We start from the raw sequence: 49,149 nt of genomic DNA on the forward strand, positions 1-49,149 counted from the left end.
GTTCGACCGAGCTAACGGTCGCTAACGCGGTCATCATTGCGTTGACACCTGTTTGTTGAACGTCACAGATTGAGCTACACGTTTGGCGGTTTCTGGCGGAATATCACCAACGACAGAGATTTCTTTATCGCCAATCACTAAGCTGTGTAAGGTTCTGCGCCCTTGGCGTACCAATTGCCCTTTCAATGAATGCTCATCTTTATCGGCGATATACACAGAAAAGCTAAACAACCCATCACTAAACAGCTGACTTTCGACCATTTTATCGGTCGCTGCCATTTGATAACGACTAAGCTCTTTTGACTTAAACCCTTCCGGAATCCAGGCAGCTTGCCAGTTAGTTTCGCTCACAAGACCTTCTGGCAGTGATAGAACCTTAGGTAACTGAGCTTGATTCAAGCCTCCCATAGCCTCGGCAATCTTGTCACTCACCACGAAAGAGATGGTGCGGTACTGTTCAAGCACTTCGCCATCACGGTCAAGAAGGTCTGCACGCAATGGAAGGCTCGTTTTTTCATCAACCCAAACCACGTAAGAGTAACGAAGGCCGTCTTTCGGCACGACACGTAGGACTTGAGTGGTGCTGCCCGCCTCACGAGAACGTCCAACTTTTACAAAGTCGTAGAACTGATTAAGAGATTCGATATCTCGATTAATCATTGGAATAACAGGTGCAACCATACTGCCAGACTGAATAGTAAAAGGCTCTGTTCCCGGTTCGATATAGCTAACTTCATTGCCACGTCGAATGACTTCACGAACAGGGCCACTCAGATAAACAAGGTGTGCAAGTTGTTGGTCGTCTTTAACTGCATGTCGATAAACCAGAGGTTCGATACTGCTCTTCTTTATCAATATGTAGGAGAGTTCGTAATTTAGATGCTGACTGGCCTCGTTCATTTGATGTAACAATGCCTTTGCAGTAGTTTCCTCTGCAAAGGCTGTTGGAGACATCAAGCTGAACAGTGTCAGTGCACTGACCAGGATTTTCTTCATTCAATGTCCGATTCTAGATGTGCATCTTGCATTGGCGATGCATCACTGTTTAATCTTAGTTGTAGCTCATAATCTTCTAGCATTGCATGAACGCGTTTACGCTGCTCTTGCAAGTTAGCTTCAGATGCAGGCTTTTCAACAGAGTCACGAGTCAAGCTTACTGGTTCAGCAGAGCCCGCAAATGGAATCGTTTGTAGCACAGGCAACTGTTCTGGTGCTGCTGGATCGCTACCACCATATTGCTGAACACCTAGAACAACGGCCAGAGAAACACACGCTGCCACGGCAACTTGTCCAAACTGTTGTAACCACGCAGGAAGCTGACGCTTCGCTTGCTGAGGTTTGGGCTGCTCTTCAATTGGAGTAACAGCCGGTTCTAAATTCACTTGGTGCAGATTCGACATTGAACCATGAGCAGGCTCATTATCAAGCGCTGCCGCAACACTGTTAGCAATGTTCCACTCTGGAGTTTCTGGCGCATCCCCACGCATAACATCACCAATTAAATGGTAACTCTGCCAGGTATCCATGCTTTCTTGATCAGATTCTAAGTCTACTATGAGAGCTTTATCGATCGTTTCACCATCCATGAGTGCCGAAAGCTTTTCTTTATCAGCCATTATTTTCACCATAATTATTACAAGTTCTAGCGTTGCAAAAGAGGCTTAATTTTCTTTTCCACCGCTTCACGAGCTCGGAAAATACGCGAACGTACGGTTCCTACAGGGCAATCCATTACTTCTGCAATCTCTTCGTAGCTCAAACCTTCAAGCTCACGTAACGTCATTGCAGTTTTTAAGTCTTCTGGTAACGCTTCAATCGCTCCAAAAACGACTTGTTTCAATTCTTTTGACAGCGTTAAGTTCTCAGGGTTCGATATTTCTTTTAAAGCGCTGCCTGTTTCGTAATATTCTGCATCTTCTGCATCTACATCTGTTGCTGGCGGCCTACGGCTTTGGGCAACAATATGATTTTTAGCGGTGTTCACGGCAATTCGGTACAGCCATGTATAGAAGGCACTCTCGCCACGAAAGTTAGGTATCGCGCGGTAAGCTTTAATAAAAGCTTCTTGTGCTACATCAGGTACATCACCGGAATTATTCACGTATCGAGAGATAAGATTACAAACTTTGTTTTGATACTTAACCACTAGTAAGTTAAATGCCTGCTTATCTCCACTCTGAACTCGCTCAATCAACACTTGATCGGTTAGCTGCTCGTTCATTCGAGCGGGTACTCCTATTGTTATAACCCTTACCTTCACAGATATGGGTACTAATTATGCGAAATGTAGTATTGACACCACCGTCTACAAGAGCACTATTGTGACTGAGCCAAATACCGAAAGTTCCAACTTTCTTAAAATTATTTGCCATTATTGTTTCACAATGTGATGTAATAAAAACAGCTATCCCTATAAATTTGGGGAAACTTGAGCAAAAGCAATGGTATTGAGCAATTAAATATTTCTAGATAGCTGTCTATATCTTGATTTTGCATAGCGTTTTAGGATGGCTCAAGGAAGATTATAACAGTCTTAGCGCATCTCCTAGAACAAGACAAAGTCAATTGAGAGTGGACAACTCGACTATAGCCCGGGATTGAATAAGTGTTATGAACGCAAACCGTGAACATCAGTGTGATGTATTAGTGGTAGGAAGTGGTGCGGCAGGCTTGTCATTAGCCTTACGTGTAGCTGAACATGCAAAAGTAATTGTATTGAGCAAAGGACCACGCAGCGAAGGATCGACGTATTACGCACAGGGTGGTATCGCCGCGGTGTTCGATGAGTCGGACAGTATTGAGTCTCACGTAGAAGATACTCAAATTGCTGGGGCTGGGTTATGTGAAGAAGATACCGTTCAATTCATTGCTGAAAATGCAAAAGAGTGTGTTCAGTGGCTGATTGATGGCGGCGTTCCATTTGATAAAGATGAGAACAGTACCGAAGGTCAACCGAAATACCACCTCACTCGTGAAGGTGGTCACAGCCACCGAAGAATTCTGCATGCGGCCGATGCCACTGGCATGGCGATGCAAACCTCACTACAAGATAACGTCAATAATCACCCAAACATCGAGATCTTCGAGCGCCACAATGCACTTGATTTGATCACTGAAGATAAAGTTGGTGGTTCAAAAGACAAGGTTATCGGTGCCTACATCTGGAACCGTAACCAAGAACACGTGGAAACCGTGCGCGCTAAATTTGTTGTACTAGCAACTGGCGGCGCTTCAAAGGTTTATCAATACACGTCTAACCCAGATGTTTCTTCAGGTGATGGTATTGCTATCGCTTGGCGCGCGGGTTGTCGAGTAGCAAACCTTGAATTCAACCAATTCCACCCAACTTGCTTGTTCCACCCAGAAGCACGTAACTTCTTGCTAACGGAAGCACTGCGTGGTGAAGGCGCTTACTTGCGTCGCCCAGATGGTTCTCGTTTCATGAAGGACTTCGATGAGCGCGGTGAACTGGCGCCTCGCGATGTAGTCGCTCGTGCGATTGACTTCGAAATGAAGCGCCTAGGTGCTGACTGCATGTATGTCGATATCAGCCACAAGCCTGAAGATTTCATCACAACGCACTTCCCAATGATCCACACTCGCTTGATGGACCTTGGTATCGACATGACCAAAGAGCCTATCCCGATAGTGCCTGCAGCGCACTACACTTGTGGTGGTGTCATGGTCAATAAGCAAGGTCAAACTGACCTAACCAATCTATATGCTATTGGTGAAGTGAGCTATACCGGCCTACACGGTGCGAACCGTATGGCTTCTAACTCACTGCTTGAATGTGTGGTTTACGCCTGGGCTGCAGCCAAAGACATCGTTGAAAACATCGATCAGTCTCAGCTTTGTGCTGAACTGCCAGCATGGGATGAAAGCCAAGTCACCAACAGTGATGAAGAAGTTATCATTCAACATAACTGGCACGAACTACGCCTGTTCATGTGGGATTACATGGGCATTGTTCGAACCGATAAACGACTAGAGCGAGCTTTACGTCGTATCCAAATGTTGCAACAAGAAACTCATGAGTACTACAGCTACTTTAAGGTTTCAAATAACCTGCTAGAGCTGCGTAACTTATTACAAGTTGCTGAACTGATGGTGCGTTGTGCGATGCAGCGTAAAGAGAGTCGCGGTTTACACTACACATTGGATTACCCTGAGCTTGCAAAAGACAGTGGCCCAACGATTCTGACGCCAGAGAAAAACCAGTCATAATCATTATTTAAAAGCGACTAGTGAATCAATTATTTAACTAAACGCAATCAAACGAAAAGGAGCCTAGTGCTCCTTTTTCTTTTTATCGAGTGTTCTCATTAACCTCATGCGGTCGTTGTAAGTTCGTCAGAAAATGGCGATATTCACGTTCGCAACAGCTATCACGCCAAAGCAGTACCGAGTGCCCACATTCGAATTTTAACTTAACGAAAAACTGTGCCCAGGTCTTATCGACTGACTTTAATTTGTAGGATTGATCATTCAGGCGAATCTCACCATCTTCTTTGTAATCAAAGTATCCATGTGCGGTATTAAGGATCACATGATCGGATCTAAACAAGCTGAAAATTAGAGATAAACAATAGAGAGCGACAACGAGCGGAATAGAAGATAGGACAATGAAAAACAAAAGGCACCCAAAAATAGTGCCTTTTGCAAATAATGCGAAATACGAAGGGTTAAGCTGAAGCTTAACGAACCTTGCTGAGGTTGTGTGCGACAATTTTATCAACCATTGATGCATGGCCTAGGTTTTCACTGCGTCCGTGTCCCATCACCCAAGTAAACAAATCTGGGTCATCACACTCAAGTAGAGAAACAAACTCACGCTGTTCCTGCTCTTGCAATGAATCAAAACACTCTTCAAAAAATGGCATGATGACAACATCAAGTTCTAACATGCCACGACGGCAACCCCATTTAATTCGTGCTTTCTGCTCTGCAGTGTACATTGGCTATCCTCACCTATAATTTTTCTTTCTCGGAGTGTAACAAGTCATACGCTCTGCAACTACTATGTGAGTCACAGTCCCTATCTAAGCTCACAAAAAAACCTAGGCTGACAAAGAAACAGAACCGGATTAACATAGAGCCAAATAAAATTCTTAGGAAAGATAAAATGGATTGGAAAAACACATTTCAGCCGCTCGCTCATACGCAAAATGAATCGCTTCCAGAACTGATGATGACACACGTGTCGGATTGGAGCGCAATTACCATGATAGGCGATGACAAAAAATCATACCTACAAGGTCAAGTTACATGCGATGTCGTCACTCTTCCTAATGATGAATCTACATTAGGTGCACATTGTGATGCGAAAGGGAAGGTATGGAGTATCTTTCGTTTGTTCCACCACAACGGTGGCTACGCACTCATGCAGCCTAAATCTGCGATTGAAGTAGAGCTCGTTGAAATCAAAAAGTACGCGGTGTTCTCTAAGGTCGATATCGAGCAAACGTCTGACGTTGTTATCGGTGTGATGGGTGCGTCTGCTAATCAATACATTGATTCCATTTCAGAAAGCCAAGGTAATGTACGTGCTATCTCTGGTGGTACGGCTGTTCTAGTATCAGATAACCGCTGGGCTCTACTTGTTACAGAAGAAGCCGCTGAAGCCTTGGTATCAAACAGCGCTGCGGAGAAAGTATCAGAAGCGCTATGGCAGTATCATGAAATTCTTGATGCTCAGCCTAACCTATCGAAAGCAGAGCAAAACGAACACATTCCTCAAGCACTTAACCTGCAAGCGATTGGCGGTATCAGCTTTTCAAAAGGCTGCTACACAGGTCAAGAAACGGTTGCTCGTGCTAAGTATCGTGGCATGAACAAGCGTGAAATGCGTATTGTTTCAGGAACGACTTCAGATGTACTGTCTCTTGAGAATACGATTGAACTAGAACGCAGTGTGGGTGAAAACTGGCGTGGTGCAGGTCGACTATTAAACGTGTATCAATTTGCTGATAACTACGCGATTGGTTTGATGGTGCTACCAAACAACCTTGATGACGATGTTCAGCTTCGATTGACAGCACAACCTGACCAAGTGTGGAACATTCTGCCACTGCCTTACAGCCTTGACGAAGAGTGACCACGTGGAAACACTGATAACACAATGGTTAGATCAACAGCAGGTGGACTATCGCCTGCTGATGCAAAGCAAACCAACCACCAGCATTGAAGAGACAGCGCAAGAACGAAGCATCGATGCCTCTCAAATGGTCAAGTGCATCCTGCTCAAGGATATGGGAAACCAGTATGCGTTAGCTTGTATTGCTGGTGATCGCCCTATCGACCCGAAGAAAGTACGCTCGGTACTGAATTGCCGTCGAATGACCTGCGTATCACTGAAAGATGTTGAAGCCATCACCGGCTTTAAAGCTGGATGTGTCGGGCCGATTGCTCTGAAGAGACACATGCCGATCATTTTTGATCCTTCCATTCAAAAAAACTCGACCGTTACTATTAGCTCCGGTGACCGAATGGCTGGAGTTGCGCTGAATCCCAATGATCTAATGGCACTTTGTGCACCAATCGTTGCAGACATCAGTCGATGATCTTTTCGATCGCGCCTTCGCTCTCAAACTTAACTACAACTTTGCATTGAGTACATTTTTAGTGTGAAGTTTGTCATAAGAAGAGCACTGTAGTAGTAAATATTTAATCAAAATAAAAGCATAAGTAGTCACAGAGGTGAATTTGCGTTATTGTGGGTTTACTGACTCGCCTTAAGGCAAATCAGTACAAGTGAATCCACTGAGTAACATCAGTATCCACTTTTGTGTAATGCATCTGTGACTATTCGCCCGTTTTAGACGGGCTTTTTTTATACTTAAAATTTACAATTTGATTACACAAACAAAAAAATCCCGCCTATTCTTATACTTGTAACATTACCACTGCTTAATACCGGACAGGAAAGTTCACAGCAGTTCACTACTCAGTATTATTTTGGGGAGGAGCTCACGTAAAAATAGATATTTACTGAAGAAAGTGCTTAGAGCAGCACAAATATCTAATTCACGTTAACTCTACTGCATATAACTCCATACTTGTCACACTTATTATCTCGGAGTTTTTCTATAATATGCAGGCTAGGTAAATATAAGGATAATTTAGAATGAGACTGTTTAAGCGCTATACACCGGGTATGATTGCTAAACATGTAAGTCGACTTTTCAAAGGACGAATCTACATTTACGGCGTAGGAAAATTTGAGTTTGATAACGGTAAACTAGTGCTGCCAGATCGAGCAGAAAAACGTCACTTTCAAACTGTGAAAGAGATAAATAGTGAAATTATGAAACTGCGCTGCGCATACGCATGATCTGATTACCTAAAGAATTAAAAACAAAAAGGGTTGGCATTATGCCAACCCTTTTTTCGTGTTTGTGATGCAATGACTAAAATCTTCTATTTGCTATCAACAATGACTCGTCGTGCGCGACTATCGTTGCGATACGGGACGTTTGGCTAAATCAGGAAGATTACCTGATAAGCCAAGTGCCCGCTTCATGATTTCATCTTTCGCGCCAGGCAGTTGACCCGCTAGCTTCATACCGATGCCACGAATCAACTTCTTGGCTGGATTATCGCCTTCAAACAGATCTTTAAAGCCCTGCATTGAAGCAATCATTTTCGCCGCCTCTGCTTTTCTCCAGCGCTCATAACCACGAAGATTGCGCTTGGTACCAATATCCTCACCAGCACCCCATAACGTTAATAGCTCTTGCGCTAAGCTTGCTGCGTCTAATAGGCCAAGGTTCACGCCTTGCCCTGCTAACGGGTGAATCGTATGAGCAGCATCACCCACCAAAGCAACACGCTCTACAGCAAAGTCACGTGCATAACGCATGCGCAGAGGGAAGGCAAAACGATCACCAACCACTTCGCATAAGCCAAGTTTTGAGTCAAATTCAGCAGTCAGTTGCTTGTTAAAATCAGCATCTGACATTGATACAAGCTTCTCTGCACGATTAGGATCCGTTGACCAAACAATCGAACTCATATGGCTTGGCTGCATTGGTAGGAATGCCAAAGGCCCTTGTGGTGTGAATATCTGACGAGCAACGCTGTGATGCGGCTCTGTGGTCTTGATATTCGCGACAATCGCACTGTGGCCGTAATCCCAATGTGTCAGAGGGATGTCTTGCTGCTTACGAACCCAAGAATTTGCGCCGTCCGCTCCAACGACCAACTTGGCTGTCAGTGCTTGTCCATTATCTAATGTTAACCATGCTTCGCTTTCACCAATCGCCATCGTTTTGCAGATTGCAGGCATGTATAGGCTAACGTTGTCTTGCTTCTTAACCTGCTCAAGCAAAGCTAATTGGATCACACGGTTTTCAACAATGTGGCCAAGATTAGGCTGAGCCAAGCGCGTTGAATCAAACTCAATGCGAGCAAAGCTGTCTTGTTCCCATACTTCCATCGCTTGGTAAGGTGCAGCGCGCCTTTGTTCAATGCCTTGCCATGCGCCTAAATTACGAAGAATCAATTCGCTCGAACGACTCAGAGCCGAAACTCGAACATCAGGTAATTCACTAAGCCCTTCGCTAGGTGCCTTGCCTTCAATAACAGCAATTCTTAAGTCACTGTCTTTCAGTGCTGCAGCGAGTGCTAAACCAACCATGCCACCGCCAACAATGGCGATATCAACACTTTGCATCATTATTTTTCTACCTTATCTTTCTACTAGGCCAAGCGTATGACGCAAAAGTGGACCTTTAAGAGGTGGGAGGTTATCGATGACAGCTAACCCAAGATTTCGCCCAATACGAGCAGTCAAAAAATCGTTTGAAAACAGGTGGACTAGGCTTGATGTCAGCGTTATCGTGGTATCTCTGTCTTGTTCTCTACGCTTTCTAAAGTTAACAAGACCGGTATAACGACCCACGTCATCCAATTGAGAACACAGCTCTTCAGCTAATGAAGCGACGTCACGAATACCGAGGTTAAAACCTTGCCCGGCAATCGGGTGAAGAGTTTGAGCTGCATTACCTATAATCGCGAATCGATGAGAAATATTTTGTTGGCGGTGGCGAAGAATCAATGGGTAGTTAGCACGCTTGCCTACCTTCTTTAATCGGCCAAGTCGCCAACCAAAGTCATTCTGCAACTGCTCAAGAAATTCGTCATCGTTTAAAGCCATAACTTGATGTGCTTGTTCCGGTGACAAACACCAAACCAGCGACAAACGGTTGTCATTCATCGGTAATAGAGCGACGGGCCCATGATGAGTAAAACGCTCAAATGCTCGACCTTGATGGGGTTCACTCGCCACAATATTAGCAATCACAGCGACTTGCTCAAAGTCATGTTCACTCAATGGTATATTCAGTTGCTGGCAACAGGTTGAGATAGCACCATCAGCAGCAACCAATAATTTGGTTGTGACTGTCTTTCCACTTGTCAGTTCAATGGTAGTTAGTGCTTCATCACGTACCACGTTACTGACAGACTCAGGGCAAAGCATCGTAATTGTGGCTTCTGATTCAAGCTTTTGCTGATAGATTCGCCCCACATCCGCCAATTCAACCACATAGCCAAGTGCATCTACCGCAAGCTCTTCACTGTAGATATCTGTCATTCCGGCATGACTTCGATCCGATACGTGAATATCTTTAATCGGAGTCGCAACCGGAGCAATAGCTTGCCACAAGTGCAAAGAATCGAGGATCTGTACCGTGCCATAAGACAAAGCAATCGAACGAGAATCAAACCCTGGATGAGCTTGATGGTTAACCTGATAAGGCTCCACTACCGCAATCGACAAGGAACCTTGACTTAATTGGTTCAGAGCAAGAGCTAACGTAGCCCCTGCCATTGCACCACCAGCAATTACAACATCATACTGAGCCATCATAACCTCAAACCGACAAACGGATTAATGAATGGTTGGAGCCACATCTTCAGATGGGCGAGCACCGAATTCAGCATGAATTGTCAATGCACACGCTTTTACGTGCTCAATAACATGCTCTAGCAACTGTGCTTGCTCTTCTAGATCATCTTCTTCGTCGATACCGAGCTTTGCCATCTCTTCAAGATCAGCTAATGCTTCTTTAGTACCGTCAGACGCTTTGTTTAATTGAGCGCCAACCAGACCTAAACCAGAAATAAAGTGGTTAATCCAGTCAGAAACGCCATCCGCCAAATCAAACAAGCTTGCACTTGCATCTTCATCAGGCAGCAACATAGATAGTTCCATACCTGAACCTGTGATTTCACTGGTCGTTACTTTTAGTGTCGCTTCCGCTAATGTCAAAGCACGATCTGGCCATCCCATACCTTCGTTGGTGTAATCAAAGATAAGTGGTTGCCAGCTTTTATCTGTTAGGTTTAAGCCTCCGCTCAACATACCCGTTAATAAACCATGCATCTCAGCAGGGGTTACGGCTAGACTTGCCGATTGAAGTTCAGTCGCAACCGTTAGGTAGTCAGGTAAAGTAGTTTCGCTCATCAGATAGCTCGCTCAGTTATTCTTTATATCGATAGTTTAATCGTACCACTTCACCCCAATTCTGGTAAGCATCGATCCTGAGCAATTGAAGGATGACTGACTACCAATTGTTCAATTTGCTGAATTACTGTGTGCTCAAGCTCTCATTTACAAACAGTCACTCTGAAAAGCTTGAATCTTAATAGCGGTTTACCTATAGTTTCTCCCTCAGAGGAGATTGCTTCCTCATCGGTACTTGCACTTTTTCTTTTAAAAAAAATGATAAAGAGCAGCAGCCTTAAAAATAGCGCGTTAAAGAGTTCATCCATCATGAGTAATCAAGCGGTAGACGTTGAAATATTAGGAAAACTGACTCGAGTGAATTGTCCCCCAGGGCAAGAAGAGTCATTGATTGCAGCGGCGGCCGATCTTGATAATCGATTGAAAGAGATGGCTGAACGTACTAAGGTAACCAATGAAGTGAAGCTGCTAACGATTGCAGCTCTGAATATTTGCTACGAATTACAAACCAAGAAGTTTGAAGCAAATGACGAACAAAACGCACTGACCGAGCGAATGGAACAGCTCACGACATCACTTTCAGATGTTCTCAGTAAAGTTAAGCACGGACAGCAATAGCGTACACAAAATTTACCCTGGAGTGTTTGTCAGAGGATTCACGTCCCCGAGCCGATAAGCAATCCCTAAGGGTTAGTACTTGAGTGCTATTGAGCATGCTCGGCCTGACCGAGAAGCCTACGGTAATCATTGCTGATCCGCCTTGAACTCGCTGGTTCAAGGGCCATCTATTCTCAACGGCACTTTGGGGTATCCCTTCTTATGAAGACGCTCACACGCAGCGAATTTCGCAAACAGATCCGTATCAAACGCAATGCCTTATCTGGCGAACAACAAACTCAATCCGGTATCGACTTAGTAAAGCAATGTTCTCAACTCAATGAGATTCAGTCAGCTCAACATATTGCCCTCTATATCTCCATTGATGGCGAACTCGATACTCAGCCTTTAGTCGAATGGTTATGGGCGCAAGGTAAGCAAACTTATTTACCAGTATTACACCCCTTCTCTGCCGGACATCTTCTGTTCCTGCACTACTCGCCAACCACACCCACTGTGTTGAATAAATACGGTATTGTCGAACCTCAGCTCAATAAATTGCTCGTTAAGCCGTGCCAACAACTAGACCTTATTCTTACGCCCCTTGTCGGCTTTGACTCCCATGGCCATCGCCTAGGTATGGGCGGCGGATATTACGATCGCACCTTGGCGAAGTGGTTCGAGACAGGGGAAGGCGCAACTCCCATTGGTTTAGCTCATGATTGCCAGCATGTTGATACCCTACCGATTGAAGAATGGGACATTCCGTTACCTAAAATCGTGACTCCGAGTAAAACTTGGCAATGGGAAAACAACCATTAAAGCGCTATAATCGCGCCGCAAACGTTAACCTCGATATATAAACGTTAACTTCAATACGCGAACGATTAATTCAAAGCGCAAGACCTTATTCAGGAGAATGGCATGACTCAAGATGAAATGAAAAAAGCAGCTGGCTGGGCAGCACTTCAATATGTTGAAGAAGGCAGCATTGTCGGCGTAGGTACTGGCTCTACAGTAAATCACTTCATCGACGCACTTGGCACAATGAAAGACAAAATCAAAGGTGCGGTTTCAAGCTCTGTAGCCTCTACTGAAAAATTAGAAGCACTAGAAATCAAAGTTTTTGAGTGCAACGACGTGTTCAAACTAGACATCTATGTCGACGGCGCAGATGAGATTAACGGTTCACGTGACATGATCAAAGGCGGCGGCGCTGCACTGACCCGTGAAAAAATCGTAGCGGCGATCTCTGATAAGTTTATTTGTATTGTTGACGGTACTAAAGCCGTTGATGTATTGGGTAAATTCCCACTGCCTGTTGAAGTTATCCCGATGGCACGTTCATACGTTGCACGTGAACTAGTAAAACTTGGTGGTGACCCAGTTTACCGCGAAGGCTGCACAACCGATAACGGCAATGTGATCTTAGATGTTTACGGCATGGCCATCGAAAATCCAAAACAACTGGAAGATATCATCAATGGTATCGCAGGTGTGGTGACGGTTGGTCTTTTTGCTCACCGTGGTGCTGATGTGGTAATCACTGGCACACCTGAAGGTGCAAAAATCGAAGAATAAATAATAGAAAATTGAGTTTTTCTGTTACTTCATTACATACGGTGCCCAAGGGCGCCGTTTTTTTTGCTTTCTGTCTGTAAAATTATGTCTTATTCCGTAATTTTCTTACCCAAAACATTTTTTTTTTGTTACTTTATTGTTCAGAAGACGCACAGGGAAAACGTTTGTCTCCTGACAAAGTGGTGAATTTGTTCCCCTTTCAGCCATTTTGTAGCACGTGCGCCGCATTTGCCCAACCTTTCCATTTTAAGGACGAGAACAATGGCCAAAGTTTCACTGGAAAAAGAAAAGATTAAAATTCTACTTCTGGAAGGTCTTCACCCTTCTTCTGTAGAAGTACTGCAAGCCGCTGGTTACACAAATATTGAGTACCATAAAGGCTCGCTACCTGAAGATGAACTTCTTGAAGCAGTTAAAGATGCTCATTTCATTGGTATCCGTTCTCGCACAAACATCTCCCAAGAAGTGATTGATGCAGCTGAAAAGCTAGTTGCAGTCGGTTGTTTCTGTATTGGTACTAACCAAGTCAATCTTCAAGCGGCAGCAAAACGCGGTATTCCTGTTTTCAATGCTCCGTTCTCAAACACTCGAAGCGTGGCTGAGCTGGTTCTTGGCCAGGTTCTACTACTATTACGTGGTATTCCTGAAAAGAACGCACTTGCTCACCGCGGCATTTGGAAAAAGAGTGCCGATAACTCAAACGAAGCTCGTGGTAAGCGTCTCGGTATTATTGGTTACGGCCACATTGGTACTCAGCTGGGGATTATTGCGGAAAACCTTGGCATGCGCGTTTACTTTTACGATATTGAAAACAAACTATCTCTAGGTAACGCAACTCAAGTCCATACCATGACTGAATTGCTGAATAAGTGTGACGTGATCTCTTTACACGTACCTGAAACCAATGAAACGAAGAACATGATGGGTAAAGAAGAGTTCGAGCGCATGAAGCCTGGCTCTATCTTTATCAATGCAGCACGCGGTACTGTAGTCGATATTCCGGCTCTGTGTGGCGCTCTAGATTCTGGTCACCTTTCAGGTGCAGCAATTGATGTATTCCCAACAGAACCAAAAACCAATGCCGACCCATTTGAGTCGCCATTGATGCAATTCGATAACGTGATTCTTACTCCTCATGTAGGTGGTTCAACACAAGAAGCACAAGAGAATATCGGTGTAGAAGTTGCAGGTAAGTTGGCTAAATACTCAGATAACGGTTCAACACTATCAAGCGTTAACTTCCCAGAGGTATCATTGCCACTGCATACAGGTACTTCTCGCCTACTTCACATTCACGAAAACCGCCCAGGAATCCTAACTCAAATTAATACCATCTTCGCTGAAGAAGGGATTAACATCGCAGGTCAGTACTTACAGACTGCAGCAGATATGGGTTATGTGGTTATTGATGTAGAAGCAAACCGTTCAGAAGAAGCACTGCTTAAGTTGAAAGAAATTGAAGGCACAATCCGCGCTCGTTTACTTCACTAATCATCGAATTAGATCTTAAGTAACAACAAAAAGGCTCTCACAATGAGAGCCTTTTTAGTATTTAGTCTACCGTAGGTAAATAGATCATGATGATCTAACGACTCTTTGAAGTACGCTCACTACTCTTCTAGTTGGTAGATCACATTCACTCGGTCACGAATGGTGATCGTCGAATCTTCATAAGAATTCGACTCGGTTCTTGCATCCATCGCCATTGAACGCATCAATACAGGCTGAGAAGATTGTGCGTTGTAATCTACGCGCCAAACGTCACCTAACTCTCGTTCAAAACCGCTCGCTAATGATTTGGCTTTTGATCTTGCATCTTTGATTGCTTCTAAACGCGCTTGCTCTTGATACTTAGCTTGGTCACGAACTTGAAGCTGGATGTTATCGATCTGGTTAATGCCCTGCCCAATAGCAATATCCATATACTCATTGAGATTTGCTAACTCATTCACTTGAACTGTCACATTACGTGAAGCTCTATAGCCCACCAATTCAGGCTTACCATCTTTAGGGTAATGGTACTGAGGCGATAAATAGAGGTTCGAGCTGTGCACACTCGCCTCATCTACACCAGCTTGATGCAGCTTGTTAAGAAAACCAGTCACCACTTTATCAACGGTATTTTTAGCCTGTTCAGCAGTCATCGTCGATTCTACGACTCTCACGGAAAATGTCGCCATATCTGGTGTTGCGATCACTTCACCGTAGCCCGTCGTTGAGATATGCGGAAAAGATGGCGAGTTAGCCAATGATGGAAAACTCACAGAACTCAACGCAACAGTAAGAGTAAGAGTAAGAGTAAGAGTAAGAGACGTTGCTAACATCTTTGGTACAAACTTCATTAGGTAGACCTATGCTGAACAAATGTTCTTTTATCATAGAGCAATTTGTAACATAACCAATCCCACGGAAGGACTTCTAACACAACTTTGACGCTGTAAAAACCAACAGCTTACTGAGGTAAGTGATTGTGGGTATAGCTTAATATCGCTTGAGATATCTCTTTTAATACCCCGCTCTCTAGTTGCCAATGGTGCCAATAGATTCGATAAGACAACAAAAAGCCGGGCGTAATATCGATCAATACACCGGACTCTAGCTCATCAATGATCTGCAATCGAGGGATCAAACAATAAGCAACACCTGACAGCGCCAAACGCACAAATGCTTCCGAGCTGCCGACCGTATGATTAATAACGCTGTCCCTTGGTACATTAAAATGATCATGCAAAAACTTCTTATGTAGATCATCGTATTGATCATAAGAAACAGCCGGAGCTTTACTGAGCGTTACGTAATTTACACCCTCAGAAAAATAGCGTTCATGGAAATCCGGACTAGATACACACACATAATCCATCCTACCCAGATAGTCTGCACTGCAGCCCGGAATCGCTTGGGACTCTAAACTGATCGCCCCTGCAACCTCACCGCTTTTAATCTTCTCAATGGTTCTCGATTCACCATGAATCGCAAGATTCAATTCAACCTGACGCGACGTCATTACATCCGATAATGCTGGTAACAACCAAGTTGCTAAGCTATCAGCGTTGGTTGCGATAGAGATCGATAATGGTTGAGAACCCTCTTCATTCATTAGCTCAGGTACAAGCTCATGCTCTAGTAAGCGAACTCGACGATATAAACCCAAAAGCTTTTTACCTGCCGGTGTCGGCCTTGGTGGATTTTCTCTCACTAAAGCCGGCTGTGCTATCCACTTTTCGAGCTGCTTGATACGCTGTGACACCGCTGATTGAGAAATATATAACTGCTCAGCGGCCCTTTCGAAACTGCGTTGTTTTACCACAGCATCGAGTGCTTCTATCCACTTATAGTCCAACCCACGCATCAACTTGCTTCCTTTTTAACCTAATCATCCTTTACATTAGCAACTCTAATAATAGATTAAAATCATTAATTATACTTATTCAAAGGGTCAGAGTATCTTCGCCATATAGCACATAAATATCGTTAAATAAGTGGAGGTTAAAATGAATTTTTGGGTTTTATTACAAGGTTTTGGTCTAGGGGCGAGCATGATCATCCCTATTGGCGCTCAAAATGCGTATGTCCTAAATCAAGGGATAAAGCGCAATCATCATTTAACGACAGCGACAATTTGTAGCCTGCTCGATACCTTATTTATCTCATTGGGTATTTTTGGCGGAGGAGCGATCCTTTCGCAAAATGAATTGTTGTTAACCTCTGTCACTTTGGGTGGTATTACCTTTCTAACGGTCTATGGGTTGTTATCACTACGTAGTGCATTTAGAACACGTACAAGTAATGAATCAAAGGGTGAGATACTGGCTCGTGGCAAGCGTACCGTTGTTTTAGGTGCGTTAGCGGTGACCGTGTTAAACCCGCACCTCTACTTGGATACCGTAGTGATTCTAGGTTCAATCGGTGGGCAATTTGAAGGTAATGACAGAATTGCGTTTGCTATGGGGACGATCTTGGCTTCATTCGTGTGGTTTTACTCATTGTCACTAGGCGCTGCAAAATTAGGCCCAACGCTATCTAAACCGAATGTTAAGAAAGGCATCGATATCGCAGTAGCGGCTATGATGTTTGCTATTGCGTTTGTACTTGCCAACGGACTAGTTGAACAATACGTGTAACCTGATTTCAAAACAAAACGTAGCCCACAAAAAAGGCGGATAACTTAAGTTATCCGCCTTTCTTTATAAAAGCTTATCGCTATAAAAACGAACTAGAGATTAAGCTTCTACTTTATTCATGTGTACATCCATTTGCGGGAATGGAATTTCGATGCCTTCATTATCCAAGCCTTCTTTGATTGCTTGCATCAGGTCGAAATAAACACTCCAGTAGTCAGCCGTGCTAACCCATGGACGAACTACGAAATTAACTGAAGAATCAGCAAGTGTATGAACACCAACTTGAACGCCAGGTTCTTTTAGTACACGCTCATCAGATTCACAGATCTTAGTCAGTAGCGCTTTTGTCTTCTGAAGATCAGCGTTGTAAGAAACACCAATCATTAGATCAATACGTCGCGTCGCATGACGAGAGTAGTTTGTGATTGGACTACCGATAACACTGCCGTTAGGTACTACAACCATTTTGTTGTCTGGCGTTGTTAGGATTGTTTGGAAGATTTGAATAGAATCAACCGAACCTGCTACACCACCAATCTCTACATAGTCACCTGACTTGAATGGACGGAATGCAACAATAAGTACACCGGCAGCAAAATTAGATAGCGAACCTTGTAGTGCAAGACCTACCGCTAAACCAGCAGCACCAATAACAGCGACCACAGATGCAGTTTGAACACCTAGACGACCAAGTGCAGCAATAAGAACAATAACAAACAACAAGTAACGAACTAAACCGTGGATAAACTCCACAACAGCTCGGTCCATTTTCTTCTTCTCAAGAACCTTGGACACGCTATTCGCTATTGCTTTAACGATGATGTTACCGATAAATAAAATTATCAGTGCAGAAATGATATTTACGCCATATTGGATAAATAGGTCTGAATTATTTGTTAACCACTGCTCAGCGTGAGACAAGCCGTCCACAAGTGGGGTTTCAATTGCTGTCGAACTATCAGCCATAATGTGCATCCTCTATATAATATGCTATGGGCTAAACTGCCTTAAGCCAAACTTACTCTACGATAACGAAAAAGATTAACCTCTGTTAAGTCATTGTGTTAAAAGTAAATTAAAGCCAAGTCCTTTTTATAAACTGAACCAAGTTCAGTTTTTCGGCACGATATCCTATCTTTGACAGATTGCAAAGTCATATTTATGTAAGCTTTTGAATTAATAAAACTTACTAATAAACACAAATACCGATAACTAAAAGACTACGAAATTTATTCACCGTAGGCTAGGTTTTTCACATATTTAATACAAGTTTTTATCAGACATAAAAAAACCCGCTCTATGAGCGGGTTTTAAAAACTTAAAGAGTACTTAATTCAAAGAATTATAGTACGTCTACAGCGTTAAGGTCAGCAAATGCTTTCTCTAGACGAGCAACCATTGAAGCTTGACCAGCACGTAGCCATACGCGTGGATCGTAGTACTTCTTGTTTGGAGCAGCTTCGCCAGTTGGGTTACCAATTTGACCTTGTAGGAAGTCGAAGTTGTCAGCAGAGTACTGACGGATACCATCCCAAGTTGCCCACTGTGTATCAGTATCGATGTTCATTTTGATAACACCGTAGCCGATAGACTCTTGGATTTCTGCTTCAGAAGAACCAGAACCACCGTGGAATACGAAGTTTAGAGCGTTAGGTGCAATACCGAACTTCTCTGCACAGTATGCTTGAGAGTCACGTAGGATAGTTGGAGTAAGTACAACGTTACCAGCTTGGTAAACACCGTGTACGTTACCGAAAGAAGCAGCGATAGTGAAACGTGGGCTAACAGCCATTAGTTTCTCGTATGCGTATGCTACGTCTTCTGGAGAAGTGTAAAGCTCAGATGCGTCCATATCAGAGTTATCAACGCCGTCTTCTTCACCACCAGTACAACCAAGTTCGATCTCGATTGTCATGTTCATTTTAGCCATGCGCTCTAGGTACTTAGCACATGTTTCGATGTTCTCTTCTAGAGACTCTTCAGAAAGGTCTAGCATGTGAGAAGAGAATAGAGGCTTACCAGTTTGTGCGAAGAACTCTTCACCAGCGTCTAGTAGACCGTCGATCCATGGAAGAAGTTTCTTAGCAGCGTGGTCAGTGTGCAGGATAACTGGAACACCGTAAGCTTCAGCTACAGCGTGTACATATTTTGCACCAGCTACAGCGCCAAGAACTTGTGCGCCTTGACCTTCAAGTTTAACGCCTTTACCTGCGAAGAATGCAGCGCCACCGTTAGAGAACTGAACAACTACTGGAGCTTTAACTTTAGCAGCTGCTTCTAGTACTGCGTTTACAGAGTCAGTACCAACAACGTTTACAGCAGGAAGAGCAAATTTGTTTTCTTTTGCTACTTCAAATACTTTCTGTACGTCATCGCCAGAAATCACACCAGGTTTTACAAAATCGAAGATCTTAGACATGGAAATAGTCCTATTTATTCTATCGTTTTAAGATTAAAAAACTTAAGTTCAAAAACTTGCAATCGTTTGCTCACAACTTGTGCCATTCTAGCAAAAAAGTGTGATATGCCGCAAACGTTAAAAGGCGAGATTCACATCTCGCCTTTCTGAATCAATTATGCTTTAGCACGCTCTTCAAGCATTGCTACTGCAGGAAGTACTTTACCTTCAACGAACTCAAGGAAAGCGCCACCACCAGTAGAGATGTAAGAAACGTCAGCTTTGATACCGAACTTGTCGATAGCTGCTAGCGTGTCACCACCACCGGCTACAGAGAAACCTGCAGATTCAGCGATTGCTTTAGAGATACCAGCAGTACCCGCTTCGAAGTTCTTAAATTCGAATACGCCTACAGGGCCGTTCCAAAGGATAGTTTTTGCATTGCCGATGATTTCAGCAAGAGCAGCCGTTGAATCTGGACCAAGGTCGAAAATCATGTCGTCGTCTTGAACTTCAGAAACGTGCTTGATTTCAGCTTCAGCGTTTTCATCGAAAGCTTTAGCACATGCAACGTCAGTTGCTACTGGAATAGCACACTCTTTCATTAGCTTCTTAGCTGTCTCAACTAGGTCTGCTTCGTATAGAGACTTACCTACGTTGTGGCCTTCAGCAGCGATGAACGTGTTCGCGATACCACCACCAACAACAAGTTGGTCAGCAATTTTAGAAAGAGACTCTAGAACCGTTAGTTTAGTAGAAACTTTAGAACCACCAACGATAGCAACTAGTGGACGAGCCGGGTTGTCCATTGCTTTGCCAAGAGCTTCAAGTTCAGCAGCTAGAAGAGGACCAGCACATGCTACAGGTGCATAAGTACCAACACCGTGAGTAGAAGCTTGTGCACGGTGAGCTGTACCGAATGCATCCATTACAAAGATGTCACATAGTGCAGCGTACTGCTTAGAAAGTGCTTCTTCGTTTTTCTTCTCGCCTTTGTTAAAGCGAACGTTTTCAAGAACAACTAGTTCACCAGCGTTTAGCTCTAGGCCGTTAACGTAATCTTTCGCTAGCTTAACTTCGCAGTCTAGTGCGTCGTTTAGGTAGTTAACTACAGGTGCTAGAGAGAACTCTTCGTTGTATTCGCCTTCAGTAGGACGACCAAGGTGAGAAGTAACCATAACTTTTGCGCCAGCTTCTAGGCAAAGTTTGATAGTTGGTAGAGATGCAAGGATACGTGCATCTGAAGTTACTTTACCGTCTTTTACTGGTACGTTTAGGTCAGCACGAATAAATACGCGTTTACCTGCAAGTTCCAGGTCAGTCATCTTGATCACAGACATGTTTTGTCCTCTCAAATTTAAATAAATATAAAGTTTTGGAAACTCAGCAACCCTGCTAAGCCTATAAATTATTCAACTGGTAATTCTTTAACTACTCATAATATGTGGATACTTTGTATTTATTTCAAGCTAAAAAATAAATAATCCGCACATTTGCTTCTAGGTCTTACTTCTTGCCTTCAGAAGCTTGCATTGCAAGAACCGTATCCAGCATTCGGTTCGCAAAGCCCCATTCATTGTCACACCACACCAGCATTTTCACTAGGTGGCCGTTGCTCACTCGCGTTTGTGAACCATCAACAATTGCGCTATGGGGATCGTGATTAAAGTCGATGGAAACGAGCGGCGCTTCAGTATAGTCAACTATATTGTGTAATGTACACTGGGACGCATTAACAATGGTTTGATTTACGTCATTAACTTTCACATTTGTATTAATTGTGACACTTAAATCCATCGCAGTTACGTTTACCGTAGGCACACGCACAGATATCGCTTCGAACTTGTTAGAAAATTTCGGGAAGATCCTTTCAATACCTTTGTGCAATTTGGTATCAACAGGAATGATGGATTGGCTTGCAGCTCGAGTACGGCGAAGGTCGCTATGATATGCATCGATCACTTGTTGATCATTCATTGAAGAGTGAATAGTCGTGATGGTCCCAGACTCAATACCAAAAGCGTCATCAAGTACCTTGATGATAGGGACAATACAGTTAGTCGTGCATGAACCGTTGGAAACAATTCGATGGTCAGCTGTGATAGTGTCGTGATTCACACCGTAGATAATGGTGTTATCAAGGTCATTCGCACCAGGATGTGAAAATAGAACTTTTTTAGCCCCTGCAGCGATGTGCGCTAGGCCATCATCTCTACAACCGTAGACGCCTGTACAATCGAGAACAATATCCACCTCAAGGTCACGCCAAGGCAGCAGTTCAATATCAGCAAGATGTAAGATACGAATAGTATCAAACTCGCCTTTATCTTCTGCACCAATACCATGGTGGATATAGATGTGCTCTTGATCGTTGGAGATCTTCTTACCAAAGCGACCGTGACTGGTGTCGTATTGTAATAAGTGAGCCATAGCGTCAGGCTGAGCAAGCTCATTGACAGCTACCACTTTGATTTGTTGGCTTTTGCCACTTTCATAGACAGCGCGCAATACATTACGCCCTATTCGTCCAAATCCATTTATCGCGACTTTTAGCATAGTTCCGTACATCTAACCAAAATTTCGTGCAACAGATGATAACTGAATCCTACCCAAAAGGCATTACTTGAATACCTCAGTCTACTTAGGACAGGTTGATCTGCTACTTATAAAGATGAGTCTAGGAGAAAACAAATCCCAGATACAAAAAACCGAGCTCAGCGCTCGGTTTTTTCCTTCATTTAACTGTTAGCACAAGGCCATCAGTCAATGATTAAGCAAGAAGCTCTTTCGCTGTGTTTACTACATTTTCAGTAGTGAAACCGAACATCTTGAATAGCTCACCCGCTGGTGCAGATTCGCCGAACGTTGTCATACCGATGATCTTGCCACCGAAACCAACGTACTTGTACCAGAAGTCAGCGATGCCAGCTTCTACAGCGATACGTGCAGTTACGTCAGATGGAAGTACAGATTCGCGGTATTCAGCGTCTTGCTTATCGAATGCGTCAGTTGCAGGCATAGAGACTACGCGTACTGCTTTACCTTCAGCTGTTAGTTGTGCTGCTGCTTCAACAGCAAGCTCAACTTCAGAACCTGTAGCAATGATGATTAGCTCTGGCTTACCAGCACAATCTTTCAGGATGTAACCACCCTTAGCGATATTAGCTACTTGCTCTGCGTTACGATCTTGTTGTGCAAGGTTCTGACGAGAGAAGATTAAAGATGAAGGACCATCTTTACGCTCAATAGCCAGTTTCCAAGCAACTGCTGATTCAACTTGGTCACATGGACGCCATGTGCTCATATTTGGAGTCAGACGTAGAGAAGCGATCTGCTCAACCGGTTGGTGAGTCGGGCCATCTTCGCCAAGACCGATAGAATCGTGCGTGTAAACTTGGATGTTCTGAACTTTCATCAGAGCAGCCATACGCATTGCGTTACGCGCGTATTCCATGAACATTAGGAACGTTGCACCGTATGGTACGAAACCACCGTGCAGAGCGATACCGTTCATGATAGCCGTCATACCGAACTCACGTACACCGTAGTGGATGTAGTTACCAGAGAAGTCAGTTGCTTCAAGAGACTTAGAACCAGACCACATAGTTAGGTTAGAAGGCGCAAGGTCAGCAGAGCCGCCCATGAATTCAGGTAGCATCGCACCGAACGCTTCTAGTGCATTTTGAGACGCTTTACGTGAAGCGATGTTAGCTGGGTTAGCTTGAAGGTCAGCAATGATTGCGTTTGCTTTCTCTTCCCACTCAGCTGGAAGTTCGCCGTTAGTACGACGTTTGAATTCTGCTGCTAGCTCTGGGTAAGCCGCTGCGTATGCGTCAAACTTAGCATTCCACGCTGCTTCTTTCGCTGCGCCTGCTTCTTTCGCATTCCACTCAGCTGCGATATCTGCTGGGATTTCGAAAGGACCGTGTTCCCAACCAAGTGCTGCTTTAGTTGCTGTGATTTCATCTGCACCTAGTGGAGCACCGTGACAGTCGTGCGTACCCGCTTTGTTTGGAGAACCAAAACCGATGATAGTTTTAGTACAGATAAGTGTTGGACGAGGATCTGCTTTAGCCGCTTCAATTGCAGCATTGATAGCGTCAGCATCGTGACCATCAACAGCAGGGATTACATGCCAACCGTAAGCTTCAAAACGCTTAGGTGTATCGTCAGAGAACCAACCTTCAACTTCGCCATCAATAGAGATGCCGTTGTCATCCCAGAAAGCAACCAACTTACCAAGGCCTAGCGTACCCGCTAGAGAACATGCTTCGTGAGAGATACCTTCCATCAGACAACCATCACCCATGAATGCATAAGTGTAGTGGTCTACGATGTCGTGGCCTTCTTTGTTGAACTGTGCAGCCAGTGCTTTCTCAGCCATTGCCATACCAACAGCATTAGTGATGCCTTGACCTAGAGGGCCTGTCGTTGTTTCGATACCAGGAGCGTAACCGTACTCAGGGTGACCAGGCGTCTTAGAGTGCAGCTGACGGAAGTTCTTAAGGTCTTCAATTGAGAGCTCGTAACCTGCCAGATGAAGCAGAGAGTAAATCAACATTGAACCATGCCCGTTAGACAAGATAAAACGGTCGCGGTCAGCCCACTCTGGGTTTCCTGGGTTGTGGTTCAAGTGACCACGCCAAAGAACTTCAGCGATGTCAGCCATACCCATAGGTGCGCCAGGGTGGCCTGAATTTGCTTGTTGAACGCCATCCATGCTAAGTGCGCGAATTGCATTGGCTAGATCTTTACGAGAAGGCATGTCTGCTCCTGAGTACATAAGCGATTTAAAAAAGAGATTAATGCTAAAATTTTCATTCTTATTAGCGCGGGTATTCTCTCAAACGACTTTAGCGACTGCAAACGTTTTACTGGCATTTTAACAGTCATTTTTCGCAATTTTCGAACATTTACATCGCTTGGCAATGGCTTATACCGACCGATACGCAAACGTTTAGTTATGACATATCATAAAAAAGAGCTTGTAATTCGACCGCTGGAATTTAGAATAGCCGTCTAGATGTAGAAACACCTACAAAATATACTGTATTTAATGGCAGCGCTTGCTAGCTTGCGATGCCTAAAATTATTTGCATTTAACTGTTTGCAACTAAAAACTAATTGCAACTAAAAACTAAAAGTGGAGCTCTCATGGCTAAGCACCTATTCACTTCTGAATCTGTTTCAGAAGGCCATCCAGATAAAATTGCAGACCAAATCTCTGATGCTGTTCTTGATGCCATCTTGGAACAAGATCCAAAAGCACGTGTTGCTTGTGAGACTTACGTAAAAACCGGCATGGTTATGGTTGGCGGTGAAGTAACAACGTCTGCATGGGTTGATATCGAAGAAATCACTCGTGAAACAGTACGTGAAATTGGTTACGTTCATTCTGATATGGGCTTTGACGCTGACTCTTGTGCCGTTCTAAACACAATTGGTAAGCAGTCTCCAGACATTAACCAAGGTGTCGATAAAGCAGACCCTAAAGAGCAAGGCGCTGGCGACCAAGGCATCATGTTTGGTTACGCGACTAACGAAACACCAATCCTAATGCCAGCTCCAATTACTTACTCTCATCTTCTTGTTAAGAAGCAAGCTGAAGTACGTAAGAGCGGCAAACTTGACTTCCTTCGCCCAGATGCGAAATCTCAAGTAACATTCCAGTACGACCAAGGTAAGATTGTTGGTATTGATGCTGTTGTTCTTTCTACTCAACACTGTGATTCAGTAACAACTCCGGATCTACGTGAAGCGGTAATGGAAGAGATCATCAAGCCAGTACTTCCTGCTGAATGGATCAACAAAGACACTAACTTCTTCATCAACCCAACAGGCCGTTTCGTAATCGGTGGCCCAATGGGTGACTGTGGTTTAACAGGTCGTAAGATCATTGTTGATACCTACGGCGGCGCAGCTCGCCACGGTGGCGGTGCATTCTCTGGTAAAGATCCATCGAAAGTTGACCGTTCTGCAGCTTACGCAGCGCGTTACGTTGCGAAAAACATCGTTGCTGCTGGTATGGCTGATCGTTGTGAGATTCAACTGTCTTACGCTATCGGTGTTGCAGATCCAACATCTATCATGGTTGAAACGTTTGGTACTGAGAAAGTCGCTCACGAAATCATTATTGAAGCGGTTCGTCAAAACTTCGACCTACGTCCATACGGTCTTCAAGAAATGCTGAACCTTCTTCAACCTATCTACAAGCAGACAGCTGCATACGGCCACTTCGGTCGTGAAGAGTTCCCTTGGGAAGCGACTGACAAAGCAGCAATCCTTGCCGACTTCGCCGGTCTAAAATAATTTAGCCACTGCGATTTGTTTCTTTAAAGCCCTTACTTGTTAGTAAGGGCTTTATTTTTATGTACTTATCTAACCCTTACTCTGCGTAACTCGCTCTACCTGCCTTCTTTACAGTTAACCACTTAGTATAAAAAGCCATTGATAATTTGTGTTTTCTAGTACTAATGACAATAGTTAAGGTAACTCCTAGCAGATCAAGCTCACATTTAACCCCAATGCAGTTAAGCCTAATATCAATAGTTAAGTGAACGCTAGAACAATAACTAGGACGATAACGAGCACTTTAGCTCAATCCCATAATGCTCATTTAAGCCACAATATTGAGCTCTATGGAATTATAACTAGGACGTTATTTAACTAGGGGGATCTATGCCTCGTACCGCGCACCCATCCGAACTGAACGATAAAAAACACAAGGTCAGCGATCAGGATTATGCTCGCACCATTCCTTGCAACCAAATCAGTATTTCTGCACCCTTTCATTGGTTGTCGCTTGCTCTGCATGACTTAGTGAGAATGCCATTAATCAGCGCGTTTTACGGGCTGTGCTTTATGGCTGCGGCAATCGCCATTGTTCAACTTGTCCAGTGGCAAGGAACGCACTTGGTCGTGATGCCAAGTTTGATCGTGTACATGTTGATAGGGCCATTTCTTGCTCTGGGCTTGTATGACGCTGCTTGGGAAAGAGAAAAAGGGCACAACGCTAGTCTATTGCACTCGATGAAAGCCATCACGCGTAATTCTACCCATCAATGGGCCTTTGCGATTGTATTAATGGTCGCGATGATATTCTGGATGCGTATCGCTGCGTTATTGCACGCACTCTACCCTTCAGTACAAGGCGCGCCATTGACCGAATTTGCTCCCTTTTTAATCACGGGTTCTGTGATTGGTTTTGTTATCGCAAGCCTAATATTCAGTATTTCTGCCTTTTCAATTCCATTGATGATGGAGAGACGTGTTGATGTCATGAGCGCTATTTTCACTAGCTTTAATGCCGTGAAATCGAACATCCCTGCAATGGTCGTGTGGGCGAGTATTATTTGTACCGGTATTCTGGTGGGCTTTGCAACCTACGGAATCGGAATGATCGTCACCATGCCGCTACTTGGCTATGGTACATGGCATGCTTATCATGAAATCATCAAAAAGAAACATCACGTATAAATCGTAGAGAGATCGACGAGCAGTGTTATTATGAGGCCTTAGCGTTAATGCTGAGGCCTTTTATTTGGAGTTAACTCGCTTGTCATACACCCCGCAACAACATCGAGCCAATAAGAAATTGGCGGAATGCTTAACCACCGCTAACCAACATTTCTCACGTGTATTTCCATGCCCGCTCATCACTTACAAGTTAAGAGGTAAGGCAGCAGGAAAAGCCTACTTGCAGCTGAATGAAATTAAGCTCAACCAAATACTTTTTACAGAAAATGAAGAAGCCTTTATCAACGAAGTGATCCCTCATGAAGTCGCACACCTGATCACACATCAAGTCTTTGGACGCGTTAGACCGCACGGCAATGAATGGAAGTACGTAATGGAAAAGGTATTTAACGTACCAGCCAAAACCACTCACAGCTTTGAAATCACCTCAGTACAAGGGAAAACCTTTGAGTACCAATGTGAGTGCACCACTTACCCGTTATCCATAAGGCGACACAATAAAGTACTTCGAAACCAATCGACCTACCGTTGCCAACTGTGCCAGCAAACCTTAGCTTTTACGGGGACTCAACTAAGCTAGTTAGGGGTTGATTAACTCAATAGAATAAATCTAATAGAGAGATCTAACATTTGAGTGCTAGACTGATGTTTATCATACTTTTATCAGTCTTTTTCTATGCAAAAAATCACCTTCAAAGCATTTGGCCTACCTATGTCTTTTTACTTAACGATAGTATTGGGCCTACTGGTAACCCAAAGTGTTTTCGCGGCACCACCGAGCTCATTTTCCAAAGCAAAAAAAGAAGCAGTGAAGATTTATCTCGACCACCCGACCTCATTTTATTGTGGCTGTGACATTACTTGGAAAGACAAAAAGAAAGGTATTCCCGACCTTGATGGTTGTGGTTATCAAGTCAGAAAACAACAAAAGCGAGCGAGTAGAATTGAGTGGGAACATGTGGTCCCAGCTTGGCAGTTCGGCCACCAGCGTCAATGCTGGCAAGACGGCGGACGTAAGAACTGCACTCGAAATGACAAGATATTCAAATCGATGGAAGCCGATCTTCATAACCTGACACCTGCCATTGGCGAGGTTAACGGTGATCGATCCAATTACAATTTCAGTCAGTGGAATGGAATGGATGGCGTGAGCTATGGTCAGTGTGAAATGCAGGTCAACTTCAAACAGCGCAAAGTTATGCCACCGGACCGAGCAAAAGGATCTATCGCGCGAACTTATCTTTATATGAGCCAAGAATACGGTTTTAAACTATCTAAGCAGCAAACGAACCTGATGATGGCATGGAACAAGCAATTTCCCGTAAATAAATGGGAATGTACTCGTGATGAGCGAATCTATGCTATCCAAGGTAATCACAACCCATTTGTCTACCCTGCTTGTAACTAACTTCTACCACACAATCACCTCGAACAAACAAGAGTTTCAAAATTGCCTCTGAAACTCTTGCCCTACCCTTGTTTTTTCGACTAAAAGCATCCATGTTAGGCAGAGATAAAATACCCAAATGAACATATTTATAGGTTTACCAGCATGAGAATCCCTCGTATCCATCACCCAGAACGCATTCATCAGTTAGGTTCACTCGCTTTAGGCGAAGATGCCGCGGGTCATGTTGGTCGAGTCCTTCGCATGAAAGAAGGCCAAGAAGTGCTTCTATTTGATGGCAGCGGCGCTGAATTTCCATCAACCATTGCAGAAGTATCAAAGAAGAATGTCACAGTTAATGTTACTGAACGTATCGAGCGTAGCAGCGAATCTCCGTTAGACTTGCATTTAGGCCAAGTGATTTCACGTGGTGATAAAATGGAGTTTACGATTCAGAAATCGGTTGAGCTTGGTGTCAACACCATTACCCCACTGATTTCAGAGCGCTGTGGCGTTAAGCTTGATACTAAACGCTTCGAGAAAAAGCTCGCGCAGTGGCAAAAGATTGCTATCGCAGCATGTGAACAATCAGGCCGTAATACGGTTCCAGTTATTCGTCCAATCATGCAACTTGAAGAGTGGTGCAGCGAACCGAGTGAAGCGTTAAAGCTAAACCTGCATCCTCGTGCAAAATACTCAATTAACACCCTTCCAGAACCCATCAGCAAGGTGCGCCTGTTGATTGGCCCTGAAGGTGGATTGTCAGCTGAAGAAATCGGTATGACAGAACAATACAAATTTGAAGAGACGCTACTCGGCCCACGTGTACTTCGTACCGAGACAGCAGCTCTAACCGCAATTACTGCCTTACAAGTCCGCTTTGGCGATCTAGGCTAGGAGAAAAAAATGATCAAACTTGGCATCGTAATGGATCCAATTTCATCCATTAACATCAAAAAAGACTCTAGCTTTGCCATGATGCTTGAAGCTCAGCGTCGTGGTTACGAAATCCATTACATGGAAATGGATGATCTACATTTAGATCAAGGCGTAGCCATTGCTGACACTAAGGTTGTTGAACTAAAAGAAGACCCAAATGGTTGGTACGAATTCAAATCAGAACAAACTATTGCATTATCTGATTTAGATGCAGTATTGATGCGTAAAGATCCTCCGTTTGATACTGAGTACATCTACGCTACTTACATTCTTGAGCGTGCTGAAGAAAATGGTGCACTGATCGTCAATAAGCCGCAAAGCCTTCGCGACTGTAACGAGAAACTGTTCACAGCCTGGTTCCCTGAACTCACGCCAACAACAATCGTAACTCGTAAAGCTGAAAAAATTAAAGCGTTTCGAGAAGAACACGGTGATGTGATCCTAAAACCACTTGATGGCATGGGCGGCGCGTCTATCTTCCGAGTGAAAGAAGGCGATCCAAACGTATCAGTGATCATTGAAACTTTGACTAACCATGGCCAAAGCTACGCAATGGCACAAACTTTTGTTCCAGACATCAGCAATGGTGATAAGCGTATTCTTGTGGTTGACGGTGAACCAATGCCTTACTGCCTAGCGCGTATTCCTGCTAAAGGAGAAACTCGAGGTAACCTTGCCGCTGGTGGTACAGGTGAAGCTCGTCCGCTAAGTGAAACCGATTGGGCTATCGCAAGAGCAGTTGCTCCTGCACTTAAAGAGAAAGGCTTAATCTTTGTCGGACTTGATGTTATCGGCGACAAGCTGACTGAAATTAACGTGACAAGCCCTACTTGTATCCGTGAAATTGAAGCTGCTTTTGATATTTCGGTAACGGGTAAATTAATGGATGCAATCGAGCGTCGCGTTAACGCTAAATAGCCTAAACTAAAGAAAGCCTTAGCTATTCGAAAACACAAAAATATCTAGGCAAAGAACAATGAGCGGCTTTACGTCGCTCTTTTTCCTTTACTGGGAACACACTGGCAGGAGGCTCTATGAATTTAACGAACCACTTTCTGGTCGCTATGCCCGGAATGAAAGATCCATATTTTCAAAATTCGGTGATCTACCTTTGTGAGCACAATGACGAAGGTGCGATGGGCTTGATGATCAACGCCCCTATCGATGTCACTGTCGGCAGCATGCTTAAGCAAGTTGAGGTTGATTCTGAACAGCCGAAACCCAACCAAGCAAGCCTTGATAAGCCAGTACTTAATGGTGGGCCAGTCGCAGAAGACCGAGGGTTTATTTTGCACAAACCCAAAGGCAGTTATCAATCCAGCATCAACATGACGGATCAAATCTCGGTAACAACCTCGAAAGATATTCTAATGGTGTTAGGTACAGAAGATGAACCAATGCATTATCTGGTCGCGCTTGGTTATGCAGGATGGGAGCCAGGACAACTAGAAGTAGAGCTTACAGAAAACTCATGGTTAACCGTAGAAGCGGATCCAAAGGTTATTTTCGATACGCCAATTTCAGAACGCTGGAAAGTTGCCGTGCAGATGTTAGGCATTAATGCAGCTCAGCTTTCAGCAGACGCTGGTCATGCTTAGCCCAAACCAGTGAATAACACCTCAAACACAGACAAATTTGGAAACTTCATGTCACGAACAATTATGGCATTTGACTACGGTACAAAAAGTATCGGTAGTGCGATAGGACAGGAAATCACGGGCACAGCCAGCCCTTTAAAAGCCTTCAAAGCCAAAGATGGTATCCCGAATTGGGATGATATTGAAAAGCAAATTAAAGAGTGGCAGCCAAACCTTATCGTTGTTGGCTTACCAACCGATCTTCATGGTAAAGATTTAGCAGCCATTACACCGAGAGCAAAGAAGTTCGCAAACCGTCTTAAAGGACGCTTTGGTGTGGATGTTGAACTGCATGATGAAAGACTTTCTACGACAGAAGCAAGGGCCGACCTTTTTGAAATGGGTGGCTATAAAGCGCTAAGTAAAGGCAATGTTGATAACCAATCAGCTGTTGTCATTTTAGAAAGTTGGTTTGAAGCGCAATATTCTTAGCAAAAATTAAGTGAGCAAAATTTGAGCTAATTTATGATCCCACACGAATTTAACTCCGTAGTGCCAGAGCAAGTCATAATAAGGACGTGGGAGTTCATATGAAAATTTTTCTAGCAATATTCACCTCTCTAGCAATCACAGCGTGCAGTTCAATGAGCGGAGGCTCAGCAGGCTATACCGGTGAACAATATCCGACAAAAATTAAATTAGAGAAAGAACGAGGATATTCTGGTAACAACAATAGTTACGGCAATCACTAATTTATCTAGCCCAAAAAACCGCCTTCACAGCGGTTTTTTCAGCATTTAGCATCGATCTAACCCATATCAATTTTAACTCCCGCTAAGGCTCCCACTCCGTAATCGTCATCACCACGTTTAGTCTTGAGCATCAAGCGCAAATCATTAGCGGAATCGGCACTATGGAACGCATCCTCTTCACTGATCTTGCCTGCAACGACTAAGTCATACAAAGCTTGGTCAAAGGTCTGCATCCCAATCTCTTTTGATTTAGCCATTGTCGACTTGAGTTCATGTAACTCACCTCTACGAATCAAATCAGACACCCGTGGGCTGTTGAGTAGGATTTCGAACACACCATGGCGACCACTACCATTCTTATCTCGGATTAATTGCTGAGCAACGACACCACGTAGATTCATCGACAAATCAAATAAGAACTGATCTTTTTGCTCTTTCGGCACCAAGTGAAGAATACGCTCTAGCGCTTGGTTGGCATTGTTGGCATGTAAAGTCGCCATGCAAAGGTGACCGGTTTCAGCAAACGTCATCGCGTACTCCATGGTTTCACGGGTACGGATTTCACCAATCAAGATCATGTCAGGGGCTTGGCGTAACGAGTTCTTAAGCGCGACTTCATAGCTCTCGGTATCGAGCCCAACTTCTCGCTGAGTCACAATGCACTTTTTATGTTCGTGCACGAACTCAATCGGGTCTTCAACCGTCAAGATATGCCCCGAACGGTTGGTATTGCGATACCCCGTCATCGCAGCCATTGAGGTTGATTTACCAGAACCTGTAGCCCCAACCACCAACACAAGTCCGCGTTTTGCGATTGAAAGGTCTTGTAGTACGTCTGGAAGCTTTAATTGTTCGAAGGTTGGGATGTTAGTCTCGATACGTCGAATTACCGCTCCTGGTAGCTCTCGCTGAAAGAATGCGCTAACACGAAAACGACCAAAATCACGCACAATAGCAAAGTTAGCCTCACGCGTTTGTTTGTACTCGTCGCGCCTGTCTTGCTCCATCATCGCATCCAGTAACAGCGCAACCTGAGCCGCATTCAGTTTCTCTCCCTGAGGTCGCAATTCACCATCAACACGAAACAGAACCGGTGCATCTACCGTGATGTAAAGATCCGACGCTTTTTGTGAAAGCATACCTTCAAGAATTTGATTCAATTCCATTTTTATCACCTTGATTAAAACATAGAGGCTTGAATTTCGATCTTTTTCTCGACCTCGTCCGAATCAACCAAACCTTGCGCGATCAATTGCTTCGCATTTTGCTCCATGGTTTGCATGCCATGTGCGGCACCCGTTTGAATGATCGAGTACATCTGCGCGACTTTGTCTTCACGGATCAAGTTTCTAATTGCAGGTGTCGCCATCATTATTTCATGACAAGCCACACGACCACCACCAACACGTTTTAACAGCTTTTGAGCAATCACCGAGCGTAGTGATTCAGATAACATTGAACGAACCATATCTTTGTCGCTACCTGGGAAAACGTCGATAATACGGTCGATAGTTTTTGCCGCAGAGCTTGTATGCAAAGTACCAAAAACTAAGTGACCCGTTTCAGCTGCGGTTAACGCTAAGCTGATCGTCTCTTGGTCACGAAGTTCACCAACAAGAATCACGTCCGGATCCTCACGTAATGCACTGCGCAACGCCGCTTTAAAGCTGTGAGTATCACGATGAACCTCACGCTGGTTTACTAGGCATTTATTATTGGTGTGAACGAATTCAATTGGATCTTCAATCGTCAAAATGTGTTTGTTGTGATTGCGGTTTACGTAATCCACCATCGCCGCCAAAGTTGTCGATTTACCAGAACCTGTAGGGCCAGTGACAAGCACTAAACCTTTCTCGTAGTTCGCAATCTTTTCAAAGATTTCTGGCGCACCAAGCTGATCTAAAGTCGGGATCTCTACAGGGATAGTTCGAAAGACAGCAGCACACCCACGAGCTTGATTAAAAGCATTAACACGGAAGCGACCAACATTGGGTAATTCAAAAGAGAAGTCGACTTCCAATTTTTCCTCAAACTCACCGCGTTGTGAATCGTCCATGATCTCAAAAACTAAACGATGTACATCAGCATGACTCAAAGCTGGTATTCCAAGCTTCCTTACTTCACCATCTATACGTACCATTGGAGATACACCCGCAGAAAGATGTAGATCTGACGCGTTATGCTTTACACTAAAATCTAGTAACTCAGTGATATCCATTTATTTTCCCTTAAGTAAAGTCAGCTATGAGTAGTATTCAACAAAATATCGAACAAATCACCTCACAGATTCGTAGTGCTGAGAAAAAGTGCGGACGAGATCCAGACTCCGTGCAACTTTTAGCCGTCAGCAAAACTAAACCTATTGATGCGATTCTAGAAGCCGCACTCGGAGGCCAAGTTGCCTTTGGTGAAAACTATGTTCAAGAAGGTGTTGATAAAGTAAAACACTTTTCAGAACATCATTCTAATCTAAATTTGGAGTGGCATTTTATTGGTCCAATTCAATCCAATAAAACCCGTCCAATCGCTGAAAGCTTCCAATGGGTTCATTCTGTCGACCGCGATAAAATCGCACAAAGGCTCAATGATCAGCGACCAAGCGAGCTTCCACCTCTGCAAGTTCTCATCCAAGTAAATACCAGCGGTGAAAATTCCAAATCAGGAACGTCAGAAGAAACAGTTTTTGCACTCGCAGAGTTGATTTCGTCGCTCCCTAACCTCACTTTAAGAGGATTGATGTCAATTCCTGCAAACGTCTCTGACTATCAATCACAGCTTAATGCATTTTCTCAATTGGCAAAGCTTCAACAAAAGCTAGTCGCTAAGTATGCAGACATTGATACCCTTTCGATGGGTATGAGTGGTGATATGGATGCAGCAGTTGAGGCTGGTAGCACAATGGTTCGTATTGGAACGGCTATTTTCGGTGCTCGTGATTACGCGAAATAGCACAGCAAGTAACAAGAAATAGCTACAGCAAGCAACAACAAGTAGCAACGAAAAATACAGTATTGATACCGCTTCGCTTTAACCGCGCAGCGACACGCTCAGGATTTTATATATGGAACATAAGAACATCGCCTTTATTGGGGCAGGAAACATGGTTCGCTCAATTGTAGCGGGCTTAGTAGCAAGTGGTTATCCAGCGCAAAAGATTACGGCAACAGCGCCTTCAGAAACCAGAAGGCTGCCGTTAGAGCAAGAATACGGCATCAATACTACCAGCGATAATATTGCCGCAGCTGAGCAAGCAGACGTTGTTGTATTATCAGTGAAGCCACAAATGATGGCTAATGTATGTAACCCCTTACAAAGCATCGACTTTAGCAACAAACTGGTTATCTCAATTGCTGCGGGTATTAATGCGAATCGACTCAATGAGATGTTAAACTGCCAACTGAACCTTGTTCGTGTGATGCCAAACACGCCATCACTGCTTGGTAAAGGGATGAGCGGTCTTTATGCCGACTCAGCGGTCAGCCAAGATGATAAAGACTTCGCTTCTCAGCTGATGCAAGCTGTAGGTGAAGTCAGCTGGGTTGAGCAAGAGTCTGGTATCAACAACATCATTGCGGCAGCGGGGAGTGCTCCAGCTTACTTCTTCCTGTTTATGGAAGCGATGCAAGCTGAGGCAATCAACCAAGGCTTCGACCAAGAAACCGCTCGTAAATTAGTGCAGCAGTCTGCATTAGGCGCGGCAGAGATGGTGGTAGCGAATCCAAATACTGAATTATCTACTCTGCGTGAACAAGTGACTTCAAAAGGCGGAACAACCGCAGAAGCGTTGCGCACGTTCAATGAACATCAACTATCAGACATCGTAGCCAAAGCCATGCAAGCGGCAGTCGCTCGAGCTGAAGAGATGGAAAAACTGTTTTAATACTCGTTACAGTACAAAAGCATTATGTCGTTCGGGTTATACCTAAGCGGCAAGTAAATCCGAAAAAGGAAACAATATGAATTCGATGAGCTTTCTGATCTCGACCGTTTTTGATCTTTACATCATGGTTGTGATCTTGCGTATCTGGCTACAAGCATCACGTGCAGATTTCTACAACCCGTTCTCACAATTTATCGTAAAAGCGACACAACCGGTTGTAGCCCCACTACGCCGAGTGATTCCATCAATCGGCAGCCTTGACCTTGCGACTGTTGTTTTCGCTTATGTGCTGTGTGTACTTAAGTTCGTCGCTCTAAACTTGATTATCTCTGGCGGTGCGGCTGTATTTGATATCAGCTTCCTGATCTTTGGCGCCCTTTCTCTGCTCAAAGCGGCGGGAGGTTTAATTTTCTGGGTTCTACTAATCCGTGCAATCCTGAGCTGGGTTAGCCAAGGCCGAAGCCCAATCGAGTACGTGTTCCATCAACTGACTGAACCAATGTTAATGCCTATTCGCCGTATCCTTCCTGACATGGGTGGTTTCGATCTAAGCGTACTGGTTTTGTTTATTGTACTGCAGTTTGCAAACTTCCTAATGGGCGACATGATCGGCCCTATTTGGTATCAGCTATAATTCAAGTACGAACATCAGGTACTTTGACGATGCCAAAAGCCGTTTGGGCCGAGGAGGACGATATTCTTCTTAGGCTTTATATCCAACCCAAAGCAAGCCGCGATAAAATCGTTGGCCTGCACGGCGAAGAACTAAAAATTGCCATTACCGCACCACCGGTTGATGGCAAAGCCAATGCCCACTTAGCGAAATACCTTGCGAAACAGTTTAAGGTCGCTAAAGGGCAAATTAAGATAGAAAAGGGAGAGCTCGGTCGGCATAAGCAAGTTCGAATATGCTCGCCAAGCCAAGTCCCAACTGAAGTCAAAGCCATCCTATGATGGCTTTTTGCTATTTATTGGAGTCACTCTATGCGTCTATGGATTACAGCACTACTCACCGCTCTTGTTGCCCTACCAAGCTCAGCAGGACAATTTAAAAACATTAAGGATGTCGAGGTTCACTACTCGGCTTTTAACTCGACATTTCTAACAGCTCAAGTCGCTAAGCAATATAAGCTTAAGCGAAATGGCTACTCAGCGGTTCTGAACATCAGCGTTTTAGACAAAGCTTCCCTTGGCAAGCCAGCAACAACGGCTAAAATCACGGGAACAGCGAAGAACCTTGTAGGCAACACTCGCACGCTTAACTTCCGCGAAATAAAGGAAGGTGATGCGATTTATTACCTAGCTGAGTTCCCTGTAACACACGAAGAAAACATCACTTTTAATATCGATGTTAACGCAGGTTTGAAAGGCACTGGCCCACTGCGATTCACACAAAAATTCTATATAGAAGAGTAGCTTCAACCACCACTTTTCTGTTCACTAACTTATTAGAGCCACATCCCCATGAGTAAGATTGTTTTAGCCACAGGCAACCAAGGTAAAGTTCGCGAGATGGCAGATATTCTGTCTGAGTTTGGTTTTGACGTTGTCGCGCAAAGTGAGTTTAACGTTTCAGAAGTCGCTGAAACGGGAACAACTTTCATTGAAAATGCCATCATCAAAGCTCGCCACGCTGCGAAAGAGACGGGGCTACCAGCCATTGCTGACGATTCTGGCTTAGAAGTTGATTACCTTAATGGTGCACCCGGTATCTACTCAGCGCGTTACTCAGGTGAAGGGGCGACTGATAAGCAAAACATCGAAAAGCTTTTAGATGCTATGCAAGGTGTCGACGTTGAAAAACGTACCGCTCGTTTCCACTGTGTGTTGGTTCTAATACGTCACGAAAACGATCCAACACCATTGGTGTGTCACGGTAAATGGGAAGGTCGTATTCTGACTGAAGAACACGGTGAGAATGGCTTTGGCTACGATCCTGTATTCTTTGTGCCAGAAGATAACTGCGCCTCAGCAGAGCTTGAATCGTCGCGTAAAAAGCAACTATCACACCGTGGTAAAGCCCTCGCGTCATTATTTAAGACTCTCAAAGAGCAAGCTCTGTAATGCACAATACAGCGCTAATTCCACCCGCACTTAGCCTTTATGTCCACATCCCATGGTGTGTACAAAAGTGTCCGTATTGTGATTTTAACTCTCACGCTCTCAAAGCCGAGATCCCAGAAAAAGAGTACATCGATGCACTGCTTGAGGATCTCGACACTGACATTGAGAAATATCAGCTCGATGGTATGCCTCGTCCGCTACATTCGATCTTTATTGGTGGCGGAACCCCAAGCCTGTTTTCTCCTGAAGGAATTGGCCGATTGCTACAAGGCATTGAACAGCGTATCCCGTTCAAACCTGAAATAGAAATCACCATGGAAGCCAACCCGGGAACTATCGAAGCTGAGCGTTTTGCTGGTTACCAAAAGGCAGGGGTGAGTCGAATCTCGGTAGGCGTACAAAGTTTTGAGCAAGAGAAACTGGAAAGGCTTGGGCGTATTCATGGTCAAGATGAAGCGGTCAACGCAGCTCACTTAGCGCATAAGATTGGATTAAATAGCTTCAACCTAGATCTAATGCACGGCTTACCGGATCAAAGCATTGATCAGGCCTTGGCTGATCTAGACAAAGCGATCGAGCTCGACCCTCCACATTTGTCTTGGTATCAGCTAACAATAGAACCTAACACCATGTTCTATTACAAAACGCCCAAACTGCCTGACGATGATGACCTTTGGGATATCTTCGACTTGGGTCATAAGAAGCTCGCAGACGCAGGGTATGTGCAGTACGAAATTTCAGGCTACAGCAAGCCGGGATATCAGTGTCAGCATAATCTCAACTACTGGCGCTTTGGTGACTACCTAGGTATTGGCTGTGGCTCTCATGGCAAGCTGAGCTTTGCAGATGGACGTATTGTTCGAACCACTAAGGTTAAACACCCTAGAGGCTACCTAGCAGCGTATCAGAATTTAGTGAAGCCCTATCTGTCAGATGAACTTGAAGTCACTAATGAAGACCGCCCTTTTGAATTTTTCATGAATCGCTTCAGGCTAATGGAAGCGTGTCCAAAGCAAGACTTCATTGATACGACGGGGCTAGACTTTGACTCGATCCAGCCAACAATAGAGTGGGCAAAAGATCTCGGTTACTTGAGCGAAACCGACACTCATTGGCAGATTACCGAAAAAGGAAAGCTGTTCCTAAATGATTTGCTGGAAGCCTTTATGGCTGAAGAAGACGAATAGTTCGAGATTCGAGATTCGAGATTCGAGATTCGAGATTCGAGAAGTATTGCGTAAGGGTTGGCTTAAGGGTCAACCCTTTTCTAATTTGAGCGCCGACAAATAATAGATTCCCGATTACGCTCCTTCGTCGCTATCGGGAATGACGGGTATCAAGCAAGTCTTATCCCGCAAAAGTTAGAGGTCAGTACGTCGAAAGTTACAAACACACCGTCATCCTCAAGAACGAGGGCGAATGAGTTGGGGATCTCTTGTAAATGTAGAACCCCAGCTTAAAAGCGCTTTTAGAAAATAGAACGACCAATTCGCTCAGAAAGCAGCTCTAGCGCCTTAGTGCCCGCTAACGAGTTGCCCGAAGGATCCAGCTCTGGAGACCACACTGCAATCGTCATTTCGCCAGGAACGATGGCAATAATACCGCCACCGACACCCGACTTGCCCGGCATACCAACGCGGTAAGCAAACTCACCTGCCCCATCGTACAAACCACATGTTGCAAGCAAAGCATTCAACTGCTTGGTTTGCACAGGTGTGATGATCTCTTTCTTGGTCTGAACCGACACACCTTTGTTCGCCAAATAGCTAAAGGTTTTCGCCAAGTCCACACATGTCATTTTAAGTGCACAAGCATGAAAGTAATTGTTGAGTACGGGGATAACATCGTTCTCAAAATTACCAAATGAACGCATCAAGTACGCGATAGCCGCATTACGATCGCTGTGCATCATCTCAGAAGCCGCTACTATCTTGTCATACACAATATGAGTGTCACCCGATAACTGGCGCACAAACTCTAATAAGCGATGTCTCGGTGCTGACAGGCGGCTTTGTAATAGATCCGCTACGACAATAGCACCTGCATTGATAAACGGGTTACGAGGAATACCATGCTCCATTTCAAGCTGAATCATCGAGTTAAAAGCTTGACCTGAAGGTTCCTTGCCTACGCGCTGCCAAATTTCGTCTGGCTTATAAAGCACCATAGCTAAGGTCAAACTCAGTGCTTTCGATATTGATTGCACGGAGAAAGCTTCGTTGGCATCACCCGCTTGAATGACTTCACCTTCATTAGTGTATACCGCAATCGCCAGTTTCTGGTTCGATACGCGAGCCAATGCAGGAATATAGTCAGCGACCTTTCCCTGACCAATTAAGGGACGAACTTCGTCTAAAATCTCGGCTAAAATAGCTTGAGTTGGTTTCATGTGAGCTTACTTCTTATTGTTATTTTTGTAGGGGTATAACATTCAATTTTGTCCTTAAACTTCTAATTTGATAAAAGCCTAAGGACAAAAAAGCCAACACTACAATAATGTTGGCTTTTATCAATCCCACAAAATGTAAGGTTAAGATCTTAATCCGATCTCACCTTCATTTTTTGTTCAGAATTACTTGGTACGCTTGTACTTGATATCCCAAACACCATGACCTAAACGGTGGCCCCGAGCTTCAAATTTCGTTAGCGGGCGCTCATCCGGACGGGGGATGTAATCACCATCTTCAGCAATATTCTCGAATCCTGGAGCTACGTTCATCACTTCAATCATATGTTCTGCGTAGTTTTCCCAGTCTGTTGCCATGTGGAAAATACCGGTATCAAGTTGCAGCTTACCGCGAACCATCTCTGCAAACTCTGCCTTAACGATACGACGTTTATGGTGACGAGCTTTGTGCCATGGGTCAGGGAAGAACAGTTGCAGCGTATGCAGGCTGCTATCTGGAATCATGTGCTCAAATACTTCGACTGCATCGTGACACATTACGCGTAGATTCGTCACACCCGCATCGCGAGCTGTACCCAAACATGCACCAACACCTGGGCTATGAACTTCAATACCTAAGAAGTTTTTCTCAGGCGCATTCTTTGCCATTTCAACCAGTGATGCACCCATACCGAAGCCAATTTCTAGTACAACAGGGTTATCGTTGCCAAATACTTCTTTCCAGTTAAGAAGCTCTGGGTTGTAGTCGATACCCATTGTTGGCCAACATTCGTTCATCGCGTTCTCTTGGCCTTTTGTTAAGCGGCCTTCACGGCGAACAAAACTACGGATCTTACGAACCAGTTTGCCGTCTTCAGTATATTCGTTAGTGGTCACTTCACTCATTGATTTTTGCCTGCACATTGATTAATCAAAGCGGGGATTATCCAAAGAATTGCCTCCGGTGCAAGTCTTTCCGTGGATAAATTCCCACACAATTTGTCTGTTTTACATCCAACCGTAAGTGTGGTGCAATTTCACTCCTAATAATAGCAAAGCATAGAGCATGTCGTGACTCCTTTCGCAACCGCCATATTAAAGTGGTATGACGCCTACGGGCGTAAAGAATTACCTTGGCAACAAAACAAAACCGCCTACACCGTTTGGCTATCTGAAATTATGCTTCAACAGACTCAGGTTGCTACGGTCATCCCATACTACCAGCGCTTCTTAGAACGTTTTCCAACGGTGATTGACCTAGCGAATGCCGAACAAGATGAAGTACTCCACTTATGGACGGGGCTTGGTTATTACGCACGAGCTCGCAACCTTCACAAAGCAGCCAAGATCGTTGCTGAGCAGTATGGTGGAGAGTTTCCGCTATCGATTGAAGAGATGAACGCGCTACCAGGTATTGGGCGCTCTACGGCAGCAGCAGTACTGTCATCCGTTCACAAGCTTCCTCATGCGATTCTTGATGGTAACGTTAAGCGTACACTGGCGAGAAGCTTTGCCGTTGAAGGTTGGCCTGGGCAAAAGAAAGTTGAAAACCAGCTTTGGGAACACGCTGAGGCAAACACGCCCAACCAAGATGTCGATAAATACAATCAAGCAATGATGGACATGGGGGCAATGGTTTGTACTCGTAGCAAGCCAAAATGTACCTTATGCCCGATTGAAAGCATGTGTGAAGCTAAGAAGCTCGATAGACAGCTCGAATTCCCGGGCAAAAAGCCTAAGAAAGAAAAGCCAGTAAAAGAAACATGGTTTGTGATTCTGTATCACGACAACCAAGTGTGGCTCGAACAGCGCCCTCAATCTGGTATCTGGGGAGGACTATTCTGTTTCCCTCAAAATGAAAATGCAGAGGTCGAACACCAACTAGATCTTCGTTCGATCAAAGACAATGAAACCGATTCAATCAAGACAATGATCGCGTTTAGGCACACTTTCAGCCACTACCACTTAGATATCACGCCAGTATTAGTAAAATTAGATAAACAACCAGATTTGATAATGGAAGGGACTAAAGGTCTCTGGTATAACTTATCAAAACCGGAAGAAATTGGCCTAGCCGCTCCTGTAAAGCAGCTTATTGAGAGCCTACCCTTTGAACTAAACGACGACGTTTGAATAAGCGAACGCGATAAGAGGAACCACTATGAGCCGCACTGTATTTTGTGCTCGCCTTCAAAAAGATGCTGAAGGCCTAGATTTTCAACTTTACCCAGGTGACTTAGGTAAGCGTATCTTTGACAACGTCTCTAAAGAAGCTTGGGGACAATGGCAGAGCAAGCAAACTATGCTCATCAATGAAAAGAAGCTAAACATGATGGACCCAGAACACCGTAAACTTCTTGAAACTGAGATGGTTAACTTCCTTTTCGAAGGTAAAGATGTCGTTATTGATGGCTATACTCCACCAAGCGAATAAGACATTTATTTAAGCAATTTTTAATGACATCATAGTTCACGCTACGGTGTCATTTTTGTTTGAGGAACTATGAAAAAGCTAAGTTACTTCCTAATAACCTTGTTATTAACAGGGTGCAGTCGTGAATTTGTCGAAAGCATTTATGATGTTAATTATGAACCGACCAACCGATTCGTAAGTAATTTGGCGGAGCTACCCGGTCAATTTGAAAAAGATACGGGCGCATTAGACTCTTTAATCAATAGCTTTTCAGGCAATATCCAAAAGCGCTGGGGAAGCAGTGAAGTAAAAATAGCGGGTAAGAGTAACTATGTGAAATACATAGATAATTACTTGAGTCGTTCAGAGGTGAATTTTAGCGAAGGCCTCATAACGGTAGAAACTGTTTCCTCCACAGATCCTAAAAAACACCTAAAAAACGCAATAATGACAACGCTTTTAACGCCAGATGATCCAGCGCATGTCGACCTGTTTTCTTCCAAAAGCATCAAGTTAGAAGGTCAACCTTTTCTCTACAATCAAGTTGTAGACCAAGAAAAAAAACCAATCCAATGGACATGGCGCGCGAATAAGTTTGCCGATTATCTGATCGCTAATAACCTAAAAACCAAAGAAATCGACTTTAAAAAAGCTTACTACGTTGAAATTCCTATGGTGGCCGACCACGCCAGTAAACGTAGTTATAAGTATGCTGATATAGTGCAACGAGCATCTCAGCGTTATGACATTCCTGAAGACTTGATTTACGCGATCATCAAAACAGAAAGCAGTTTTAACCCATACGCTGTGAGCTGGGCTAATGCCTATGGACTTATGCAGGTTGTCCCAAAAACCGCAGGTCGAGATGTCTTTAAGCTTGTCAAAAAGAAACCTGGAGAACCAAGTCCTGAGTATTTATTCAATCCAGAAAACAACATAGATGCTGGCACTGCGTACTTTTACATCCTTAAAAATCGTTATTTGAAGGACGTGCAACACCCGACAACTCTCGAATACAGCATGATCTCAGCATACAACGGTGGTACTGGTGGCGTACTCAATACCTTCAGTAAGGACAGAAAGCGGGCAATGCGTGACTTAAACTCATTGCAACCTAGTCAAGCTTACTGGGCACTTACAAAGAAACACCCAAACAAAGAGTCGCGTCGATACTTAGAAAAAGTAACAAAATTCAAGAAAGATTTTAACCAAGGTAAAACGTAAGCCTCACTTTTGAATAAAAAAACAACTAACGAACGTTTTTTTTGATTATTTTCAAAAAAGGTGTTGACGGTTATGCAGAAAATCCGTTTAATAGCGCTCCGTTGCCCGGATAGCTCAGTCGGTAGAGCAGAGGATTGAAAATCCTCGTGTCGGTGGTTCGATTCCGCCTCCGGGCACCACAATTTGATTTGTTGGTGTCATTACTCTTTAACAGGGAGTAGCAACACGAACAAAAGCATAAAGAATTTAGTGTGCCGACTTAGCTCAGTAGGTAGAGCAACTGACTTGTAATCAGTAGGTCACCAGTTCGACTCCGGTAGTCGGCACCATTCTTTTGCCTCGATAGCTCAGTCGGTAGAGCAGCGGATTGAAAATCCGCGTGTCGGTGGTTCGATTCCGCCTCGAGGCACCATTATTTGGTACTTAACAAATAATGGTCTTTATAGACCTGATGTTGAGACAAGTAATTCCCCTTTAGTTCAGTTGGTAGAACGGCGGACTGTTAATCCGTATGTCGCAAGTTCAAGTCTTGCAAGGGGAGCCATTTTAAAGAACTTCATTTTATATGAGGTTTTAATTAGAGAGTTTACTCTCTAAAGCAAAGAATTTAGTGTGCCGACTTAGCTCAGTAGGTAGAGCAACTGACTTGTAATCAGTAGGTCACCAGTTCGACTCCGGTAGTCGGCACCATTCTTTTGCCTCGATAGCTCAGTCGGTAGAGCAGCGGATTGAAAATCCGCGTGTCGGTGGTTCGATTCCGCCTCGAGGCACCATTATTTGGTACTTAACAAATAGTGGTCTTTAATAGACCAGATGTTGAGACAAGTAATTCCCCTTTAGTTCAGTTGGTAGAACGGCGGACTGTTAATCCGTATGTCGCAAGTTCAAGTCTTGCAAGGGGAGCCACATCCGAGAAAGCCAAGTCGAAAGACTTGGCTTTTTTTTCGTTTGAACAAAGGTTAACTAGACCCAGTCTTCGTATTCGATCAACACGAAATATTGATGAACCAATCAAGAGAGCCACTTTCCTTCTACTTTAAGTACAACATTTATTTCATTTCTAACGAAGTCTTCCCTACCCAAACTAAGTCGAGTGGTTTGATATTATACATTCTGCAACACGCCCATAATCACACTCGAGTAAACAATACATAGATCTGTTACTTTTTTTTCTTCGAAAATTTAATGTTCATCATGTTTTGATACCTTTCTAATATCAGACCTACACCGCTTAGATTAAGATTCGATACGTTATACCTAATCTTATTATTACATCGCTGCGCGGGGAAATATGAAACTTAAAACGCAAGCTTACTTATTATCGGGCATAATATTGATTGCACTGCTAGCCCTGACTGCTACTGGTTTATGGACATTGAGAGTCGCTAGCAACATGGACAACAAAGCTCGCGTGACAGAGCTATTTAAGAGTGCATATAGCATTCTTACTGAAGTCGAGAAAATGGCGATTGATGGCACACTAGAAGAAAAGCAAGCTAAGCAACTTGCCACTCGTCTATTACGAAACAACATTTATAAAGACAACGAATATGTCTACGTTGCTGATGAAAACATGACGTTTGTCGCGACACCACTAGATCCTCAACTACACGGAACCAGCTTTAATGACTTTAAAGATGGCGACGGCAATAGTGTTGGCCAACTCATTCAACGAGTACTTGGCAATCGTACTGGCCAGATCATTGAGTACACCTGGACACAAAAGCTTCCAGACGGAACGATTGAAGACAAACGGTCTATTGCAGAGAAGACTCCGCATTGGGGTTGGGTTGTCGGTACAGGTATCGGCTTCAATGAAGTCAATGCACGTTTCTGGTCAACGGCTCAATGGCAATTGTTTCTATGTGTCGTGATTGCTGGCCTTATTTTATCAAGCCTAATCGTATCTATTAAGCGAATGCTATCGCTTCTTGGCGGCGAGCCTAAAGATGTAAGAGAAGCGGTACAAGCCGTCGCAGAAGGCCGCATTCAAACCTCTTTTGAAACTCAGGCAATAAACGGCAGTATTTATCACGCCGTACAACAAATGAGTAAGTCGTTAGCCGAGCTAGTCTCAAACCTTGATGCTTCAATGCTGGCACTGAGAGCCGAATTGCAACGCGTAGAAGACCGTGCAGGGTCAATTGCTCAACTAACAGAGACCCAGCAGCAATCAACAGAGATGATCGCAACAGCAATGACCGAGATGGCTTCTTCAGCAAACAACGTTGCTGATTCAGCTAGCGATACCGCGCGCAACACCGATGAGGCCGATAAACAGAGCCAACATACCCAACAACTCATTCACAACACTGTAGACAACATTCAAGGCCTGGCAGGGCAACTAAACACAGCAAGCGAAGCTGTCGCTAACCTAGATAGCGATGTAAACAACATTGTGAAAGTATTGGATGTGATTGGTGATATAGCGGAGCAAACTAACCTGTTGGCACTGAACGCAGCCATTGAAGCAGCTAGAGCTGGCGAACAAGGTCGTGGATTTGCAGTTGTGGCAGATGAAGTTCGTAACCTTGCAGGCCGAACGCAATCAAGCACTAAAGAAATCCAGTTAATGATCAATAACCTTCAAGAAGGCTCTCGTAATGCGATTCAAACGATGGAAGTATGTGCGACTACCAGTGAGAGTACAGTCACAGAGTCTCAGAGTGCCTCTGAAGCACTACAACAGATTGTTATTGCTCTAGAGTCCATCTCATCAATGAGTCATCAAATCGCGACAGCAGCGGCTGAGCAGACTCAAGTGAGCGATGATATCTCAAAGCGTATCAACATGATCGAAGAGAGCGGCAACCAACTAAGTAATGTAGTAACTGAAAGTCATAATAGCACCCAAACACTCGCTTCCCTTTCTAACGAATTAGAAGCTTGGATTAATAGGTTTGAAGTAAAACACTAAACTCACAGGAAAATCTCCAACCATAGAAGCACGTTTTCACACGTGCTTTTTTTATTTCGGCACCCATTCAGTGTAGTTAAAAGAAGTTTTACGATCTTTTAGAGCATGCTAGACCTGGGTTTTTTGAACCAAATGAACAAAAACAACCCACTAAGTATAGAAAAACATCAAACGATACTTTTTTTGCAATTTAATGTTGACCCAGAACGCGAAAACACGTTTAATACACCTCGTCGCCCGGATAGCTCAGTCGGTAGAGCAGAGGATTGAAAATCCTCGTGTCGGTGGTTCGATTCCGCCTCCGGGCACCACAATTTATTTGTTGGTGTCCTAGACAACAACAGTAAAGCACAAAGAAATATTTATGTGCCGACTTAGCTCAGTAGGTAGAGCAACTGACTTGTAATCAGTAGGTCACCAGTTCGACTCCGGTAGTCGGCACCATTTCTTTAAAGCTTTAAGAATAATTCCCCTTTAGTTCAGTTGGTAGAACGGCGGACTGTTAATCCGTATGTCGCAAGTTCAAGTCTTGCAAGGGGAGCCAAGTTAATCATCAAGCATAAGCTTTTTGATTCATGATGCCGACTTAGCTCAGTAGGTAGAGCAACTGACTTGTAATCAGTAGGTCACCAGTTCGATTCCGGTAGTCGGCACCATTCTCTTGATTAGAGACTAAACAATCAATTCCCCTTTAGTTCAGTTGGTAGAACGGCGGACTGTTAATCCGTATGTCGCAAGTTCAAGTCTTGCAAGGGGAGCCAATTAGAAAAGGCCGCATCATTGATGCGGCCTTTTTGCATTTATAGATCCTAACTTATCAATACAACTACCCTCACCTTTCAAATACCATATTCAATTCAGAAACCAACCGTTTTCATATCCTTTCAAAGCTACAAATCTTCGCTACTTAACTCTCTTCAATATTTCCCAACAACAAACGACACATTCACGTAAGAGTTATTCAGAGTAACGTTACTAATCATTTTATTAATGAGGAGAACCGCTGGACAAATCAATACTAAGCCTGGAAATGAGAAAGCTAAGTAACGAATCAAATAAGCGCTAGAAAAGCTCTGAAAAGCGCTTCAATCCAAATGATACACAAGTCACTCTTTATCAAAACTATCCACTACAATAGCGCCCATAGAGGCTGGCATTGAAATAACAATAACTCTTTTGAACGATACAACTGGATCACTCAATAGAGGTAATTTGTCCAGGCAAGTCAGTACCAAAGCAACGACCAATGCCGTCATAACATAAGCAATCACTATTCTGAAAATAAACACTGGCAACCGAGCAACAACGTCTTTTTGAAAGACACTCTCATACGTATAGAAGCCCAGGAACACCGCAGACAGCAAAAACAACAGCAATAGATTTGCGGTAGGTAAGGTCTCCCCTAACTTCCAGGCCTCTTCAGAAAAAGAAATCGGCACGGCCAAAGCAAAAGATCCCACAAAGATCTGGCTCGCATCTTCAAAGTTAAAGCTCAATTTCATAGTTCTACCCATTAGGTTTATTTAAGGCTTTATCTATTTATTAAAATAATAACAAACTATCCGCGATGATTTGGGGAATTTTCTATTCTTACCAAGCAATAAGCCATAACACTTCTTAGTTTTATATTAGTCGAAATATAACCAAAACATAGCTTGAACTAACCAGCAAGAAATTAATATGTTGAGAGCAAAGTGGTCAAAACGACTAATTCATATCGAGTCAACAAACACCTCAGAATAGAAGAGATACTGGTCACCCTAAAATACCAATGCCTAGAACCAGAGAATATAGCAATCAGCTGGGTGATAAACAGCACTACATGTATAGACACGGGTGTGAAGGATGCTCTATTTCTTAGCTTATCATCCCTCCGACATTACTTTAGTAGGCCCGCAATCTAGCGACTTTCACCTTCAAAGTGAATCTAGTCCATTTTCACCCTTTGAAATACGTCGAAAAAGGCACTCAATACCATCGAGAAAGGTTTAAGCATAGAGCATTAAGTCGACTCATTTAGGGCTATAGCGTTCTTAGCAGAACTATCCTATAGATTCACAGGTAGGGTAGAAGCAAGGTTTCATAGAGGAAAAGCTGTAAACCGAGTACCTGAAAGGACACTTGCTAAATAAAGAAGCGACATACAAGTACAGAGCAGAAAGATGGGTTGTAGGGCTTATATAGCTTCAGGTTTTGAGAAGATAATATGTTGAGTCAGTTCAATCTCATAAAGCTAACTTACAACGTCATATGGCTCGAGGTATTTGATCACTCAGCTTAAAGCTATAATGTTTAAAGTCGTGCTCGTGTCAACTCACACCGGAATCAGAAATGATGTCACTCTAATCGTAAAGTTGGGATTTCTGATAAGCGATGGAATAATAGGAACACGTTGCTAGGAGTTATGAGCTACGAGAAAACGGGTGGGGAAGCCATTCGATAGAAGGGCGGAATAGATGCAAAAAAGCCCCGCTATTTCTAGCGAGGCTTATTATAAGTGGCGGAGTGGACGGGACTCGAACCCGCGACCCCCGGCGTGACAGGCCGGTATTCTAACCAACTGAACTACCACTCCGCAGTGTCTATTCAGCATAAAGCAATATGAGCCTGACGATGTCCTACTCTCACATGGGGAAGCCCCACACTACCATCGGCGCTATTGTGTTTCACTTCTGAGTTCGGCATGGAATCAGGTGGGTCCACAATGCTATGGTCGTCAAACAAATTCTGTTGTTAACTTGATAAATCAAATCAACTAAATAGTGGTGCTGATACCCAGACTCGAACTGGGGACCTCACCCTTACCAAGGGTGCGCTCTACCGGGCTGAGCTATATCAGCGATTTAAGAACCGTTAAAAAACGACTCTAAAAATTTAAAGCCTGGCGATGTCCTACTCTCACATGGGGAAGCCCCACACTACCATCGGCGCTATTGTGTTTCACTTCTGAGTTCGGCATGGAATCAGGT

50 protein-coding genes, 14 tRNA genes, 2 rRNA genes and 1 other RNA gene (1 of these 67 only partly in view) are annotated in these 49,149 nt (G+C 43.9%); 42 read left to right on the forward strand and 25 right to left on the reverse strand.

Annotated features, from left to right (window positions below; all coding sequences use genetic code 11):
• The 4 genes in view from IQO02_RS07325 to rpoE are tightly spaced (at most 26 nt apart) and all read right to left on the reverse strand, a layout consistent with a single transcriptional unit that may run on beyond the window.
• Positions 1-37, reverse strand: partial view of a SoxR reducing system RseC family protein gene (locus IQO02_RS07325; protein WP_010435750.1) — the 5' portion only. It extends 434 nt beyond the left edge of the window; only the first 37 of its 471 coding nucleotides appear in the window; its start codon is at positions 35-37; its stop codon lies beyond the left edge, outside the window.
• Positions 34-996 (reverse strand): sigma-E factor regulatory protein RseB, encoded by a 963-nt coding sequence (rseB, locus tag IQO02_RS07330; RefSeq protein ID WP_016793495.1) that lies wholly within the window; start codon positions 994-996, stop codon positions 34-36. The genes IQO02_RS07325 and rseB overlap by 4 nt, the downstream gene beginning before the upstream one ends.
• Positions 993-1,616, reverse strand: coding sequence for a sigma-E factor negative regulatory protein (locus tag IQO02_RS07335; protein WP_010435744.1), 624 nt, complete (start codon positions 1,614-1,616; stop codon positions 993-995). Before IQO02_RS07335 ends, rseB begins: the two co-directional genes overlap by 4 nt.
• Before the next feature lie 26 nt (positions 1,617-1,642).
• Positions 1,643-2,221, reverse strand: coding sequence for an RNA polymerase sigma factor RpoE (gene rpoE, locus IQO02_RS07340; protein ID WP_008223963.1), 579 nt, complete (start codon positions 2,219-2,221; stop codon positions 1,643-1,645).
• 389 nt (positions 2,222-2,610) lie between these two features.
• Between rpoE and nadB the strand changes: the two genes are divergently transcribed.
• Positions 2,611-4,227 (forward strand): L-aspartate oxidase, encoded by a 1,617-nt coding sequence (gene nadB / locus IQO02_RS07345; protein ID WP_010435737.1) that lies wholly within the window; start codon positions 2,611-2,613, stop codon positions 4,225-4,227.
• Positions 4,228-4,309: 82 nt separating this feature from the next.
• Here the strand turns inward: nadB and IQO02_RS22440 are convergent, their stop codons facing one another.
• Complete coding sequence (locus tag IQO02_RS22440) at positions 4,310-4,750, reverse strand: protein YgfX (protein WP_315897535.1); 441 nt, start codon at positions 4,748-4,750, stop codon at positions 4,310-4,312.
• On the reverse strand, positions 4,698-4,958 hold the full coding sequence (locus IQO02_RS07350) for a succinate dehydrogenase assembly factor 2 (protein ID WP_004735374.1): 261 nt from the start codon (positions 4,956-4,958) through the stop codon (positions 4,698-4,700). The genes IQO02_RS22440 and IQO02_RS07350 overlap by 53 nt, the downstream gene beginning before the upstream one ends.
• A gap of 167 nt (positions 4,959-5,125) precedes the next feature.
• Here IQO02_RS07350 and ygfZ point away from each other — a divergent pair, with 167 nt between their 5' ends.
• The 3 genes from ygfZ (at position 5,126) to IQO02_RS07365 (ending at position 7,333) form a co-directional block, all read left to right on the forward strand.
• A complete protein-coding gene (ygfZ, locus tag IQO02_RS07355) occupies positions 5,126-6,097 on the forward strand; it encodes a tRNA-modifying protein YgfZ (RefSeq protein WP_010435735.1) in 972 nt (323 codons plus the stop codon).
• A 4-nt stretch (positions 6,098-6,101) separates the two neighbouring features.
• A complete protein-coding gene (locus IQO02_RS07360) occupies positions 6,102-6,563 on the forward strand; it encodes an aminoacyl-tRNA deacylase (protein ID WP_016793496.1) in 462 nt (153 codons plus the stop codon).
• A 563-nt stretch (positions 6,564-7,126) separates the two neighbouring features.
• Complete coding sequence (locus IQO02_RS07365; RefSeq protein WP_010435728.1) at positions 7,127-7,333, forward strand: DUF1107 domain-containing protein; 207 nt, start codon at positions 7,127-7,129, stop codon at positions 7,331-7,333.
• A gap of 120 nt (positions 7,334-7,453) precedes the next feature.
• On the opposite strand, the gene IQO02_RS07370 is transcribed toward IQO02_RS07365, so the two are convergent.
• From IQO02_RS07370 to IQO02_RS07380, 3 genes are read right to left on the reverse strand one after another with little or no spacing between them, the layout of a single operon-like run.
• Positions 7,454-8,677: an FAD-dependent 2-octaprenylphenol hydroxylase gene (locus IQO02_RS07370; protein ID WP_016788330.1), complete on the reverse strand. Its 1,224-nt coding sequence runs from the start codon at positions 8,675-8,677 to the stop codon at positions 7,454-7,456.
• 12 nt (positions 8,678-8,689) lie between these two features.
• Positions 8,690-9,868, reverse strand: coding sequence for a 2-octaprenyl-6-methoxyphenyl hydroxylase (gene ubiH / locus IQO02_RS07375; RefSeq protein WP_010435721.1), 1,179 nt, complete (start codon positions 9,866-9,868; stop codon positions 8,690-8,692).
• 24 nt (positions 9,869-9,892) lie between these two features.
• Positions 9,893-10,468 carry a YecA family protein gene (locus tag IQO02_RS07380; RefSeq protein WP_010435718.1) on the reverse strand — a complete coding sequence of 192 codons (576 nt, stop codon included), beginning with the start codon at positions 10,466-10,468 and terminating at the stop codon, positions 9,893-9,895.
• A 309-nt stretch (positions 10,469-10,777) separates the two neighbouring features.
• Between IQO02_RS07380 and zapA the strand changes: the two genes are divergently transcribed.
• The 5 genes from zapA to serA all read left to right on the forward strand — a co-directional run bounded on the left by zapA (position 10,778) and on the right by serA (position 14,137).
• The gene (gene zapA, locus IQO02_RS07385) at positions 10,778-11,086 is read left to right on the forward strand and encodes a cell division protein ZapA (protein WP_004735366.1); all 309 of its coding nucleotides are present in this window, start codon (positions 10,778-10,780) and stop codon (positions 11,084-11,086) included.
• Positions 11,087-11,097: 11 nt separating this feature from the next.
• A non-coding RNA gene (gene ssrS, locus IQO02_RS07390) (6S RNA) lies at positions 11,098-11,281 on the forward strand.
• Between the two features lie 6 nt (positions 11,282-11,287).
• Positions 11,288-11,887, forward strand: coding sequence for a 5-formyltetrahydrofolate cyclo-ligase (locus tag IQO02_RS07395; RefSeq protein ID WP_016788329.1), 600 nt, complete (start codon positions 11,288-11,290; stop codon positions 11,885-11,887).
• A 102-nt stretch (positions 11,888-11,989) separates the two neighbouring features.
• Positions 11,990-12,646, forward strand: a complete 657-nt coding sequence (gene rpiA, locus IQO02_RS07400) for a ribose-5-phosphate isomerase RpiA (protein WP_009847664.1) — start codon at positions 11,990-11,992, stop codon at positions 12,644-12,646.
• 261 nt (positions 12,647-12,907) lie between these two features.
• A complete protein-coding gene (gene serA, locus IQO02_RS07405) occupies positions 12,908-14,137 on the forward strand; it encodes a phosphoglycerate dehydrogenase (RefSeq protein WP_010435707.1) in 1,230 nt (409 codons plus the stop codon).
• Between the two features lie 119 nt (positions 14,138-14,256).
• On the opposite strand, the gene IQO02_RS07410 is transcribed toward serA, so the two are convergent.
• Both IQO02_RS07410 and IQO02_RS07415 read right to left on the reverse strand, forming a co-directional pair.
• Complete coding sequence (locus IQO02_RS07410) at positions 14,257-14,988, reverse strand: oxidative stress defense protein (RefSeq protein ID WP_016796667.1); 732 nt, start codon at positions 14,986-14,988, stop codon at positions 14,257-14,259.
• Positions 14,989-15,098: 110 nt separating this feature from the next.
• Positions 15,099-15,995, reverse strand: coding sequence for a LysR family transcriptional regulator ArgP (locus IQO02_RS07415; RefSeq protein WP_016793497.1), 897 nt, complete (start codon positions 15,993-15,995; stop codon positions 15,099-15,101).
• Between the two features lie 142 nt (positions 15,996-16,137).
• On the opposite strand from IQO02_RS07415, the gene IQO02_RS07420 reads away from it, so the two are divergent.
• A complete protein-coding gene (locus IQO02_RS07420; RefSeq protein WP_016768180.1) occupies positions 16,138-16,767 on the forward strand; it encodes a LysE/ArgO family amino acid transporter in 630 nt (209 codons plus the stop codon).
• Positions 16,768-16,866: 99 nt separating this feature from the next.
• On the opposite strand, the gene mscS is transcribed toward IQO02_RS07420, so the two are convergent.
• From mscS to tkt, 5 genes are all read right to left on the reverse strand, one after another.
• Positions 16,867-17,733 (reverse strand): small-conductance mechanosensitive channel MscS, encoded by an 867-nt coding sequence (gene mscS, locus IQO02_RS07425; RefSeq protein WP_010435697.1) that lies wholly within the window; start codon positions 17,731-17,733, stop codon positions 16,867-16,869.
• 376 nt (positions 17,734-18,109) lie between these two features.
• Positions 18,110-19,186, reverse strand: coding sequence for a class II fructose-bisphosphate aldolase (gene fbaA, locus IQO02_RS07430; protein WP_010435694.1), 1,077 nt, complete (start codon positions 19,184-19,186; stop codon positions 18,110-18,112).
• Between the two features lie 155 nt (positions 19,187-19,341).
• A complete protein-coding gene (locus IQO02_RS07435) occupies positions 19,342-20,505 on the reverse strand; it encodes a phosphoglycerate kinase (RefSeq protein WP_010435691.1) in 1,164 nt (387 codons plus the stop codon).
• A gap of 166 nt (positions 20,506-20,671) precedes the next feature.
• Positions 20,672-21,721 carry an erythrose-4-phosphate dehydrogenase gene (epd, locus tag IQO02_RS07440; RefSeq protein WP_010435688.1) on the reverse strand — a complete coding sequence of 350 codons (1,050 nt, stop codon included), beginning with the start codon at positions 21,719-21,721 and terminating at the stop codon, positions 20,672-20,674.
• 214 nt (positions 21,722-21,935) lie between these two features.
• A complete protein-coding gene (tkt, locus tag IQO02_RS07445; RefSeq protein WP_010435685.1) occupies positions 21,936-23,930 on the reverse strand; it encodes a transketolase in 1,995 nt (664 codons plus the stop codon).
• Positions 23,931-24,319: 389 nt separating this feature from the next.
• Here tkt and metK point away from each other — a divergent pair, with 389 nt between their 5' ends.
• The 9 genes from metK (at position 24,320) to IQO02_RS07490 (ending at position 31,296) form a co-directional block, all read left to right on the forward strand.
• Entirely contained in the window at positions 24,320-25,474 is a 1,155-nt protein-coding gene (gene metK, locus IQO02_RS07450; RefSeq protein WP_010435682.1) for a methionine adenosyltransferase, read from the forward strand.
• 369 nt (positions 25,475-25,843) lie between these two features.
• Positions 25,844-26,641, forward strand: a complete 798-nt coding sequence (locus tag IQO02_RS07455; RefSeq protein WP_010435681.1) for a DUF2189 domain-containing protein — start codon at positions 25,844-25,846, stop codon at positions 26,639-26,641.
• A gap of 79 nt (positions 26,642-26,720) precedes the next feature.
• Positions 26,721-27,221 (forward strand): SprT family zinc-dependent metalloprotease, encoded by a 501-nt coding sequence (locus IQO02_RS07460; protein WP_010435678.1) that lies wholly within the window; start codon positions 26,721-26,723, stop codon positions 27,219-27,221.
• A gap of 96 nt (positions 27,222-27,317) precedes the next feature.
• The gene (locus IQO02_RS07465; RefSeq protein WP_016792982.1) at positions 27,318-28,049 is read left to right on the forward strand and encodes an endonuclease; all 732 of its coding nucleotides are present in this window, start codon (positions 27,318-27,320) and stop codon (positions 28,047-28,049) included.
• A gap of 144 nt (positions 28,050-28,193) precedes the next feature.
• Positions 28,194-28,925, forward strand: coding sequence for a 16S rRNA (uracil(1498)-N(3))-methyltransferase (gene rsmE, locus IQO02_RS07470; RefSeq protein WP_016783757.1), 732 nt, complete (start codon positions 28,194-28,196; stop codon positions 28,923-28,925).
• A gap of 9 nt (positions 28,926-28,934) precedes the next feature.
• Complete coding sequence (gene gshB / locus IQO02_RS07475) at positions 28,935-29,885, forward strand: glutathione synthase (RefSeq protein WP_193838522.1); 951 nt, start codon at positions 28,935-28,937, stop codon at positions 29,883-29,885.
• Positions 29,886-30,001: 116 nt separating this feature from the next.
• Entirely contained in the window at positions 30,002-30,565 is a 564-nt protein-coding gene (locus tag IQO02_RS07480; protein ID WP_016768176.1) for a YqgE/AlgH family protein, read from the forward strand.
• A gap of 48 nt (positions 30,566-30,613) precedes the next feature.
• Complete coding sequence (gene ruvX / locus IQO02_RS07485; protein WP_004735480.1) at positions 30,614-31,036, forward strand: Holliday junction resolvase RuvX; 423 nt, start codon at positions 30,614-30,616, stop codon at positions 31,034-31,036.
• 98 nt (positions 31,037-31,134) lie between these two features.
• Positions 31,135-31,296: a hypothetical protein gene (locus tag IQO02_RS07490; RefSeq protein WP_193838523.1), complete on the forward strand. Its 162-nt coding sequence runs from the start codon at positions 31,135-31,137 to the stop codon at positions 31,294-31,296.
• 56 nt (positions 31,297-31,352) lie between these two features.
• On the opposite strand, the gene IQO02_RS07495 is transcribed toward IQO02_RS07490, so the two are convergent.
• Positions 31,353-32,462, reverse strand: coding sequence for a PilT/PilU family type 4a pilus ATPase (locus IQO02_RS07495; RefSeq protein WP_010435664.1), 1,110 nt, complete (start codon positions 32,460-32,462; stop codon positions 31,353-31,355).
• A 14-nt stretch (positions 32,463-32,476) separates the two neighbouring features.
• A complete protein-coding gene (locus IQO02_RS07500; RefSeq protein WP_010435660.1) occupies positions 32,477-33,514 on the reverse strand; it encodes a type IV pilus twitching motility protein PilT in 1,038 nt (345 codons plus the stop codon).
• A gap of 26 nt (positions 33,515-33,540) precedes the next feature.
• On the opposite strand from IQO02_RS07500, the gene IQO02_RS07505 reads away from it, so the two are divergent.
• The 7 genes from IQO02_RS07505 to hemW all read left to right on the forward strand — a co-directional run bounded on the left by IQO02_RS07505 (position 33,541) and on the right by hemW (position 38,427).
• Positions 33,541-34,245 (forward strand): YggS family pyridoxal phosphate-dependent enzyme, encoded by a 705-nt coding sequence (locus IQO02_RS07505; RefSeq protein ID WP_010435657.1) that lies wholly within the window; start codon positions 33,541-33,543, stop codon positions 34,243-34,245.
• Between the two features lie 112 nt (positions 34,246-34,357).
• Positions 34,358-35,176: a pyrroline-5-carboxylate reductase gene (proC, locus tag IQO02_RS07510; RefSeq protein ID WP_010435654.1), complete on the forward strand. Its 819-nt coding sequence runs from the start codon at positions 34,358-34,360 to the stop codon at positions 35,174-35,176.
• 76 nt (positions 35,177-35,252) lie between these two features.
• The gene (locus IQO02_RS07515) at positions 35,253-35,810 is read left to right on the forward strand and encodes a YggT family protein (RefSeq protein ID WP_010435653.1); all 558 of its coding nucleotides are present in this window, start codon (positions 35,253-35,255) and stop codon (positions 35,808-35,810) included.
• Between the two features lie 29 nt (positions 35,811-35,839).
• On the forward strand, positions 35,840-36,130 hold the full coding sequence (yggU, locus tag IQO02_RS07520; RefSeq protein ID WP_010435651.1) for a DUF167 family protein YggU: 291 nt from the start codon (positions 35,840-35,842) through the stop codon (positions 36,128-36,130).
• Positions 36,131-36,160: 30 nt separating this feature from the next.
• A complete protein-coding gene (locus IQO02_RS07525) occupies positions 36,161-36,592 on the forward strand; it encodes a DUF4426 domain-containing protein (protein WP_016796311.1) in 432 nt (143 codons plus the stop codon).
• A gap of 48 nt (positions 36,593-36,640) precedes the next feature.
• Positions 36,641-37,240 (forward strand): XTP/dITP diphosphatase, encoded by a 600-nt coding sequence (locus IQO02_RS07530; RefSeq protein WP_010435646.1) that lies wholly within the window; start codon positions 36,641-36,643, stop codon positions 37,238-37,240.
• Complete coding sequence (gene hemW / locus IQO02_RS07535) at positions 37,240-38,427, forward strand: radical SAM family heme chaperone HemW (RefSeq protein WP_016788326.1); 1,188 nt, start codon at positions 37,240-37,242, stop codon at positions 38,425-38,427. Before IQO02_RS07530 ends, hemW begins: the two co-directional genes overlap by 1 nt.
• Before the next feature lie 281 nt (positions 38,428-38,708).
• Here the strand turns inward: hemW and glsB are convergent, their stop codons facing one another.
• Positions 38,709-39,629, reverse strand: coding sequence for a glutaminase B (gene glsB, locus IQO02_RS07540; RefSeq protein ID WP_010435642.1), 921 nt, complete (start codon positions 39,627-39,629; stop codon positions 38,709-38,711).
• Positions 39,630-39,812: 183 nt separating this feature from the next.
• Positions 39,813-40,532 carry a tRNA (guanosine(46)-N7)-methyltransferase TrmB gene (trmB, locus tag IQO02_RS07545; protein WP_010435641.1) on the reverse strand — a complete coding sequence of 240 codons (720 nt, stop codon included), beginning with the start codon at positions 40,530-40,532 and terminating at the stop codon, positions 39,813-39,815.
• A gap of 165 nt (positions 40,533-40,697) precedes the next feature.
• On the opposite strand from trmB, the gene mutY reads away from it, so the two are divergent.
• The 16 genes from mutY (at position 40,698) to IQO02_RS07625 (ending at position 46,941) form a co-directional block, all read left to right on the forward strand.
• Entirely contained in the window at positions 40,698-41,759 is a 1,062-nt protein-coding gene (gene mutY, locus IQO02_RS07550) for an A/G-specific adenine glycosylase (protein ID WP_010435640.1), read from the forward strand.
• 28 nt (positions 41,760-41,787) lie between these two features.
• The gene (locus IQO02_RS07555) at positions 41,788-42,060 is read left to right on the forward strand and encodes an oxidative damage protection protein (protein ID WP_010435637.1); all 273 of its coding nucleotides are present in this window, start codon (positions 41,788-41,790) and stop codon (positions 42,058-42,060) included.
• Positions 42,061-42,129: 69 nt separating this feature from the next.
• Positions 42,130-43,263: a membrane-bound lytic murein transglycosylase MltC gene (gene mltC / locus IQO02_RS07560; RefSeq protein ID WP_010435635.1), complete on the forward strand. Its 1,134-nt coding sequence runs from the start codon at positions 42,130-42,132 to the stop codon at positions 43,261-43,263.
• 103 nt (positions 43,264-43,366) lie between these two features.
• Positions 43,367-43,442: transfer RNA gene (locus IQO02_RS07565), tRNA-Phe, on the forward strand.
• Between the two features lie 74 nt (positions 43,443-43,516).
• Positions 43,517-43,592 (forward strand) — tRNA-Thr (locus IQO02_RS07570).
• 7 nt (positions 43,593-43,599) lie between these two features.
• Positions 43,600-43,675, forward strand: a tRNA-Phe gene (locus tag IQO02_RS07575).
• 56 nt (positions 43,676-43,731) lie between these two features.
• Positions 43,732-43,807, forward strand: a tRNA-Asn gene (locus IQO02_RS07580).
• 70 nt (positions 43,808-43,877) lie between these two features.
• Positions 43,878-43,953 (forward strand) — tRNA-Thr (locus IQO02_RS07585).
• Between the two features lie 7 nt (positions 43,954-43,960).
• A tRNA-Phe gene (locus IQO02_RS07590) sits at positions 43,961-44,036 on the forward strand.
• Between the two features lie 57 nt (positions 44,037-44,093).
• A tRNA-Asn gene (locus IQO02_RS07595) sits at positions 44,094-44,169 on the forward strand.
• Positions 44,170-44,554: 385 nt separating this feature from the next.
• The gene (locus IQO02_RS07600) at positions 44,555-46,180 is read left to right on the forward strand and encodes a methyl-accepting chemotaxis protein (protein WP_016793750.1); all 1,626 of its coding nucleotides are present in this window, start codon (positions 44,555-44,557) and stop codon (positions 46,178-46,180) included.
• Between the two features lie 235 nt (positions 46,181-46,415).
• A tRNA-Phe gene (locus IQO02_RS07605) sits at positions 46,416-46,491 on the forward strand.
• 57 nt (positions 46,492-46,548) lie between these two features.
• A tRNA-Thr gene (locus IQO02_RS07610) sits at positions 46,549-46,624 on the forward strand.
• A 24-nt stretch (positions 46,625-46,648) separates the two neighbouring features.
• Positions 46,649-46,724: transfer RNA gene (locus IQO02_RS07615), tRNA-Asn, on the forward strand.
• 36 nt (positions 46,725-46,760) lie between these two features.
• A tRNA-Thr gene (locus IQO02_RS07620) sits at positions 46,761-46,836 on the forward strand.
• Between the two features lie 29 nt (positions 46,837-46,865).
• Positions 46,866-46,941 (forward strand) — tRNA-Asn (locus IQO02_RS07625).
• Between the two features lie 345 nt (positions 46,942-47,286).
• Here the strand turns inward: IQO02_RS07625 and IQO02_RS07630 are convergent.
• From IQO02_RS07630 to rrf (IQO02_RS07650), 5 genes are all read right to left on the reverse strand, one after another.
• The gene (locus IQO02_RS07630; protein WP_016767963.1) at positions 47,287-47,682 is read right to left on the reverse strand and encodes a DUF2391 family protein; all 396 of its coding nucleotides are present in this window, start codon (positions 47,680-47,682) and stop codon (positions 47,287-47,289) included.
• 996 nt (positions 47,683-48,678) lie between these two features.
• A tRNA-Asp gene (locus IQO02_RS07635) sits at positions 48,679-48,755 on the reverse strand.
• A gap of 30 nt (positions 48,756-48,785) precedes the next feature.
• Positions 48,786-48,901 (reverse strand): 5S ribosomal RNA (gene rrf, locus IQO02_RS07640).
• 42 nt (positions 48,902-48,943) lie between these two features.
• Positions 48,944-49,020: transfer RNA gene (locus tag IQO02_RS07645), tRNA-Thr, on the reverse strand.
• Positions 49,021-49,059: 39 nt separating this feature from the next.
• Positions 49,060-49,149: ribosomal RNA gene (gene rrf, locus IQO02_RS07650) — 5S ribosomal RNA — on the reverse strand; the annotation flags it as partial.

It is taken from the genome of Vibrio sp. OPT24, from assembly GCF_015163545.1.
GTDB lineage: Bacteria > Pseudomonadota > Gammaproteobacteria > Enterobacterales > Vibrionaceae > Vibrio > Vibrio cyclitrophicus.

What these genes read in the sequence shown, in the direction of transcription:
- rseB (WP_016793495.1), bottom strand. Translation starts at nt 996, where the DNA reads ATGAAGAAAATCCTGGTCAGTGCACTGACACTGTTCAGCTTGATGTCT.
- IQO02_RS07335 (WP_010435744.1), bottom strand. Translation starts at nt 1,616, where the DNA reads ATGGCTGATAAAGAAAAGCTTTCGGCACTCATGGATGGTGAAACGATC.
- rpoE (WP_008223963.1), bottom strand. Translation starts at nt 2,221, where the DNA reads ATGAACGAGCAGCTAACCGATCAAGTGTTGATTGAGCGAGTTCAGAGT.
- nadB (WP_010435737.1), top strand. Translation starts at nt 2,611, where the DNA reads ATGAACGCAAACCGTGAACATCAGTGTGATGTATTAGTGGTAGGAAGT.
- IQO02_RS22440 (WP_315897535.1), bottom strand. Translation starts at nt 4,750, where the DNA reads ATGCATCAATGGTTGATAAAATTGTCGCACACAACCTCAGCAAGGTTC.
- IQO02_RS07350 (WP_004735374.1), bottom strand. Translation starts at nt 4,958, where the DNA reads ATGTACACTGCAGAGCAGAAAGCACGAATTAAATGGGGTTGCCGTCGT.
- ygfZ (WP_010435735.1), top strand. Translation starts at nt 5,126, where the DNA reads ATGGATTGGAAAAACACATTTCAGCCGCTCGCTCATACGCAAAATGAA.
- IQO02_RS07365 (WP_010435728.1), top strand. Translation starts at nt 7,127, where the DNA reads ATGAGACTGTTTAAGCGCTATACACCGGGTATGATTGCTAAACATGTA.
- IQO02_RS07370 (WP_016788330.1), bottom strand. Translation starts at nt 8,677, where the DNA reads ATGATGCAAAGTGTTGATATCGCCATTGTTGGCGGTGGCATGGTTGGT.
- ubiH (WP_010435721.1), bottom strand. Translation starts at nt 9,868, where the DNA reads ATGGCTCAGTATGATGTTGTAATTGCTGGTGGTGCAATGGCAGGGGCT.
- IQO02_RS07380 (WP_010435718.1), bottom strand. Translation starts at nt 10,468, where the DNA reads ATGAGCGAAACTACTTTACCTGACTACCTAACGGTTGCGACTGAACTT.
- zapA (WP_004735366.1), top strand. Translation starts at nt 10,778, where the DNA reads ATGAGTAATCAAGCGGTAGACGTTGAAATATTAGGAAAACTGACTCGA.
- IQO02_RS07395 (WP_016788329.1), top strand. Translation starts at nt 11,288, where the DNA reads ATGAAGACGCTCACACGCAGCGAATTTCGCAAACAGATCCGTATCAAA.
- rpiA (WP_009847664.1), top strand. Translation starts at nt 11,990, where the DNA reads ATGACTCAAGATGAAATGAAAAAAGCAGCTGGCTGGGCAGCACTTCAA.
- serA (WP_010435707.1), top strand. Translation starts at nt 12,908, where the DNA reads ATGGCCAAAGTTTCACTGGAAAAAGAAAAGATTAAAATTCTACTTCTG.
- IQO02_RS07410 (WP_016796667.1), bottom strand. Translation starts at nt 14,988, where the DNA reads ATGAAGTTTGTACCAAAGATGTTAGCAACGTCTCTTACTCTTACTCTT.
- IQO02_RS07415 (WP_016793497.1), bottom strand. Translation starts at nt 15,995, where the DNA reads ATGCGTGGGTTGGACTATAAGTGGATAGAAGCACTCGATGCTGTGGTA.
- IQO02_RS07420 (WP_016768180.1), top strand. Translation starts at nt 16,138, where the DNA reads ATGAATTTTTGGGTTTTATTACAAGGTTTTGGTCTAGGGGCGAGCATG.
- mscS (WP_010435697.1), bottom strand. Translation starts at nt 17,733, where the DNA reads ATGGCTGATAGTTCGACAGCAATTGAAACCCCACTTGTGGACGGCTTG.
- fbaA (WP_010435694.1), bottom strand. Translation starts at nt 19,186, where the DNA reads ATGTCTAAGATCTTCGATTTTGTAAAACCTGGTGTGATTTCTGGCGAT.
- IQO02_RS07435 (WP_010435691.1), bottom strand. Translation starts at nt 20,505, where the DNA reads ATGTCTGTGATCAAGATGACTGACCTGGAACTTGCAGGTAAACGCGTA.
- epd (WP_010435688.1), bottom strand. Translation starts at nt 21,721, where the DNA reads ATGCTAAAAGTCGCGATAAATGGATTTGGACGAATAGGGCGTAATGTA.
- tkt (WP_010435685.1), bottom strand. Translation starts at nt 23,930, where the DNA reads ATGCCTTCTCGTAAAGATCTAGCCAATGCAATTCGCGCACTTAGCATG.
- metK (WP_010435682.1), top strand. Translation starts at nt 24,320, where the DNA reads ATGGCTAAGCACCTATTCACTTCTGAATCTGTTTCAGAAGGCCATCCA.
- IQO02_RS07455 (WP_010435681.1), top strand. Translation starts at nt 25,844, where the DNA reads ATGCCTCGTACCGCGCACCCATCCGAACTGAACGATAAAAAACACAAG.
- IQO02_RS07465 (WP_016792982.1), top strand. Translation starts at nt 27,318, where the DNA reads ATGCAAAAAATCACCTTCAAAGCATTTGGCCTACCTATGTCTTTTTAC.
- rsmE (WP_016783757.1), top strand. Translation starts at nt 28,194, where the DNA reads ATGAGAATCCCTCGTATCCATCACCCAGAACGCATTCATCAGTTAGGT.
- gshB (WP_193838522.1), top strand. Translation starts at nt 28,935, where the DNA reads ATGATCAAACTTGGCATCGTAATGGATCCAATTTCATCCATTAACATC.
- IQO02_RS07480 (WP_016768176.1), top strand. Translation starts at nt 30,002, where the DNA reads ATGAATTTAACGAACCACTTTCTGGTCGCTATGCCCGGAATGAAAGAT.
- ruvX (WP_004735480.1), top strand. Translation starts at nt 30,614, where the DNA reads ATGTCACGAACAATTATGGCATTTGACTACGGTACAAAAAGTATCGGT.
- IQO02_RS07490 (WP_193838523.1), top strand. Translation starts at nt 31,135, where the DNA reads ATGAAAATTTTTCTAGCAATATTCACCTCTCTAGCAATCACAGCGTGC.
- IQO02_RS07495 (WP_010435664.1), bottom strand. Translation starts at nt 32,462, where the DNA reads ATGGAATTGAATCAAATTCTTGAAGGTATGCTTTCACAAAAAGCGTCG.
- IQO02_RS07500 (WP_010435660.1), bottom strand. Translation starts at nt 33,514, where the DNA reads ATGGATATCACTGAGTTACTAGATTTTAGTGTAAAGCATAACGCGTCA.
- IQO02_RS07505 (WP_010435657.1), top strand. Translation starts at nt 33,541, where the DNA reads ATGAGTAGTATTCAACAAAATATCGAACAAATCACCTCACAGATTCGT.
- proC (WP_010435654.1), top strand. Translation starts at nt 34,358, where the DNA reads ATGGAACATAAGAACATCGCCTTTATTGGGGCAGGAAACATGGTTCGC.
- IQO02_RS07515 (WP_010435653.1), top strand. Translation starts at nt 35,253, where the DNA reads ATGAATTCGATGAGCTTTCTGATCTCGACCGTTTTTGATCTTTACATC.
- yggU (WP_010435651.1), top strand. Translation starts at nt 35,840, where the DNA reads ATGCCAAAAGCCGTTTGGGCCGAGGAGGACGATATTCTTCTTAGGCTT.
- IQO02_RS07525 (WP_016796311.1), top strand. Translation starts at nt 36,161, where the DNA reads ATGCGTCTATGGATTACAGCACTACTCACCGCTCTTGTTGCCCTACCA.
- IQO02_RS07530 (WP_010435646.1), top strand. Translation starts at nt 36,641, where the DNA reads ATGAGTAAGATTGTTTTAGCCACAGGCAACCAAGGTAAAGTTCGCGAG.
- hemW (WP_016788326.1), top strand. Translation starts at nt 37,240, where the DNA reads ATGCACAATACAGCGCTAATTCCACCCGCACTTAGCCTTTATGTCCAC.
- glsB (WP_010435642.1), bottom strand. Translation starts at nt 39,629, where the DNA reads ATGAAACCAACTCAAGCTATTTTAGCCGAGATTTTAGACGAAGTTCGT.
- trmB (WP_010435641.1), bottom strand. Translation starts at nt 40,532, where the DNA reads ATGAGTGAAGTGACCACTAACGAATATACTGAAGACGGCAAACTGGTT.
- IQO02_RS07555 (WP_010435637.1), top strand. Translation starts at nt 41,788, where the DNA reads ATGAGCCGCACTGTATTTTGTGCTCGCCTTCAAAAAGATGCTGAAGGC.
- mltC (WP_010435635.1), top strand. Translation starts at nt 42,130, where the DNA reads ATGAAAAAGCTAAGTTACTTCCTAATAACCTTGTTATTAACAGGGTGC.
- IQO02_RS07600 (WP_016793750.1), top strand. Translation starts at nt 44,555, where the DNA reads ATGAAACTTAAAACGCAAGCTTACTTATTATCGGGCATAATATTGATT.
- IQO02_RS07630 (WP_016767963.1), bottom strand. Translation starts at nt 47,682, where the DNA reads ATGAAATTGAGCTTTAACTTTGAAGATGCGAGCCAGATCTTTGTGGGA.